This is a genomic window from Amycolatopsis sp. lyj-108 (genome assembly GCF_046549005.1).
GTDB lineage: Bacteria > Actinomycetota > Actinomycetes > Mycobacteriales > Pseudonocardiaceae > Amycolatopsis.
On sequence record NZ_JAJPWQ010000016.1, the window covers coordinates 172278 to 228686 of the forward strand.

Below are 56409 nucleotides of genomic sequence, written 5' to 3' on the forward strand. Positions count from 1 at the left end.
CCCGCAGGCGAGGAAGCCGCCCTTGGTCAGCGCGTGCCGTCCGAGCATGACGTTGTCGAGCACGGTGGAGCCGGGGGAGAGGGCGGCGTTCTGGAACGACCGGCCGACCCCGAGGCCGGCGAGCCGGTGCGGCGGGAGTCCGGAAAGGACGGTGTCGCCGAGCCGGACGCTGCCGCTGTTCGCCCGGTAGAGCCCGCTGATCACGTTGAAACAGCTGGACTTCCCGGCGCCGTTCGGGCCGATGAGCGCGTGCAGCGAACCGGACCCGACGGTGAACGAGACGTCGTCCAGCGCGGTGATCCCGCCGAAACGCAGGGTCACGTTCTCGACGTGCAACTCGGGCGGTGTCATCCTGCCCACCTCGTCAGGCTCCGGCCCGCGCGCTGCTTGCGGGCGTCTGCGGCTTCGGCCTCGGCGGTGGCCTGCGATTCGGCGTGGCCGCCGAGGTAGAGCCGCTGGACCTCCTCGCTCGCCGCGAGCTCGGCCGTCGTCCCGGCCAGCGCGACCCGGCCTACTTCCAGGACGATCGCGTGATCGGCGACGCGCAACGCCATCACGGCGTTCTGCTCGACCAGCACCACGGCGGTGCCCTGGTCGTGGATCTCGCGGATGATGTCGCCGATCTGCTCGACGATCTTCGGCGCGAGACCGAGCGAAGGTTCGTCGAGCAGCAGTAGCCGCGGGCCGGACATCAGCGCGCGGCCGATCGCGAGCATCTGCTGCTCACCGCCGGAAAGCAGGCCCGCGCGTTGTTTGGCCCGCTCGGACAGGACCGGGAAGAGCTCGTCGACACGTTTCCTCGCGGCGGCGCGCTGTTCCGGGGAACGGGCGCCGATCCCGCCCGCGCGCAGGTTCTCCTCGACCGTCATCCGCGCGAACACCTGACGGCCTTCGGGGACGCCGACCACGCCGAGACCGACGATGCGGGCAGGGTCGAGTTTGGACAGTGGTTTGCCGTCGTAGCGCACCTCGCCCGCGGAAACCGAGCCCCGGTGCATACGCAGCGTGCCCGACACGGTGCGGAGCAGCGTCGACTTCCCGGCCCCGTTGCTGCCGAGCACTGCAAGCACTCCATCGGGCGAAACGTCGAGGTCGACCCCGTGCAGTGCGGCCACCGATCGGCCGTACCGCACCTGAAGATCACGGACACTGAGCAAGCCGCCTCCTCCGTTCGTGTGACACGAGTCACGATCGGTGGCGGTCATCCTGCGTGGGCACCCTCCGTTGCGTTACCCCCACGTGGAGACCCACCCGGCTACAAAACGGACACGACGCAACTCGGCACCTGGTTGCGATACTTGCGCGCGCAACCCCCGCAATTCGTCACCTACTTGCGGTGGTTCGACGTCGCACTATCGCAAGTAGGTGACGAATTGCGGGGGTCAGAGGAGGCCGGCTTCGGAAGCCTTGCCGATGGCCTCGACGCGGTTCCGGGCGCCGAGTTTGTGCAAAGCGGACTGCAGGTACGTCTTCACCGTGTTCCGCGCCAGGCCGGTCGATTCCGCGATCTCCGGATTCGTCTGTCCCTGCGCGGCCAGCCTCAGGACCTCGTACTCGCGCCGCGTCAGGCCGCTGCGGGCCAGCGCGTCCGACCGCTGGCCGTCGTCGGGGAAGATGCGCGGATCGACGACGCGTTCGCCCTTGAGCACCTGCCGCAACGCCGCCACCAGATCCGTCCCGGCGACGTCCTTGAGCAGGCAGCCGTGCGCCCCGGAGTCCAGCGCGGCCCGGACACCCTGATGGTCGCCGTGCGCGGTGAACACCACGATCCGCCCCGCCGGGTGCACGCGCCGGAGTTCGGCGATGACCTCGGGCGCGAGCATGTCCGGCAGCCGCAGGTCGAGCAGGATCAGCGCCGGCTTCAGCTCACCCGCCCGCCGTACCGCGGACCGGCCGGTCTCGGCCGAACCGACGACGGTCATCGCCGGGTCGTAGCGCAGCAGCAGGCTCACCCCGTCGCGGACCACCGGATGGTCGTCCACGACGAGCACCGTCACCGGCGACGACACGGTTCCGGAACCCATGCGCGCAGCGTGCACCCGTCGTCCTCGTCGCGGACCAGGCTGACCCGGCCGCCGAGCCGCGCGGCGCGTTCGGCCAGCGCGCGCAGCCCCATCCCGGTGCCGGGTTCGGGTTCCTCGGCCTCTTCGGCGCGATGACCGGTCCCGTCGTCGGCGACGACCACCTGCACGCCGTCGTCGCTGGGCAGCAGGCTGACCACGACGGACAGCGCGTCGGCGTGTTTCTCCACGTTGAGCAGGCCCTCCCGGACGGCAGCCACCAGCAGGCCGGCGCGTTCGGCGTCGAGCCGTGGCACCGGGGCGAGCTGGACGAACCGCGCCGGGACGCCGCAGCGGGCCTGGAACGAGCGGCAGTGCTCGGCCAGTTCCACCGGCAGCGCGCGTTCCGGGCTCGACTCCGACAACGCCAGCAGCGACTCGCGCAGTGCCCTCGACGCGGCCGAGACGTCGCCTTCCAGCCGCCGCAGCCGCGATTCGAGCGCCGGGTTGTCGCTGATGTCCTCGTGCAGGTTCCGGACCTGGACGCCGATGGAGAACAGCAGCGCGCCGACCGAATCGTGCAGCGCGCTCTGCATCCGGAGCCGCTCGGCGGACAGCGCCGTTTCGCGGTCGGCCTCGGCGACCGACGCCAGTTTCAGCGCCCGGCCCGCCTCGGCGGCGATGTCCTCGAGCGACTTGACCGCGTCGTCGCCGAAATCGCGGCGCTCGCGCATGGCGGCGTACGCGATGGCGACGGTCTCGGTCCCGTTGACGATCGGGACGGCGATCATCGCGGCGAGGCCCTCGCCGCGCACCTGCGCGTCGAACTGGTGGGTGATGCTCGGCGAGTTGACGTAGTCGTTGACCCGGACCGGCTTGCCCAGCGCGAGCACGCGCCCGCCGATGCCCTGGCCGATCGGCACGGCGAGGTCCTGCAGTGCGTCCGTGCGGGTGCCCGACATCCAGCGGATCACCGCCTGCTCGGGTCCGGTCAGCTCGGCGACGAAGCCGGAATGGGTGCCGATCGACTCGCGGATCAGCCGCGCGGTGCCGTTGAGCGCCGCGACCCGGTCGAGGGTGGCGAGCAGCTCTTCGCGCTCGCGAAGAAGCCCGCCGAGCACCGCGCTGTGCTCGGCGGCGAGGTCTCCAGCGGCGTGCCGTCTCGCCGTCACGCGCTCACGATCGCATATCGGACGTGGTTTCCGACACACCCGTCCGGAGAGGTTCACCGATGCGTTCTCGTCCGCGGTTGTCTTGAATGGACCCGTGGAGATCCTGGCGGACGCCGCGACACTGGCGCTGTACACGACCGATGCCTCCAACTACCGGCACGTGCCGAAGGGTGTGGTGCTGCCGAGGAGCGTCGACGAGGTGATCGCGGCCGTCGCCGCCTGCCGTGCGGCCGGGCTGCCGGTGATCGCCCGCGGCGGCGGCACCAGCGTCGCGGGCAACTCGTGCGGGCCGGGCGTCGTGATCGACACCTCGCGCCACCTCGGCGGCGTCCTCGATCTCGATCCGGGCGCGCGCTCGGCGAGGGTCGCCCCGGGAACCGTCCTCGACGACCTCCAGCGCCTCGCCGCGCCGCACGGCCTCCGGTTCGGGCCCGATCCGTCGACGCATTCGCGGTGCACGATCGGCGGGATGATCGGCAACAACGCCTGCGGCTCGCATTCGGTCGCTTATGGCCGCACGGTCGACGTCGTCCGCGAGCTGGACGTGCTGCTCTACGACGGCACCCGGCTGACCGTCGGCCCGACCTCGCCGTCCGAAGTGGACGCGCGGGCGGCCGAGCCCGGCACGGAAGGCCGGGTCTTCTCGGAGTTACGCGCACTCGTCCGGGACAACCTGGCCTTGCTGCGCACCGAACTGTCCACCTTCAGCAGGCGGGTGTCCGGGTACGGACTGGAACACCTGTTGCCGGAGAACGGTTTCGACGTCGCCAAGGCGCTCGTCGGCAGCGAAGGCACCTGCGTCACCGTGCTGGAGGCGACCGTTTCCCTCGCCGAGGTCCCGAAACGCAAGGTGCTCGCGGTACTCGGTTTCGAGTCCGACATCGCCGCTGCCGACGCCGTCCCGGCGATCCTGCCGTGGTCGCCGCTGACCGTGGAGGGCGTTGACGCGGACCTCGTCGCGCTGCTGGAACCGGGCCGCGCCGACGGGCTCCCGCCGGGCGGCGCCTGGCTGTTCGTCGAGATGGCCGACCCGGACCAGGCACGCGGGCTGATCGCCGGCCTGCGCGGCGCGTTGACCGGTTCCGCGCTGCTGGACGACGTGGCCGCGCAGAAGCGACTGTGGCGGATCCGGGAGGAAGGTGCCGGTCTCGCGACCCGGCTGGCCGGGGGTGAGGAAGCCTGGCCCGGTTGGGAGGACGCGGCCGTCCCGCCCGAGCGTTTGGGCGCCTACTTGCGGGAGTTCAAGCAACTCATGCGCGAGCACGGCCGCAAGAGCGTGGTCTACGGCCATTACGGAGAGGGCTGCCTGCACCTGCGGCTGGACTTCGACCTGCTGTCACCACAAGGGATCGCCGGATTCCGGTCGTTCCTCGAAGAGGCGGCCGACCTGGTCGCCGCGCACGGCGGCTCGCTGTCCGGGGAACACGGCGACGGCCAGGCCCGCTCGGAACTGCTCTCCCGCATGTACAGCCCCGAGATGCTCGCGCTTTTCGCGCGGTTCAAGGGGATCTTCGATCCGGCGGGCAGGATGAACCCGGGCATCCTGGTGAATCCCAGGCCGGTCGACGCCGATCTCCGCGTGCGGCGCGCGCCGCTGGAGCTCGAAGACGTCACCGCGCTCGCGTACCCGGAGGACCGGGGGAGCTTCGGGCAGGCGATGCGGCGCTGCGTCGGCGTCGGGAAATGCCGCAACACCACCGGAGCGGGCGTGATGTGCCCGAGTTACCGCGCCACACGCGAGGAGAAGCACTCGACGCGGGGCCGCGCGCATCTGCTCGCCGAGATGGTGAACGGCGAACTGATCACCGACGGTTGGCGTTCGGAGGAGGTCGCGGAGGCGCTTGACCTCTGCCTGTCCTGCAAGGGCTGTCTGTCCGATTGCCCGGTCGACGTCGACATGGCGACCTACAAGGCGGAATTCCTCCACCAGCACCACAAGGGACGGCTCCGCCCGGCGTCGCACTATTCGATGGGCTGGCTGCCGGTGTGGCTGCGCGCGGCCTCGCTGGCGCCCCGGCCGGCGAACATGATGTCGCGCAGGTTCTCCGGGCTGCTGAAGAAGTTCGGCGGGATCGCGCCGGAACGAGACCTGCCGACCTTCGCCCCGGCGCCGTTCACCCGACGCCGCGCCGATCTCAAGCGCTGGGCGACCGGCTCCCGGCCCGTGGTGCTGTGGCCCGACTCCTTCAACAACTACCTCACCCCGGATGTCCTCGACGCCGCGGCCGAGGTGCTCACCGCGGCGGGCTACGACGTCGTCCTGCCCGATCGTGGCGTCTGCTGCGGCCTCACCTGGGTGTCCACCGGACAGCTCGACGTGGCGAAGAAAGTGTTGCGCCGCACGCTTTCCGTACTCGAACCGTACCTGCGGTCGGGCTACCTGGTCGCCGGCCTGGAGCCGAGTTGCACGGCTCTGTTCCGTGGTGACCTCCCGGCTCTCGTACCCGGCGACCCGGTGGCGAAACTGCTGGCCGACCAGACCAGGACGTTCGCCGAACTCGTCGAGGACTCGCCGCTCGAATTCCGGTCACTGGACGTCGAGGCGCTCAGCCAGGTGCATTGCCATCAGCACGCCGTGCTCGGTTTCGACGCCGACGAGGCCGCGATGCGCGCCGCGGGTATCCACAATTCCACAATGGACTCCGGTTGCTGTGGACTGGCGGGCAACTTCGGCTTCGAACGCGGGCACTACGACGTTTCCGTCGCCTGCGCCGAAGACCGCATGCTGCCCGCGATCCGCGCCGCGGCCGAGGGCACCGAGGTGATCGCGGACGGGTTCAGCTGCCGGACGCAGATCGAGCAACTCGACGGACGCCGGGCGTTGCACCTGGCCGAACTGCTACGGCGTGCGCTGCCTTAGCAGTTCACGGACCGCGTCGACGCGGTCCTGTTCCCAGCCGAGCGACCCGGCGACCCGGTCCACCGCGGCCGGGTCGGCGACGGCGAGGGTAGCGAGCACGGTCACGGCGTCGTCCCGGACGGTGGCGCCGGGACTCGCCGTCATGTCGTCGGTCACGGTCGCGAAGAACCGGCTCATCCTGGCCAGCCGTGCCCCGGCCGGGGTGCCCGGGTCGAGGACGCGGGCGCCGTCGCGGGCGGTGTCCGCCCAGGTCGCGTTGGTCCGGGCACTCGCCAGCCACGCACGCAACCAGACGTCGTCGTCGATGAAGTACCGCTCACGCCTGCCCAGTGCTTCGCGCTCGACGACTTCGAGGCCTTCCAGGTACGCGACCGCCTTCGAGACCGAGGCCGGGCTGACCTGGAGCCTCCCGACCAACTCGGCGGCGGTCAGGCCACCCGAATCGGTGGTGACCAACCAGGCGAGCACCCGTGCCGCCATCCGGGGAAGCCCGGCGCGGACCATCATCGCGGCGAACCGGTCGGCGTAGTCCCGGACGGCCGCCGGATCCCGGCCGTGACTGTCCGGAAAGGAGGGTGGCTCCACCGGGGAAGCGGCTCCTCGGCGAGCACGCCAGGCGGTGGCGTGCTGGGCGTGCTCGGCGCGGTAGCCACGCCGTCCGCCGTTGCGGGCGACCTCACGGCTCACGGTCGATGTCGGCCTGTCCAGCGCTCGCGCGATCTCGGCGTACCCGAGGCCGTCGGCCAGGCCCGACGCGATGCGCCCGCGCTCTTCCGCGGTGAGTCTTGCGGCGGTCATCGCGCCAGTGTGCGTTCATCGATAGCTCAGTGCAATGAATCGCGCGAATTTCCCGATATTTCGCTGAAATGGACTTCGCTGGCGTTGACGCTGAAGGAAACGCAACCCTAGCGTCGACGTCATGACGAAGATCGACGACGTACGGGACGTACTCGACAAGGCGGTGTCCGAGGCGGGCGTGCCCGGCATCCTGGCCGAACTCCGCGAGCGGGATCAGACCTGGTCCGAGGTGCGCGAGCGCTCGGCGGAGGACCGGTTCCGCATCGGGAGCGTCACCAAGACGTTCACCGCCACGGTGGTCCTGCAGCTCGTCGCCGAGAACCGGCTCGACCTGGACGACCCGGTGGGGAAGTGGCTGCCGGGGCTGGTCGCGCGCGGCGACGAGATCCCCGTCCGGCGGCTGCTGAACCACACCAGCGGCCTGTTCAACTACACCCAGGATCAACCCGCCCTGTCCACACGCGAAACCTATACCCCCCGGCAACTCGCCGAGATCGCCATGGCTCATCCGGCCGACTTCGCGCCGGGCGCGGGGTGGGGATACTCGAACACGAACTACGTGCTGGCCGGAATGGTCGCCGAGCAGGTCACCGGAAGGGATCTTGCCGACGAGATCACCGACCGTGTCACCAGCCCGCTCGGGCTGACCGCGACCAGACTGCCGCGGGCGGGCGACGAAACCCTCGGCGAGCCGCATTCCGTTCACCACACGAAGCTGTTCTCACCCGATCCCGACGCGGAGATCCACGATGCTTCCGCGCTGGAGCCGAGCCCGTACTGGGCGGCGGGCGGAATGGTCTCCAGTGCGGGTGACCTCCTGCGGTTCTTCGAAGCGCTCCTGAGGGGGCGCCTGCTGCCGCCGGAGCAGCAGAGCGCGATGTTCACCACCACACCCACCCGGGATTGGCTGGCCGGCGCGGCCTACGGGCTCGGCGTCTCGTCGCTGACCCTGTCCGGGGGAACGGAGGTGTGGGGGATGGGTGGAGCGCTTTTCGGGTCGTGGACCTACGTCTACGGCTCCCGCGACGGCGCGTGCCTGCTGGCGGCGAATATCAACGCCGACTGGGCGACCGGGGCATGGGACGACCCTGGCGATGTCCTCACCGCGCTCCTGGAGGCCGGGTTCCGCTGAGCCGGTGGTCGCGTTCGGCGTACTTCTTCAACGTCAGCAGCTGTTTCCGCATCATGATCAGGTCGCCCCAGCCCAGCAGGAACTCCTTGAGGCGCCCGCGGAACCCCTGCGAGGTCACGACGATGCGGCACAGCATGCGGCACGACCGCTCGTCGATCGGTTCGACCGAGTACGTCGCGGCCACGGGGCCGAACAGGTTCTCCGACTTGGCGAAGGTGCGGCCGGTGAGGTGGTGTCCGCGTTCGACCTCGGTCAGCTCGAACACGATCAGCGTGTCGCCGGGCGCGAGTTCGTCGGCGCCGGGGGTGAGTGTGCCGGGACTGCGGCGCCCCAGGTTGTCGAGCAGGTCGTAGCTGTAGGGCGCGACCGAGATCTGGCAGAGCCAGCGGTAGGCGAGCGCGGCGGGCGCGTGCACGGTGACCGCGCGGTCGAAGCGGGCGACGGGGCCGTCGAGCAGGGTGTCCGCCGGCTGCGCGCGGCGGCGTTCTTCCGGGGTCGCGCCCCAGTTCGCGGGTGAGCCGAAAGACATGGCCGCCTCCGTACGGTGCCGTATGGTTTTCCGTACGGTAGCGTATGTGGCGTGAAAAGGAAGCTCGCACGTGAGGATTGGGCGGACGCGGCGCTCGAAGCGCTGTGCGAAGGCGGGGTCGCCGCGATCGCCGTCGAGCCTCTCGCGGCGAAGCTCGGGACGACGAAAGGCAGCTTCTACTGGCATTTCGCGAATCGGGACGCGCTGGTCGAGGCCGCCGTGCGCCGGTGGGTCGAGCAGGACACCGAGGCGCTGATCACGTTGCTGGACGGCATCGCGGATCCGGAACGCAGGCTGCGTGAGCTCTTCGAACTCGTCTTCGGGGGCAAGGACGACGAGCGGGCCGAGCTGGCGCTGCTCGCCCACGCCGCCGATCCGGTGATCGGTCCGCTGCTCGCCGACGTCACCGCGCGGCGCGTCGACTTCATCGTCCGCTGCTTCCTGGAGATGGACTGTCCGGAAACCGAGGCCCGGCATCGGGGTCTGCTGGCGTACACGGCTTTCATCGGCTTGATCCAGGCTCAGCGGGCGAGCGGCGGGACGCTGCTGTCCGCGACCGAGCGGCCGGGTTATCTGGAGTTCCTGCGCGGGATTATCACCGCGTGAGGCCGGTGACGTGGGCTACCACCAAGCGCGGCTGAGGCTCTCCAGCGTCGGTTCTTCCGACGCCGGAAGAACCTTGAAGTACCAGGTGAAATTGCTGTAGACGTGCAAAAGCGCATACGCCAGGCAACGCCGAGAGAACTGCTCGTCCGGCTCGGCGCGGTATCCGGCCAGCAGCCGTCGCAGGAAGTCCTTGTCCCCGCCGGAAACGAACAGGCCGACGGCGACGAAGTCGTACTCGGCCGCACCTCGCATCGCCGGTTCGAAGTCGAAGAGCCCGGTCAGCCGCGGACGTCCGCCGTCGTGGACGACCATGAGGTGGTCGCGCATGAACTCGGTGTGCAGCGGGACGACGGGCGGTGTGCCGAGGTCGACGGAGTCGAGGAACGCCGGGATCTGTGCGATCCAGCTTTCGTCGAGGCCGGTCCGGCGGTGATGTTCGACGACCTTTTCACGCTGCCCGGCGACGAACGTGGCCCAGTCCGCCGGATCCAGGACGTCGAGACGCGGGTCGTGCAGCGAATGCAGGGCGGCGAGCGCCTCGCCGAGTTCGGGAGCGAGCCGCTGTTTGTCCTCTGTGGACAGTTTCGGCCAGGCGTCCTTCAACGTCTCGCCGCGCAGGCGCTCCATGAGCACGTAGCCCCAGCCGTCCCGCTCGCCGACGTCGTGCACGGCGGGGGTCGGGATCGGGAGTTTCCCGTGCAGGACCTCGAGCATCGTCCGCTCGGTGGGGAGTTCGTCGAGGTGCACCGGCGGGAACAGCTTGAGCACCAGATCGTCGCCGACGGCGTAGACCGGCAGCGAGCCCTCGGTGAACGGGACGACTTCGCCGAGACCGAGCGAATCGGTCAGCGAGGTCACCGCCGGAAGCAGGTCTTGCCTGGTCAGCGAGTCGAACTCGGCTTCGGTGCCGGCGGGTGGGAACGAGATCACGGAGCCGACCGTAAAGCAGTGGAGCGCGGGCGGCGACGTATTTAACCGCTGCGCTCCAGGAGCGTCCGTGCCGCGCCGAGCACCAGGCGGCAGACATCGTCGGGATCCGCGCTGGCCAGCGGCTCCTTGCCGGTGATGTCGCGGACCAGGCCGATCCCGAGTAGCCAGGCGAGGATGAGATCGGCCCGCAGGTCCGCGTCGTCGGCGTCGGTCAGTGTGGCGAGCACCTGCGCGTACTCCTCGCCGAGCTGCCGCCGGACCGCGGCCGCGGCGCTGTCGTGGCCGGTCGAGCGCAGATAGGCGTCGAGTGTGCGGTCGCGTCCGGTGTCGGCCTTCAGCATGCTGCGCAACGCCGTCCCGAGCAGTTCGTCCGGTGGCGTGGTGGCGAGCTGCTCGCGCCCGCCGCGTGCCAGGACTTCTTCGAAGAGGGCGTCTTTCGAGCCGAAGTAGCGGAACAGCAGCGCCTGGTTGGCCCCGGCGCGTTTCGCGATGTCCCGCACGGTCGTCCGGTCGAAGCCGCGCTCGGCGAAGAGCGCCGCCGCCGCGTCGAGCAGGGAGGCTCGGGTCGCGGCCGCGTCGCGCTTGCGGACCTGCGGTTCTTCCGTCATCGGGCAAAGGCTAGCCGGACGTCGCACGGTAGGCGCATTGACGCTCACCGTGGTCGTGGTTAGCGTTGTAAGCAGTTGCTTACAAACCGCCGAGCCGGGGGGTTTCCGGACAAAATGACCACCACCGACACCGAATTCACCGCCTATCCCTTCAACGAAGACGCCGGTCTTGAGCTCAACGAGGCGTACGCGGCGGCCCGCGCCACCAAGGGCATGCTCCGCGTCCGGCTCCCGCACGGTGAGCCGGCCTGGCTCGCCACCCGATATGCCGACGCGCGCTTCGTACTGGGCGACAAGCGGTTCTCGCGGGCGATGGCCGCGGAGAAGGACGAACCGCGGATGGCACCGGGCAGGCGCCCGGGCGGGATCCTGAGCATGGACCCGCCCGATCACACCCGGCTGCGCACGCTGGTCGCGAAGGCGTTCACCATGCGCCGCGTCGAACTGCTGCGACCGCGCGTCGCCGAGCTGGCGGCAGGGCTGATCGAGGACATGAAGGCCAAGGGACAGCCCGCAGACCTGGTCGAGGACTACGCGCTGCCGATCCCGGTCGCGGTGATCTGCGAACTGCTCGGCGTCCCCGTCGAGGACCGGCCGAAGTTCCGCGTGTGGAGCGACGCCGCGCTGTCGACCAGCCCGCTGACCACCGAAGAGATGATGGCCAACCAGGACGAGCTGCGGGCGTACATGCACGTGCTCGTCGAACAGCACCGCGCCCAGCCGCAGGACGACCTGATGACCGCGCTGATCGAAGCGCGCGACGTCCGCGACAGGCTGAGCGAGCTGGAACTGGTCGACATGTGCATCGGCATCCTGATCGCCGGGCACGAGACCACCGCCAGCCAGATCCCCAACTTCGTCTACGCCCTGCTCGAACAGCCGGACCAGCTCGCCCGCCTCCGCGCGGACCTCGACCTGATCCCGGCCGCGGTCGAGGAACTGCTGCGGTTCATCCCGCTGGGTGCCGGAGCCGGATTCGCCCGCTACGCCACCGAAGACATCCACGTGGGTGACGTGCTGGTGAAGGAGGGCGAGCCGGTGATGGTCGCCATCGGTGCCGCCAACCGGGACGCGCTCCAGTTCACCTCGGCCGAAACCCTCGAATTCGGCAGGGAGAGCAATCCCCACCTCGGTTTCGGGCACGGCGTGCACCACTGTCTCGGTGCCCCGCTGGCCAGGCTGGAACTGCAGGAGGCCATGCGGGCATTGTTGCGGGATCTCCCCGGGCTGCACCTCGACGGCGATATCGTGTGGAAGACACAGATGCTGGTGCGGGGGCCCCGTTCCATGCCGATCGGATGGTGAGCATGAGCTGGAAAGTCGACGTCGATGGCGACACGTGCATCGGCTCGGGGATGTGTGCCGCGCTGAAGCCGGAGGTCTTCGAACTCGAAGGCGCCACGGCGACGGTGGTCAAGGGGGAGGTGGATCCGGACGAGACGGTGCTGGACGCGGCGGATTCGTGTCCCGCGATGGCCATCGAGGTGACGGAAAAGGGCGAGGTGATCGGGCCGCGGCCCTGATGACCGCTCGTTAATGCGTGGCGGTCGTCGGTGAAGAGGCGTAGGACGACAGGGTGAGCGACGACGGCTTGACCCTCCGCACCTTGACCACCGACGACCTGCCCGCACTTTCGGACATGCTCGCGCGAGCGTTCCTCTCCGACCCCTCGGAGGGGTTCCGGCACCGCGAGGGGCTGGTGTTCGAACCCGACCGTTCGCACGGCGTCTTCGACGGAGACGAGCTGATCGGGATGGGGGAGATCCTCAGCCGGAAGATCACCGTCCCCGGGGCCGGCCCGACGCCGTTCGCGGGGATCACGTCGGTCGGCGTCGCTCCGGGACATCGGCGGCGGGGCGCGCTCACCCGCGTCATGCGAGCGCAGCTGCACGGCCTGCACGACGACGGTGCTGAGCCGATCGCCGCGCTGTGGGCGTCCGAATCGGTCATCTACCCCCGCTTCGGGTACGGCCTCGCGGCGCAGTTCTACCGCGCGAAGATCCGGGCGAAGGCGGCGTACCGGCCCGGTGTCGAACTGGAAGCCGAACGCGTGCGCGAAGTCGGGCGTGAGCAGGCGATCCCGCTGATCAAAGCGATCTACGACAAGGAAGCGCCACAGCGGGTCGGCGCGCTGGACCGGCCGGGCGCGACGTGGGAGTTCAACCTCGACGATCCGGAGGGGCGGCGCAACGGCGCGACCGCGTTGAAGTTCGCCGTCCTGCCGGACGGTTACGCGATCTACCGGGTGAAGAGCGACTGGCACGAAGAAGGCCCGCGAGGGACGTTGATCGTGCAGGAACTGGTCGCGACCACGCCCGAGGCGTACGCGACGTTGTACCGCTTCCTGCTCGACTACGACCTGGTCGGCACGGTGGAGACCTTCGCGGCGCTCGACGAACCGCTCATCCACCTCCTCGCCGATCCCCGCAAGATCAGCCGATCCGGCGGTGACTCCCTGTGGGTCCGGCTCGTCGACGTCGATCGCGCGCTGAAGACGCGCCGCTACGGCGTTCCGGTGGATCTGGTGTTCGGCGTGCGCGACGCCTTCTGCCCGTGGAACACCGGGAACTGGCGGCTCGTCACCGACGAAGGCGGGAACGCCGAGGTGACCAGGGTGGAGGACGCGCCGGACCTCGAACTGGACGTGATCGACCTCGGCGCGATCTTCCTCGGCGGCACCCGGCCGAGCACGCTGGCCGCGGCCGGGCGGATCAAGGAGCGGACCGCCGGCGCGGTTTCGCGGGCGACGGCGGCCTTCGCCTCCGACCGCGAGCCGTCCTGTCTCGAATCGTTCTAGGCCGCATTACCTGGCGGGTAATCGACTTCGCACGGTCTCCCTTGCCAGGGTGAACAGGTGCGAATAATCAAGAGATTCCTTGGTGTGGCGGCGGTTCTGGTCAGTGCGACGGTGATGGGAAGCGGGCCGGCGGTGGCGGAGACAAACGAGGGTTGCCCGATTTTGGAGCAGTTGGGCGACCGGGTCGAAGGCGAGGTGTCCCCGAGTGCCTGTGCCTTCATCACGAAACAGACCGAGTTCGGGGCGATGCGTTCGGACACGCCCGAAGCGCGGGAAGCCCGCGTTCGGTTGTACGGCACCGTTTTCGCCGCGGACGGGACGCTCGCCGAATCGGGCAGCGCCGCGCCGGTGCGTGGCAGGGCCGACATCGAGAACAACCTTCGGACCCTGCTGGGAGCCTTCCCGACCTTCCGGTTCACCCCGGTGAAGATCGTGGTGAACGGCGACGCCGTTTTCTACGAGGCGGCCAACGAAGCCACGATCAACGGACAGATGGTGCGTTACCCGGCCGTCTACCGAGTGGTGCTCGAGAACGGTGAGGTCACCGAGGGGCGTCGCTATCACGATCGGACGGAATGGTTCCGCCCCATCGAAAAGGAGGCGCTTCGGCAACTGTTCGCCGGTGTCGCCGACAACTGTCCCCGGCAAGGGCCTGCCTTCACCGGACCGGGGCTGACGGCACCGGTGACCGACCCGAAGTGTCATCTCGCCTACCTCGGCAGGCTTTCGGGCGCGATGACCGACGTCCGGCTGACGGCTGATCAGGCGGCCGCGGGCCCGCGTACGAAGTTCCAGGAGTACCGCGGGACCGTGCGGGCGAAGGGGCGGACGATCGACTTCGGGATGATCGTGGGCACCGAGCCCGGCATGGTCCGCTACTACTTCGACACGCTCCCGCTGAATTACGACGACGCGGAGATGGGTGCCCTGTTCACCAAGCTGCTCACGGGTTCAGCACCCCCTGCTCGGTGACCACCGCGGTGACCAGGTCGAACGGTGTGACGTCGAAGGCCGGGTTGAACACCTCCGCGCCTTCGGGCGCGACCTTCGTACCGCCGAAGCTCAGGACTTCGCCGGGATCGCGTTCCTCGATCACGATCCCGGCGCCGTCCGGCATCGCGGTGTCCACAGTGGACGACGGAGCGACGACCACGAACGGGACTCCGTGGTGCTTCGCCGCGATCGCCAGGCCGTAGGTGCCGATCTTGTTGGCGACGTCGCCGTTGGCGGCGATCCGGTCGGCGCCGACGAGCACGCAGTCCACCAGGCCGCGGCCCATCGCCGCGGCGGCCGCGCCGTCGGGCTGGATCCGGTACGGGACACCGGCCTGCGCCAGTTCCCAGGCAGTCAGGCGGGCACCCTGCAACAACGGGCGGGTCTCGTCGACCAGCACGGATTCGACCAGGCCACGGGCTTGCAGATGCCAGACGACGCCGAGCGCGCTGCCCCAGCCGACCGTGGCGAGATGGCCGGCGTTGCAGTGGCTGAGCAGCCGCAACGGCCGCCGCTCGCAGTGTTCGAGCACCACTTCGGTCGCCAGCCGGGAGGCTTCGTGGTTGATCCGCTCGTCCTCGTCGAGGATCGCCAGCGCTTCGGCGAGGACCGCTTCCGGCCCCTCCGGGAGCTTCGCGAGCGCGCGGGAGACACCCCAGCTCAGGTTGACCGCTGTCGGCCGGGCCTGCGCGACCCGGCGCGCCTCGGCCTCGACGTCACCTTTCGCGCGGGTCGCGAGCACCACGCCGAGCGCCCCCGCCGCGCCGAGCGCCGGTGCCCCGCGGACCGCGAGCCGCTGGACGGCGCCGACGAGTTCGCCGACCGTGCGCAGTTCGAGCACGCGATACTCGGCGGGCAGGGCGGTCTGGTCGATGATCGTGACCGCGTCGCCGGTCCAGTCGATCGTCCTGCGCATGGCTCCCCCGTGAAATCCGGTTGTCCCGTCGCGACCGCCTCGGTGAGGATGCGGCTCGTGACCATTCAACGCCACCATCCGCCCGGTCTGCACCCCACGCCCACCTACCACCACGTGACCATCGTCGAAGGACGACGGGACGTCCACCTCGCCGGCCAATGCCCGCTCGCCGAAGACGGCAAGGTCGTCGACGGCGACGTCCTCGCCCAGGTCGACCAGGTCGTCGCGAACACCGCCGCCGCGCTCGCCTTCGCCAAGGCGACTCCGGCCGACGTCGTCCGCACGGTGATCTACGTGGTGACGCCGGACGCCGAGGTGCTTTCGGCCGTATGGGACCGGTTCGTGGAGTCGGAGATCGGAGAGGCCTTCACGACCGCGAGCACGCTGCTCGGTGTCGCGCAGCTCGGCTACCCCGGGCAGCTCGTCGAGCTCGACGTCACCGCCGCCACGGCCTGATCGCCTGACGGACTGCAGGCTAGAGGGGCGCCGGTACCGAGTGGGGTGTGTGGAAATAGGGACGTTGAATGTCCCTATTTCCACACACCCCCTCCGGAGCCGGTGCTCACAGGGACTGTCACGCGGGGCTGTGTGGATTTCTGGTCATCCAACGCACCAAAATCCACACAGTGCGGAACGCGGCCCGAACACGACACCCCGTCAGGTGATGATCGTGACGACCGGCTCCTCGGCCTTCGCGGCCCCGCGAAGAAGGTCACCAGCTCGTCGTAGTACCCCCGCACGTAGTCCAGCGCGTCGGGCTCGTCCCAGATCGACGGGTAGATCCCCTCGGCCTCGAGGTCCGAGAGCTCGACGCCCTGCGAGAGCTGATCGAACCCGGTCCGTGTCATCTCCGCCGAGATCGTCCGCACCTCGTCCGCGGTGAACCGCCGCGGCGGCCCGTCACTGTCGGCTTTCTCCCAGCAGTGTCCCGCCCAGCACGAAGTCGACCTCGAACCCGGCACGCCCCACCAGGAACCACAGCGCGTGCCATGCCTTGTCGATGTCCACCGCCCGTTCGGTGCCGACGGCCTTCTCGGCGTACTCCCAGTACCGCTCGGGTTTCTCGGTCAGAGACCGGCCATGAGGTCGGTCTCCGTGATGCCAGGACCCTGCCCGGCACGGATGAACCACTCGACGCCGAACGCCCCCGCGAAAGCCTCGTCCGGCATCGCGAGGAAGAACGAATCCTCACTGATCTGACTGGCGTGCGCGCGCATCGCCGCCCGCTTGGAGGACAGGTACGCGGTGACGTCGACCCTCGCGGTCAGGATCTCTTCCGGCTTGCCGAACTCGGAACCGTCTTCGAAATCGGGCAGGTCCTCGGCCTTCAGCTGCCCCGTCCGCACCGCCTCCTCCATGCCGCGGCGCATCTCGTCACTGTTGCTCGTCGCCTCGTAGACCCGCGGCGTGCCCGCCAGCTCGGCCGCGCGCATGCCGACGCGATGCACCTGGATGTGGTCCGGATGCCCGTAGCCGCCGTTGTCGTCGTAGACGGTCAGGACGTCGGCCTGCTCCTCGCGCAGGATCTCGGCCAGCCGCTGCGCGGCCTCCTCGACGTCGGCCTGCCAGAACGTGCCGGGCACGTCGTTGCGCGGCTCGCCCATCATGCCGGAATCGGTGTACCCCAGGAACTCCACCCGCTTGGCCCCCAGGACCTCGGCGGAAGCGTGCGTCTCCTGCACGCGGCGCTGCCACAACTCCTCTCCGTCGTCGAGGAACCCGTCCGGCACCTCGCCGACCTCCCCCCTGGTCGCGACGACGAGCACGACACGGTGGCCTTCCTCGAAGGCCTTGCGCATGACGCCCCCCGCGACGATGCACTCGTCGTCGGGGTGGGCGTGAAAACTCACCAATGTGGCCATGGTGGGGAAACTACCGGGAGGCACCGACATATTCCGTCAGTGCCATTCACGAGCCCCACCACTCACTCAAGCCGGAAAGACCCGCCCGAGAAACTCCAGCGTCAGCGCCCAAGCCGCCGCGGCGGGCTCGGGCTGGTGGAACATCGGCGCCACATGGTTGTGGAACGCGTGTCCCGCGCCCTCGTGGATGTGGATCTCCGCGCCGTCATGGGAAGCCACCGCGTCGGCCAGCTTCCCCACGCCTTCGACGGGGATGTACGGGTCCGCACCGCCGAACTGGAACTGGATCGGGCAGGTGATCTTGTCCAGCAACGGAAGTTGCTCGGGAACCCGGGAGCCGTAGTACGAGACCGCGACGTCCGGGTCGCCTTCGGCGGCGGCCGCGTAGGCCATCGAGCCGCCGAGGCAGAAGCCGAAGACGCCGGCGCGGCCGTCGGTTTCGGGCAGCGCGCGCAGGGTCGCCAGGGTCGCGAGGACGTCGGTGACGGCGCGTGCCGGGTCGAGTTTGCCGGAGACCTCCATCGACGCCGAGACCCCGGCTTCGTCGTGCGTGGCCGACCAGCCGGGGGCGATCCGCCAGAACAGTTCGGGCACGGCGACGACGTAGCCGAGGGCGGCCAGGTCGGCGGCGACCGATTTGAGGTAGTCGTCGAGGCCGAAGATCTCCTGGATCAGCACCAAGCCCGGGCCGGAGCCGGATTCGGGCAGCCAGAGCGGGGCGTCGAACGAGCCGTCGGCGACGGTCACCTTGGTCATCGGGTTCCTTCCAGCGCGTGCACGAGACAGTCCGCCACGAGGGCCGCCTGCGTGCCGTCGGGGTCGAGGTCGGGATCGAAGATGGTCAGCTCCAGCCCGGCGGCGCCGGGGATCGCGAGCAGCCCCCGGAGCAGCTCGACGAGCTTGTCCGGGCTGAGCCCGCCGGGATCGGGACTGTCCACAGCGGACACGAATTCCGGGTCGAGGGTGTCGATGTCGATGTGGATCCAGAAACCGTCCAGCGGCGCGAAAATCTCCCGGGCGGCGACGAGCGCGCCGTCGGTGCCGGACGCCATGATCTCCTGGCTGGTCACGACGCGAAGCCCGGCTTCCCGCGCCTCGGCGGACTCCTCCGCGCGAACACCGAGCACGAGGACGTCTTCGTCGCGGACGTACGGGCGCAGACCGTCCACATCGGCCAGTTCCGGCTGACCGCGGCCGGTCACGACGGCGAGCGCTTCGCCGCCGACGTTGGCGACGTGATCGGAGTTGCCCAGGTGCCGGAAGTCGTCGTGCCCGTCGAAGTAGACGATGCCGAAGCGTCCTTCGCGACGCAGGGTCAGCATCGCGGCGAGCGCGATCGAGCAGTCGCCGCCGAGCACGACCGGAAAGCCGCCGTCGGCGCGGATCTTCGCGAGCCGTCCGGCGAGTGCCTCCGTGTAGGCCGCGATCCCGGCCGCGTTGCGCACGCCGCCGCCTGGCGACCGGTCGGGCAGATACCGCGGCGGGGTGACGACACCGCCGTCCCTCGCGCCCAGCCGGGTGAGCAGGCCGTGGTCACGCAGCGCGCCCGGTGCCTTGTGGCAACCCGGGACCACACCTTCGGCGGGCGGGCGCAGTCCGAGATTGGACGGCGCGTCGAGCAGTACGAAATTCCCCATGCCCACACCGTAGTAGTGACGCCTGGTGTCACGCCGTCCGTCCCTTTAGGTTGAAGGGACGGACAGAGGAGGCTCAATGGCGGAGCGGACGAAATACATCCTCGACGAACAGGACATGCCGACGAGGTGGTACAACATCGTCCCGGATCTGCCGGAGCCGCCACCGCCGCCACTGCATCCCGGCACCCGCGAGCCGATCGGCCCGGACGATCTCGCGCCGCTGTTCCCGCAGGCGCTCATCGCCCAAGAGGTCACCACGGAACGGTACGTCGACATCCCGGAAGAGGTCCTCGACGTCTACCGGCTCTGGCGGCCGTCGCCGCTGTACCGCGCGAGGCGGCTGGAGAAGGCGCTCGGCACTCCCGCCCGCATCTACTACAAGTACGAGGGCGTCAGCCCGGTCGGCTCGCACAAACCCAACACCGCCGTGCCGCAGGCTTTCTACAACGCCGCGGAGGGGGTCACCAGGCTGACCACGGAAACCGGCGCCGGACAGTGGGGGAGCGCGCTCGCGTTCGCCTGCGCCACCTTCGGGCTGGAATGCGAGGTGTGGCAGGTCCGCGCCTCCTACGACCAGAAGCCGTATCGCAAGCTGATGATGGAGACGTTCGGCGCCACGGTGCACCCGAGCCCGTCCGAGCTGACCGAATCCGGTCGCGCGATCCTGGCCGCCGACCCGAACTCGACCGGGAGCCTCGGCATCGCGATCAGCGAGGCGGTCGAGCAGGCGGCGCAGGCGGAGAACACCCGCTACGCGCTCGGCAGCGTGCTCAACCATGTGCTGCTGCACCAGACGATCATCGGTGAAGAGGCGCTCAAGCAGTTCGAACTGGCCGGGGACACCCCGGACGTACTCGTCGGCTGCACCGGCGGCGGCTCCAACTTCGGCGGGCTCGCCTTCCCGTTCCTGCGCGAGAAACTCGCCGGGCGGATGGACCCCGTGATCCGCGCGGTCGAACCGGCCGCCTGCCCGACCCTCACCCGCGGGAAGTACGCGTACGACTTCGGGGACACCGCCGGGCTGACGCCGTTGCTGAAGATGCACACGCTCGGTCACGACTTCATCCCCGACCCGATCCACGCCGGCGGCCTGCGCTACCACGGGATGTCGCCGCTGATCTCGCATATCTACGAACTCGGGCTGATCGACGCGATCGCCGTCGGGCAGGAGGACTGCTTCGCCGCGGGCGTGCGATTCGCCCGAACGGAGGGCATCATCCCGGCCCCCGAGCCGACCCACGCGCTTGCCGCGTGCATCGAGGAAGCGTTGCGGTGCAAGGAAACCGGGGAGGAGAAGGTGATACTGACCGCGCTGTGCGGGCACGCGCACCTCGACCTTCCCGCGTACGGCGCGTACCTGGCGGGCGACATCTCCGACCACGCGCTGTCCGACGAGGTCCTCGCTAAGTCCCTCGCCGGCCTCCCCTGATCGCGTTTCGTCACCTACTTGCGGTCCTTGCGCGCGCAACCACCGCAAGTAGGTGACGAATTGCGGGGGTCAGCCGGTCACCTGGTAGCCCGACGTCCGGTTCCGCCCGGTGTTCTTGGCCTCGTACAGCGCCCGGTCCGCGGCGGCGAGCACGGCGTCCAGGTCGGCGACGCCCGGCCGGTCGGCGAGCCCGATCGACACGGTGACGTGCTCGGGCAGGTCACCGGCACGGGAAGCCACGCTCGACCGGATCCGTTCCGCGATCACGTGGGCGTGCACGGCGGACGTACCGGGCAGCAGGACGACGAACTCCTCCCCGCCGAACCGCCCGACCAGATCCGTGCCGCGCACCTCGGTGCGCAGGGTTTCCGCGATCGCCGCCAGGTACCGGTCGCCGACCAGATGCCCGTGGCGGTCGTTGATCAGTTTGAACCGGTCGACGTCGACCATCAGCAGGCTGGTGTGCCGCCCCGCGCGCCGCGCGCGGTCGAGTTCGTCGGCCGCGGCCTCGCGCCACGCCTTGGCGTTGAGCAGCCCGGTCTTGGCGTCACTGCGTGCCTGCCGTTTCAGTTGCCGCAGCAGCACGCCGCGGTGCAGCACCAGCGTGATCCCGACGACGAGCAGCAGCACCACCGGCCAGTCCCGCAGCGCCCACGCCACGATGATCCCGAGCGCGATCGTCGCCGCTTCGAGCGCGTACTCGAACGGCTGCGCCAGCGCGTCGCGCAGCCGCTCGTGCGGGGTGCCGTAGTGCACCGCGACCGTCATCAACGCGGTGTTGACCAGCAGGAACACCCCGCCAGCCGCGACCACCGACCCGAAGGAGGACTCGTCGCGGGGGAGGACGTCGAACGGAGCCGCGTACCGGGAGAGGAAGGCGGCGGCCGCGAAGCCCGCCAACACGGTCGCCGAGGCCGAGAACGTGCGCCGGAACAACGGGTTCGGCTGCCCGCGGAACCAGCGGTAGAAGAACGACACGGCGATGACCAGCGCGGCGAGTGCCGGGTGCACCAGCAGTACGGCGGCGAAGGTCCAGACGCTGTCGAGCGAGATGTGCGGTGTGCCGGCGAACCGTTCCCGCACCCGCTCCACCGGACGTGACAACTCCGTGTACAACACGGCGCTGATGATCAGGATCGCGAAGGGGATCGCGTCGCCCTGGGTGAACGGGACGCGGACAAGAGACCAGGCGGATCCGGCGATCGCCGCGACGTCCACCAGGAGGACGAAGCCGATCAAACCGCGGTGGGGTAGCCGCCACAGCGCCCAATTCGTTAGCGCCACGGAGTCGAACGTAATCGGTTGGATACTAGGTGTCACTACGCTGTATGGGTAGGCGTGGGTGCACCACGCGTGACCGGCATCGGGGAAGTGGAGGGGGTGAGCTCCATGCGCGGGCAGAACTGGTGAATACCCGGTTCCGGTCAAAGGGGGTGAAGCGGGGCCACGTGGCGCCAAGCCCGGGTGGCCGGAACAGCCACTACGACACCGGCGAGTGCGATGACCGAGACCGTCGTCGCGGGTGAACCGAGTACGCCGACGAGCAGGCCGCCGGCGATCAGCCCGATTCCCTGCACGGCGATGAGTCCCGACCCGGCGAGGCCGAAAGCCTGGCCTCGTTCGGTGTCGGGCACCAACCGCATGAACGTGGTGCTCGCGGTGACCTGGTAGGCCGCGCACATCCCGGACAGCACGAGCAGTCCGGCGGCGTAGGGGAGCGAAGGCCGGAACCAGAACGCCGCGAGCGGCACGATCGCGCCGAGCGCCAGCCGTCCGACCATGCGCAACCGGACTTCGGGCCGCACCAGGCGGCCCAGCACGAATACCCCGAGCACGATCCCCGCGGGATGCGCCGCGAGCAGCAGTCCCGCCGTCACCGCCCCGCCGCCGATCTCCGCGGCGTAGGGAACGGCGAGCCCTTCCGGCACGATCACGAATCCGGCCAGCCAAGCGAGACCGACCAGCGCGCGCAGCCGCCGGTCGTGCCAGATCGTGCGGGCGCCCGCACGAAGCCGCCGCAACGTCGACGTCGCGGGCCCGCGCGCACCCGTCGCGGGGCGGGCGCGGACACCGAGGCGCAGGACGATCGCCGAAACGCCGAACGTGACCGCGTCGAGGGCGAGTCCCCTGCCGGTCCCGGCCGCGGCGATCACCGCACCGCCGAGGGCGAACCCGGCGAGCTGGCCGATCTGGTTGGTGATCTTCAGCAGTGACTGGCCGAGGACGTACTGATCCCCGCTGAGCACCGACGGCAGCACCGCGGCCTGCGCGGCGGTGAACGGCGCGTTGGCCAGTTGCACCACCACGAGCACGACGGCGAGCGCGGGCAACGGGATCCCGGGGATCGCGAGCACCGCGACCAGGACGGCCCGGACGACGTCGGAGCAGACCATCACCGCGCGGCGCGGAAACCGGTCGGCCAGTCCGCCGAGCAACGGCCCGCCGACCAGGTCGGGCAGGTACGTGAGCGCGTAGGTCAGCGCGGGCCACGTCGCCGAACCGGTCCGCTCGAACACCAGCACCGACAGCGCGACCCTCGCCACCTGGTCCCCGAGGATCGACTGGAGTTCCGCGAACCAGATCGACCGCAGTTCACCGACCGCGAGGATCTGCCGGAAGGTCGCCTGGGAACGCACGAGGTGACCACCCCCGCTCGGTCGGGTGAGTCACTCAGCGTACCGCCCCGGACGCGCGTGGTGAAGCCTTGCTAAGGGGCTACTGCTCCGTGCCGCAGGTGATCTTCGGCTGCGGGTTGTAGTGCACGTTCCGGGTGTGGCGCCGGACCTCGCGGCCGCTCGCGGCGTCCTTGATGACCCGGGTGTCCGACGTGGTGAAGCCGGGCGCGCCGTTGCTGGGCTTGCAGTTCTCGGCGGGGCCGGGCTTCGTCGGCGGCTCGGACGGGTTGGTGCGGCCGCCCGGGATCGATTCGACGGTGTACTTCTTGGTGCCCCACAGCCGGATCGTGATGTCCGACGGCGACCAGATGGTCTGGATCGCGACCCCGGTGTCACCGTCGTTGGTGAACTTGAGGTCGATCACGCTGCCGCCGTTGTGGTTCTGGAACACGGTCGCCTCACGCGCGGCCGGGTAACGGCTGATGTAGTAGCTGTGTTCCTTGTGCTCGGTGTCCTTCATACCGGCGAAGTACGAGGCGTTGTACAGCGTGGTCGCGAACTGCGAGATCCCGCCGCCGACCTCGCGGCCGGGCGCACCGTCCTTGATGACACCGGCCTCGACGTAACCCTGCGCCGCGCCGCGCGGCCCGGTGAACCCGTTGAGGCTGAACGTCTCGCCGGGCTTCACGATGGCGCCGTTGACCTTCTGCGCCACGACCCGGATGTTCGTCCCCGAGTCCGGCGCGAACCCGCCGGTCTTGAACTCGCTGACGACCTCCTTGATGCCGAGCTGGTTCGCCTGCTCGGTGGTCACCTTGGCCGGGGTCTTCTTGTAGGTCACCGGCAGCTCACGGGGCGCCGCACGCTTGAGCACGTCGAGCACCGGCTTGAGGCTGGGCTCCCAGTCGACGACGTTGGCGTCCTCGGAGGGCTGGACGGTCGGCTTGCCGCCTTCGAAGACGATCTGCGCGTCCTTGCCCTCCTTCTCGGTGGACTTCAGCTGCGGTCCCGCGGCCTCGATGATCTTGTTGTTGTCCACCTTCGGGTTCAGCACACCGCCGTCGGCGGGTTCGAAGGTCAGCGCGCCCGCGATGTCCGCGGGTTTGACGACCGCGTCCTTGCCCTCGCCCTTGATGACCATCGGCGACGCGACGGCGGGCTTGGCGATCTGCTCGAGAGCGGCGTGGACGGCCTCCGGCGACACCTTGACCGGGGTCTGGGTGACCGCGAGCGTCAGCGGCTCACCGCCTGCCCAGCGGTCGAGAATCGTCCGCTTGGCGGCCTCGACGTCGAGTTTCTGCCCGGTCTTGGGTTCGACGGCGACCGGCTTGGCCTCTTCGAAGCGAACGGTGCCTTCGATCGGGTCACGGTCGACGTTGCCGCGCAGGTTCTCCAGCGCGGCGGTGAGCTTGGCGTCGTCGGTCTGCGTGACGACACCGACCTCGGTGGTCGAGAAGAACGACGCGATCCGCGTGAACGGGTTCAGCGGCTGATCGCCCGCCTGGTCCAGGGTGGCGGGCCAGTCGAGGCGCAGGCCCGCGTTGTTCGGCGCCAGCGACTCCTCGGCGTCACCCGCGACGATCTTCACCGGCCGGGTCAGCCGCGGCTCGATGCCTCCGCGGAGCTCCTTCTCGGCCGCCGCGCGGTCCATCCCGCCGACGTCGACCCCGGCGACGGTGACGCCGCGGGGGACGCTGCCCTGGGAGACCAGAACGTCGAGGGCGTACGCGACGACCAGCAGGCCGAACACGCCGCCGCCGATGAAGGCGGCTTTGCGGTAGCTGCGGCGGCGCTTCGGTGGCGCGGGTTCCTCGGGCGTGGCAGACTCCGCGAACCCGGGCGCGACGACCGGGAGAATGTCCGTCTGCTCGGCATGGGACTCGGGCCAGCGCGGTTCCTGCGGCAACTCTCCACCCTCCACGGTCCGGCGAGGCCGAACGTCGTGATCGAACATCCGGGCCTTCCACACGTTCCGGACGTAGCTTCAAGATACGGGGCGCGTTTTGTGGTCGTGCAACTCGCCCGGTTGGGTGAGCGGGTCACTCCGTCGGGTGGTCACTGGGCGTCAGGTTCCGGATTTTCGCCCACGTGTGCGAGAAAGTCGAAGTCACAGCCCTCGTCGGCTTGCGTGATGTGTTCGGAGTACAACGCGCCGTAACCCCGTTCGAAGCGTGGGGGCGGCGGGGTCCACCGTTCCCGGCGGTGTTGCAATTCCGCATCATCGACGTCGAGGCTCAGTCGTCGCGACGGGACGTCCAAGGTGATCGGATCGCCGTCCCGGACCAGCGCGAGCGGTCCGCCCACATGGGACTCCGGCGCGACGTGCAGCACGCACGCGCCGTAACCGGTGCCGCTCATCCGGGCGTCGGACACGCGGACCATGTCCCGGACCCCCTTGGCCAGCAGGTGATCGGGCAGCGGCAGCATTCCGTACTCGGGCATGCCGGGGCCGCCGAGCGGACCGGATCCGCGCAGTACCAGAACGGACTCCTCGGTGATGCCGAGTGCGGGATCGTTGATGCGGTTCTTCAAGTCCCGGTAGTCGTCGAAGACCACCGCGGGTCCAGTGTGGACGAGCAGCCGCGGATCGGCGGCGATGTGCTTGATCACCGCGCCCGACGGCGCGAGATTACCGCGCAGCACAGCGACTCCGCCTTCGGTGGCGACAGGGTTTTCGCGGGTGCGGATGACGTCGTCGTTGTGCACCCGCGCCGTTTTCAGGTTCTCGCCGAGGGTCCGGCCGGTGACGGTGACGCGATCGGTGTGCAGCAGATCGGTCAGCCGCGAGAGCAGACCGGGAAGCCCGCCCGCGTAGTAGAAGTCCTCCATCAGCCAGTCGCCGCCCGGGCGGATGTTCGCCAGCACGGGGACCCGGCGTGCGATCGCGTCGAAATCGTCGACGGACAACGGGATCCGCCCGCGACCGGCCATCGCGATCAGGTGGATGACGGCGTTGGTGGAGCCGCCCAGCGCCAGCACGGTGGTGACCGCGTCGGCATACGCGCGTTCGTCGAGGATCTTCGTGATGGTGAGGTCCTCCCACACCATGTCCACCACGCGAGCGCCGCTCGCCGCGGCCATCCGGTGGTGCGCCGAGTCGACGGCGGGGATCGACGCGGCGCCGGGCAAGGTCAGCCCGAGCACTTCGGCGACCGACATCATCGTGGACGCTGTCCCCATCGTCATACAGGTTCCGGGAGAACGCGCCAGCCCACGCTCCAATTCGGACAGTTCCTCGTCGCCGATCAGCCCGGCCCGCTTGTCGTCCCAGTACTTCCACATGTCGGTGCCGCTGCCGAGCACCTCGTTCCGCCAGTGCCCGCGCAACATCGGCCCCGCGGGAACGAAGATGGCGGGCAGGCCCGCGCTCGCCGCGCCCATCAGCAACGCCGGTGTCGTCTTGTCGCAGCCGCCCATGAGGACCGCGCCGTCGATCGGGTAGGACCGCAGGATTTCCTCGGTCTCCAGTGAAAGCAGGTTGCGATAGAGCATCGGTGTCGGCTTCTGGAAGGTCTCCGACAGGGTCGCGACCGGGAACTCCAGCGGGAAACCGCCCGCCTGCCACACCCCGCGTTTGACCTGTTCCGCCCGTTCGCGCAGATGCATGTGACACGGGTTGATGTCGCTCCAGGTGTTGAGGATCGCGATGACGGGTTTCCCGAGGTGCTCCTCCGGGTTGTAACCCAGTTGCCTGCTCCGGGCCCGGTGGCTGAAGCCGCGTAGTTCGTCGCCGCCGAACCAGCGGTGGCTGCGGAGTTCCTCGGGGTTCCTCATGACCGCAAGTATGGCATCTCATATATGATCTGCTCATGCCATCGACCTTCAGCCTGCCCGCCTCCCGCACCGAAGTGGTGCTCGAGGAGATCCGCCGCGGCATCCTCACCCGGGAGTTGAAGCCCGGCCAGCCGTTGGTCGAAGCCGAACTCGCGGCCCGGCTCGGCGTGTCGAAGACGCCGGTCCGCGAGGCGCTCAAGGTGCTGTCGAACACGGGACTCGTGATGTTCAGCCCGTACAAGGGTGCTTCGGTGTGCGTGGTGGACGCGGAGCTGGCGAAGTCCGTTTACGACGTCCGCATGGTGTTGGAGCCCGAAGCGGTGCGGCGGTCGGTGGAACGGCGTTCACCGGACTTGCTCGACGACGCGGCGGAGGCGTTGAAGGAGGCGTCGGCGGCGATCTCGGACAAGGATCAGGCCGCGCTCAGCCTGCTCAATCGCCGGTTCCACCGCGCGCTCTACAGCGGCTGCGGCAATCCGCTGATGGTCTCGATGCTGGACGACCTCAGGGATCGCGCCGCGCTGATCTCCGTGGTCGGCTGGGAGACGAATCCCAGCTGGCGCAAGGAATGGACCGAGCACAAAGCGGTACTTGCGGCGGCGAAGAAGGGTGACGCCGAGGGCGCGGCGGGGCTGTTGCGCGCGCACATCGGAGACTTCCTGGACCGGATCCTCGGGGCGATCGGAGACGAATGATGCGCCTGCTGCTCATCGCCGACACACATCTGCCACTGCGCGCGAAGGCGCTGCCGGATCAGGTCTGGCGCGAGGTCGAAGCGGCGGACGTCGTCGTCCACGCCGGCGACTGGGTCGAGGTCGCCCTGCTGGACGAACTCGAGGCCAGGAGCAAGCGGCTCATCGGGGTCTACGGCAACAACGACGGCGCGGACCTGCGGACGCGGCTCCCCGAGATCGCGCGGGCGGACCTCGACGGCGTCCGTCTGGCGGTCATCCACGAAACCGGCGGTAAGCAAGGGCGCGAGCATCGCTGCGACGAACAGTTGCCCGACACCGACGTCCTCGTGTTCGGGCACAGCCACATCCCGTGGGACACGGTCACGCCGAACGGGCTGCGGCTGCTGAACCCCGGCTCGCCGACCGACCGGCGGCGGCAGCCGTTCTGCACGTATCAGACCGCCGAGATCCGCCACGGCGGGTTACGCGACGTCGTTCTGCATGAGCTGCCTCTTCGCCGCTGACGGGGTAGACAGGTAGCCATGGAACCGGCGCAGGCGTTGAGGGAGATCGCGTTCCGGCTGGAGCGCGCTGGCGAGCCGACCTACCGGGTGCGTGCCTTCCGGCAGGCGGCCTCGGTGATCGCCAAGGTCAAGCCGGATGACCTGCGTAAACGTGCCGAAGCAGGCACGCTGACCGCGTTGCCGAACATCGGCAAGGCGACAGCGGCCGTCGTCGAAGACGTCCTCGCCGGACGCCGGCCCGCGTACTTCGAGAAGATCGGCGAGCCGAAGCTGCCCGACGGCGGTCCGATGCGGGCGGCGTTGCGCGGCGACTGCCACACCCATTCGGATTGGTCCGACGGCGGGAGCCCGATCGAGGAGATGGCCGAGGCCGCCCGCGCGCTGGGCCACGAATGGATGGTGCTGACCGACCACTCGCCGCGCCTCACCGTCGCCAACGGCCTTTCGCCCGAGCGGCTGCGGCGGCAGATGGACGTCGTCGCGGAACTGAACGAGACCATGGCGCCGTTCCGGATCCTGCACGGCATCGAGGTCGACATCCACCTAGACGGCACGCTCGACCAGGAGGAAGACCTGCTGGAGCAGCTGGACTTCGTCGTCGCGAGCGTGCATTCGAAACTGCGGATGCCCGCGAGGGAGATGACGCCGCGGATGATCGCCGCCGTCCAGCATCCGCGGGTCCGGGTGCTGGGACACTGCACCGGGCGGCTGGTGATGGGCGGCCGCGGGAAACGGCCCGAATCGGAGTTCGACGCGGAGGCGGTGTTCACCGCTTGCCGGGACAACGGGGTCGCCGTCGAGATCAACTCGCGTCCCGAACGCCGGGACCCGCCGACGCGCTTGCTGAACCTGGCCGTGGACCTGGGCTGCGACTTCGCCATCGACAGCGACGCGCACGCGCCGGGCCAGCTGGACTGGCTCGTCTACGGCTGTGCGCGGGCCAACGAACTGGGGATCGAGCCGGATCGGGTGATCAACACGCGGACCGCCGAGGAGCTGCTGGCGTCGTGAGTGGTAAAGAGGGTTAGAACCCTACTTGCCACTCACGACCCTCATCGAGAACCGCGCATAGCCATCAACCGGACATTTAGCCGCACATCCGGGCCGGGCAGCGGAGCGCTAGTTGATCTCGTACGGGTCCCCGTACACCGCCCACTTCAGCGGGGTGTGCAGGTCGAGGTTGCCGTCGTTGAGCCACACCAGCTGCGCCGTGTCGATCCGCGAGGTGTCCGCGTGCGCCTCCTCCTGCTTCATGACGATGCGCCGCGCGTCGAGGAACGCCTTGAGGTATGCCGTCTCGTCACCGCCCTGTGCGGGCGGCTTCGCCTGCTGGAGCGCTGCCGAGCGGATGCCGCCGAAGCTGGCCTGGCTGGTGCCCGGGCCGTGCATCACGATGGCGTCGTAATAGATGAATTGTCCCAGTGCGCCCAGACCGTCCGATTTCGCCTGGTTCACCGACGGGTCGAAATAGACGCGGTCGCGTTCGCTGTTCTGCGCCGCCTTGAAGTCCTCGCGACCGGCGGCCTCCCGCCACGCCTTTTCGAAACCGCTGCCGAGGCCCTCGTGCGAATCGCTTCCGTCGACCTTGCGCAGCGCCGGGAGGTATTCCGCGAGCGGGTTGTCCGGGACCGACTTCGTATAGCGTTCGACGAGTTCGAGCATGTCCCCGGTGCCGGAGCAGAACCCGATGATGCCGGCGGTGTACCCGCGTCCGTCGCCGATGTCCTCGATGTACGAGTACTGCGCTTTCCAGTCCAGGGAAGAGTTTTCCGCGCTGGAGACGATCTGCATCGCGATCTCCTTCTTCTCCGGCGAGGCGAGGTCGCCACCGGAGGCGAAGATCGACGCCGACGCCGGGGCGGGCTCGGCGGACGCCAGTGAGGGGAGCGCGACCGGGCCGGAAACGGCGAGGGCGAGAACGGAGACCGCGCCGAGAGCGCGACGCATCGCGGGCCGCAGGGTGTCACTCATGAAAGGTGTGCCTTTCCACAGAGAATTGTCATCTTCTGTCAGGTGTGACTGCGGCGTGCGAACACGATAACCACGGGTGACAGTTTCCGGCAAGGGGACAAGACGGTTAAAGATTTTTGCGCAGCAAGGCCGACCCCAGTGGCGTGAGGTGATGGCGCACGGTGTTGCCCTCACGCACGCTGAGCACGAGACCCGCTTCACGCAGCACTGTGGCGTGCTGGCTCGCCGAGGACATGGAGATCCCGGCGCGTCGCGCGACATCGCAGGTCCGCCCGCCATCTTCGATCGTCTCCAGTACGGCGGCACGGGTGTGCCCCAGCAGTGTGGACAGGGCGGAGCCGTGGTCGTGGGGTACGACTTCGGGAAGTTGCTCTTCGATGGGGTAGACGAGCACCGGCACCCGGTCGTTCTCGACCAGGGTCACCCCGGTCCGCCAGCAGAAGAACGACGGGATGAGCAGCAGCCCTCGCCCGGCGAGGTGAAGGTCGTGGTGCACCGGGTAGTCGACCTCTAGCACCGGTGCCTTCCACCGCATCGCGGAGGAGAGGCCGCGCAACAGTCCTTCGACGCCGTCCGCGAGCAGAATCCGCGCCTGTCTCACGCGCTGACGGTCGAAGCAAGCGACGATGTCGTTCCAGACCGGCTCGATCGCCGCCTGGTGGTACGCCCGGACCGCTCGCGTCAGCGCGCCGAGCGCCGCCGGGTTGGCGTCACCCAGATCCCGCGCCCACGGCGTCGGCCGCCGGGATCGGGCCAAGATCGTCAGATCCCGGCGCAGGGCGCAGCGCTTGGTGCCGCTCACCAGTTCCAGTTGCTCTTCGAGGTCTTCGCCGGACGGGGTGAGGAAGTCGGGGAAGTACCCGCTGGGCGGGACCAGTGTCAGCAACGGCCCGGCGGCCTTCGGGAGACGGCTCCGGACGGCGCCGCGCCACTTCCGTACCGGCAGGCCACCGTCCCCACGCTGCAGCCGATGCAGGCTCAGCGTCGTCTCCCACAACGGATCCGGCCTCGTCGCGACCCTGACCCGACCAAGATCCTCTCCGGAAAAATGCACGCGCAGCACAGCTTCCCCCTCCCCAGGTCCCCGGAGGAATTAACGCATGAAACGCGCGGCTTGGCGATGTTTCAGCCAGAACTAAAACTGCGCCGGACGGCTCGGGCCGCCTGGGACGGTTCGTGGAGCAAGGTCCACTACTGAGGGGATGAACATGAACATCAGGAAATTCGGTCTCGCCACCACGGGTGCGGTGATGGCGTTCGGGTCGCTGTTCGCGGCCACTCCCGCCGCCGCGGCGACCAGCGGGGAGGTTTCGGCGGCGGCGACCAAGAGCTGGCAGCTGAAGTGCCGGGACGTCCAGTTCAACGAGTCCATCCCCGGCGGGTGGACCGAGTTCTGGGTGAGCTGCAGCGGGAACACCGTCACGATCAAGGGCAAGGTCTACGACAGCGCGGCCGACAACCGCTGCATCGTGCTCAAGGTGTACTGGCCGAGCGAGAACCGCTGGGACAGTAGCCGGAAGGCCTGCCCCAAGGGCACGAATCAGAAGTTCACCTTCACCGGCCTCAAGGCCGCGAACCCGTGGGCGCATCTGTCCTCGGTCGCGGCGGGCTAGTCCTCGATCACGCGGTGGGGCAGTGTCGCGAACCGCAGGCCCGCTTCACTCAGCCTGTCGATCAGCGCCTGCCCCATCGCGGTCGCCGTGGTGACCTGCCCGGCCGTCGCGGGCAGGTCGTCCAGCGCCAGGCACAGGGCGGACTCGCCGAGCATCTTCGCCGTCTCGCCGTAGCCCGGGTCGCCGCCGGACACCTCGGTCACGACGCGTTCACCGCCGCTTTCGGCGTGGAACCGCACGGAGAACCACGACCGCGCGCGCCGCTGCTCGTCCGGGCCGCCGCCGGGTTTCACCAGTTTCGACAGCGCTCGCCGCGCGGGCGGGATTTGGGCGGCGGCGAAGACGAGGCCCATCCCGGCGGCACCGGCGGCCACCACCGGAAGCCGTTTGACCGCCGCGAAATGCCGGTACGTGAAGTCGGGGCCGTACGCGGGGAGTGCCGCGGCGGACCGCTCGACGATCATCGGGTCGATGGTCGGCAGCGGCACCGCCCAGAAACCGTCGGGGTTGCGGTGCGGGGTGCCGAGCGTGGCACGCGCCCGGCGGCCTTCCGGTCGTGGTTCGGCCGCCGCGCGGTCCCGTGCGGCACGGAAACTCGACGGCAGCCGCGAAAACGCCGTCAGCGCCGAAAGGAAGGTGCCACCCGACGGCATCGCGCCGGCGCGCACGTAGCCGTCGATCCGGATCGGTTTCCCTTGCGGCAGCTGGGAAACGGTGAAGAGGGCGCCGAGGTCGTGCGGGATCGAATCGAATCCGCACGCGTGCACCAGCCGGGCGCCGGTTTCGACGGCGCGGGCATGGTGGGCGACATACATCCTGTCGACGAACTCGGGCTCACCGCACAGATCGGCGTAGTCGGTCCCGGCTTCGGCGCACGCGGCGACCAGCGGCTCTCCGTAGTGGACATACGGGCCGACAGTGGTGGCGACGACCTTCGCGGACTCCGCGACCTTCCGCAATGAGTCCGCATCGGAGACGTCGGCTCGCAGCAGCGACAACCCGGAGAGCTCCGGGTTGATCGAGAAAAGCTTTTCCCGCAGCGCTTCCAGTTTGACCGGATCACGTCCGGCCAACGCGAGACGCAAACCGGGCGGAGCGGCGCGGGCGAGATATTCCGCCGTCAGGCCACCAGTGAACCCGGTGGCGCCGAACAGGACGACGTCGTGGTCACGGTCGGTGGGCATGGCGTCAGGTTACCGCCGGTCATCGCCTGTCGCCGGTGTAGACGACGGCGGCGCTCACCGCGTCGACCCCCGTGATCAGCTCGGCGAGCGCCCTCGGGAGGTCCCGGTGCGTGGACTCGGCCCAGGTCCGCAGGCCGGCGCGGTCGAGTTCCGGTTCGCAGAAGTCGTCGAGACCGATGGTCCAGGCCACCAGGGCCAGGCAGACCGAATGCGGATCCGGCTGTTCGGTGCCGAGGACGGCCGCCCTCGACTTGCTGCGCGCGGCCGTCGACATCAGCAGATCCCGCGGCGGGTACCGGTGACTCTTCCGCATGAACATCCGGTCGGTCTCGCGGTCGATCACGCCCGCGGCGAGCAGATTCTCCGCGACCGTTTCACCCAGTTCGTGACGCAGATGGGAGACCCATTCCCGGACGGTCTGCGGCTCGCGTTCGCGGAGGATTTCCGAAAACACCCGATCCAGCGGTGGATGCGCGAGACCACGCCGGGTCAGCGGGCGGATTCGCTTGCGTTCCACGGTGATCCGCTCGGCGAGGAGGAGATCACAGAGCGCGGAACCGGCCATTCCGATGCCGAGCCCCGTGCGGCGCAGCGCGGGTTTTCCGGTGAACTCGTCGTGGGCGAGGAAGAACAGGGAATCGACCAAGGTCAGCCGACGCATGAATGGCACGCCCTCCGGCGTTGTGGTGCGGGACGGCCAAGGTAGCGGTAGCGGGTGTACCGCTGCGAGCCGAGGTCCGTTTTTAGCCTGAACGGACGTACCTCGCCGGAGTGCCCGGCCCTAGGGTGGGATGGCTCTCGCAAGATCAAGAGCCTTCAGCGCCAAACCGACGTCCGGGGGACGGGTTCATGGGTACGCAAAGACCGCGGCGCGGTCTCGGCCATCGACGGCTCGGAGCCGCGCAGATCGTCTTCTTCGTGGTGGCCGCGGCGGGTCCGCTCTTCGCCATCGCGGGCGGGGTCCCGACGAACTACGCGGTCACCGGCAGTGTCGGGGTGCCGCTGTCGTTCCTCCTGCTCGCCCCGATCCTGGGGCTGTTCGCGGTCGGCTACTCCGCGATGAGCCGCTACATCACCAACGCGGGCGCGTTCTATCCCTACGTCGCCAACGGCGTCGGCAAATCCACCGGCGCCGGGATCGCGTTCGTCACGCTGTTCTCCTACAACGCCATCCAGATCAGCATCTACGGCCTGTTCGGCTGGTCGGTGTCGACGTGGCTGGGCACCCTCACCGGATCCCCGCCGCCGTGGTGGCTGTGCGCGCTGGTGATGGTGCTGATCGTCGGCGCGCTCGGTGTCCTGCGGATCGATCTCAACGCCAAGGTGCTCGGGGTGGCGCTGTGTCTCGAGGTCGCCGTCGTCGCGATCGTCGACATCGCGTTGTTCGCGAATCCGGCGGGCGGCAGTGTCTCCTGGGTTCCGCTGGAGCCGTCGAGCCTGTTCACGACCGGTGTGGGCGCGGTGTTCGCGTTCTCCGCCGCCGCGTTCATCGGCTTCGAGGGCGCGGCGACCTACGGCGAGGAGACGCGGGAACCCAGCCGCACGGTCGGCCGGGCGACGTTCGCGGCGATCGGTCTCACGGCGGTGCTCTACGTCGTCTCGTCGCTCGCGCTCGCCGTGGGCACCGGGCCGGACGTCATCGTCACCGCCGCGGCCGCCCAGGGCCCGGACCTGCTGTTCAACCTGGCGGGCGAACATCTCGGTGGCACGTTCTCCGACGTCGCGTACACGCTGTTCGTGACCGGGCAGTGCGCGGCGCTGCTGAGCTTCCACAACGCCGTCGCCCGGTATTTCTTCGCGCTGGGCCGGGAAGGGCTGCTGCCGCGCTCGCTGGCCAAGACCAGCAAACGCACCGGCGCGCCGGTGGCCGGTTCGCTCACGCAGACCGCGCTCGCGCTGGCGGTCGTGTCGCTGTTCGCGATCGCGGACCGCGACCCGGTGACCGAACTGTTCACCTGGCTCGGCACGACGGCGTCCACCGGGGTCGTGGTGATCATGATCGCCGTCTCGCTTTCGGTGATCGGCTTCTTCAAACGGCGCCGTCAAGCCGAAAACGCCTGGCGCCGCTGGATCGCGCCGGCACTGGCGATCCTCGCCTTGTCGGCCGTCCTCGCGTTGATCCTGGTCAACTTCGATCTGCTGCTCGGCCCGGCCGGGACGTTCCTGTTGCGCTGGGGCCTGCCCGGTCTCGTGCTCGTCGCGGCACTGGTCGGTTTCCTGCGCGCGGAAGTGTTGCGGACCAAGGATCCCGCCACGTATGCCGCCATCGGCGGTCCACCTGAGGACGAGGACGCCGAACCCGCCGGGCTGAGGGCGGTCCGATGATCGTCCGCACCGCCGAACCGTCCGAAATGGACACCGTGGTCGACGTGCTGTCCGAAGCCTTCCACGACGACCCCGTGAGCGTCTGGGTCTTTCCCGGTGACGAGCGCCGTGCGGTGGCGCTGCCGATCTTCCACCGGGCGGTCCTGCTCGGGACGCTGGCCGCGGGCGGCCACATCGACGTCACCGGAGACCTGTCCGCTGCCGTCCTCTGGTCGCCCAGCGGCGAGGAGGACATGGACGGTGACGCGTTCGCCGGGCTCACCGGGGAAGAACTCGGCAGGCTCGCGACGTTGTTCGAGTTGATGACCGAGCACGCCCCCGGCGGCGAGTACCACCACGCGCAGTTCGTCGGCGTCCGCAAGAGCGCGCAGCGGCAGGGGATCGGGGCGCGGCTGTTGAAGCACGGGCTCGACAGGTATGGGGCGGTGCCCGCGTACCTGGAGGCCAGCAGTTCGGAGAGCGCGAAACTGTACCGGCGGCTGGGTTTCCGCGATCACGGCCCGGCGTTCGCGGCCGAGGGCGGGCCGCCGATGCTGCCCATGTGGCGGGAGCCGTGACGGATCCCTCGTCGATTTGTCTATAAAGGACTGGTAAAGTAGCGGCCAGATGACGACGAACCGTGCCCCCGCACCACGGCACCGTTCCGTCTTCTTTCTCCTGATCTTGCTCGTCTTCGCCTTCGTCACGCCGACCGTTCCCCACGGGCACGGCCGAGCGGCGACGGAGGATCCGGTCGCCGTCTTCGCGACCCATCCACTGCCCGCCTTCCACGGCGGGCAAGCAGTCCCTCTTGCCGACGTGCCCGCCGAAACGGCGACCGTCGACCTCCCCGACGCCGGTGAAGCCCCTGAGCAGGGCGAACCCGTCGTCGTCACCCGTGCGGTGCCCCAGGCTCCCGCACGGGCGCCTCCGCGCTGATCTGGTCTTCAAGCCACATCAGCCATCCATCGGAGGTCTCCATGAGTTCCGGTCATGCCCTGCTGGCCGTCGGCGGGGCGTTCCTCGCCGCCGGCGTCATCGCCAGAGCGGGCGCCCGTATCGGGCTGCCGACCATCCCCCTGTTCATGCTGGCCGGTTTCGTCTTCGGCCCCAACACCCCCGGACTGTCCCTTGTGGACGATCCGGCCGAACTCGGTGTGCTCGCCGGGCTCGGTCTCGTCTTCCTCCTGTTCTACCTCGGCCTCGAATTCTCGCTCGACGACCTGGCCAAGGGTGGGCGCAAACTCGTCTGGTCCGGGTTGATCTACCTGATCCTCAACATCGGCGGCGGGCTCGGCTTCGGTTTCCTGCTGGGCTGGGGGACCAGGGAAGCGCTGGTCATCGCCGGGGCCATCGGTATCTCGTCGTCGGCGATCGTCACGAAACTCCTGCTCGAATCCCGCCGGATGGACAATCCCGAATCCCGGCTGATCATGGGCATCATCGTGATCGAGGACCTGTTCCTCGCGCTGTACCTGGCGTTGCTGCAGCCGGTGTTGTCCGGCGCCGGGACCTTCGGTTCGGCGATGGCGGACTTCGGCAAGGCCTTCGCGTTCCTGCTCGTGATGGCCGCGCTCGCCCGCTGGGGCGGTCGCGTGGTGTCGAAGCTGTTCGGTTCGGCCGACGACGAACTGCTGACCGTCTGCTTCGTCGGTGTCGCGGTCATGGGCGCCGCCGTCGCCGAAGAGGTCGGGGTGTCCGACGCCATCGGCGCGTTCATGGTCGGCATGATGCTCGGCGGGTCGAAGGTCGCGCCGCGGATCCACAAACTGGTGCTCCCGCTGCGGGACGCGTTCGGCGCGCTGTTCTTCTTCATCTTCGGGCTCAGCATCGACCCGAACGCCGTCGGTTCGGTGGTCGTGCCGGTGCTGATCGCGGTGGCGCTGACGATCGTGCTGAACCTGGGTGCGGGCGCGCTCGCCGCGCGGCTGAACGGGTTCGATCGCCAGTCCGGGGTGAACATCGGGCTGACCGTGCTCACCCGTGGCGAGTTCTCGCTGGTGCTCGCCGCGATGGCGACCGCGGCCGGGCTGGACTCGCGGGTCGCGCCGTTCGTCGCGGGCTACGTCCTGTTGCTGGCCGTGATCGGCCCGATCGCGGTCATCCGCTCGGAGAAACTCACCTGGTTGCTACCGGCGAGTATTGTCCGAGGCTCGACCCGCCGCGACGAGCCGGCCAGGGCGACGTGACGAGGAGGCCTGGGTGACGGAGCGGTTCGGCGGCTACCAGAACGAGATCTACCTGCAAGGGCTCGGCGGGACCTTCCCGCCGTGCTCCACCGACGCCACGAAGCTGGAGGAGTCGGCGCGGGAGATCCTCGAGCCGGGGCCGTTCTGGTACGTCGCGGGTTCGGCCGGTTCCGGCGCCACGGCCCGCGCCAACCGGGAGGCGTTCGACCGCTGGCGCCTGGTGCCCCGGATGCTCACCGGCGCCACCGAACGCGATCTGTCGACGACGGTGCTGGGGACGCCGGTGCCGGCGCCGGTGCTGATGGCGCCGGTCGGTGTCCAGTCGATCGTGCACGAGGGCGCCGAACCGGCGGCCGCTCGCGCGGCGGCGTCGGTCGGCTTGCCGTACGTCATGTCGACGGCGTCGTCCACGAGCATCGAGGACGTCGCCGAGGTGAGTGGCGAGGGTCCGCGTTGGTTCCAGCTGTACTGGCCGTCGGACAACGAGGTCTGCGCGAGCATCCTGGCGCGAGCGAAGGCCGCGGGCTTCACCACGCTCGTGGTCACGCTCGACACCTGGACGCTCGCGTGGCGCCCGAACGACCTCGACCACGCGTACCTGCCGTTCATCAAGGGCATCGGGCTCGGCGTCCCGCTGAGCGACCCGGTGTTCCGCGGCCTGCTGGAGAAGACGCCGGAAGAGGACCCGCCCACCGCGATCCTCCGCTGGATCTCGATGATCACCGGCACGGACAGCACCTGGGACCGGCTCCCGTTCCTGCGCGAGCATTGGGACGGGCCGATCGTGCTCAAGGGCATCCAGCATCCCGACGACGCGCGCCGCGCCGTCGAGGCCGGAATGGACGGGATCGTCGTGTCCAACCACGGCGGCCGCCAGGTCGACGGCGCGATCGCCTCGCTCGACGCGCTCCCGGAGATCGTGGCCGCGGTCGGCGACCGGCTCGAGATCCTGTTCGACTCCGGCATCCGCACCGGCGCCGACATCGCCAAGGCGCTCGCGCTCGGGGCGAAGGCCGTGCTGGTGGGGCGGCCGTGGGTGTACGGCCTGGCGCACGCGGGGGAGGACGGCGTCCGGCATGTGCTGCGGAGCCTGCTCGCCGACCTCGACCTGACCATGGGCCTGTCCGGGCACCGGACCCTGGCCGACCTCACCCCCGGCTCCCTCACGCGCTCCTGAACCCCCGCAATTCGGCACCTGGTTGCGGTAGTTCGCAGGGCGAACCACCGCAAGTAGGTGACGAATTGCGGCGGTGGTGGTGACGTGGGGGATATTCGGAGGCCGGGATCGTGACGCACGGCTATCCTGGTGCCGGTCATGGCTTCTCAACCTTCCCCGCTCGGCGCCCTGCGCGCTCGCCTGCCCGAACTCATGTCGCGCGACGAGCACCGCCTCCGGCGCAGGCTCGACGGTGCCCGGAAAGCGCGTAACGCCGAGTCGCTCGCCGCGCAGATCGAGGCCGACATCGAGGCCGCCGAACTGCGGGTCACCCGTCGGCGCGACAACGTCCCGAAGATCTCGTTCCCCGAAGAGCTGCCCGTCAGCCAGCGCAAGGACGAAATCGCCGCGGCCATCCGCGACCACCAGGTGGTGATCGTCGCGGGGGAGACCGGCTCCGGGAAGACGACCCAGCTGCCGAAGATCTGCCTCGAACTCGGCCGCGGCGTCCGCGGCCAGATCGGGCACACGCAGCCGAGGCGGCTCGCCGCGCGCACGGTCGCCGACCGCATCGCCTCCGAGCTGAACACCGAACTCGGCGAGGCCGTCGGCTACAAGGTCCGGTTCACCGACCACTCCGGTCAGGACACGCTGGTCAAGCTGATGACGGACGGCATCCTGCTCGCCGAGATCCAGACCGACCGGATGCTGCGGCAGTACGACACGCTGATCATCGACGAGGCGCACGAGCGCAGCCTCAACATCGACTTCATCCTCGGCTACGTCAAACAGCTCCTGCCGCGCCGCCCCGACCTCAAGGTGATCATCACCTCGGCGACGATCGATCCGGAGCGGTTCTCCAAGCACTTCGACGACGCGCCGATCGTGGAGGTCTCCGGCCGGACGTATCCGGTCGAGGTCCGCTACCGGCCGATCATCGACCCCGACGACCCGGACGCCGACCAGGATCGGGACCAGACGCAGGCCATCTGCGACGCCGTCGACGAACTCCAGCACGAGGGACCAGGCGACATCCTCGTGTTCCTCTCCGGCGAGCGGGAGATCCGAGACGCCGCGGACGCCCTGTCCAAACAGGACCTCCGCAACACCGAGATCCTGCCGCTGTACGCCCGGCTTTCGTCGTCGGACCAGCATCGGGTGTTCCAGCGCCACACCGGGCGCCGCGTCGTGCTCGCCACGAACGTCGCCGAGACGTCGCTGACCGTGCCGGGTATCAAGTACGTCGTGGACCCCGGCACCGCGCGCATCTCGCGCTACAGCCATCGCACCAAGGTGCAGCGGCTGCCGATCGAGCCGGTGTCGCAGGCGTCGGCGAACCAGCGTAAGGGCCGCTGCGGCCGGACGTCCGACGGTATCTGCATCCGGCTGTACTCCGAAGACGACTTCGACGCCCGGCCCGAGTTCACCGATCCGGAGATCCTGCGGACGAACCTCGCGTCGGTCATCCTGCAGATGACCTCGCTCGGCCTCGGCGACATCGCGGCGTTCCCCTTCGTGGAGCCGCCGGATCGCCGTCAGGTCGCCGACGGTGTCCAGTTGCTGCAGGAGCTCGGCGCGTTCGACATGTCCGACGGCAAGAAGCTCACCGAGACCGGCCGCAAGCTCGCGCTGCTCCCGGTCGACCCGCGGATGGCGCGGATGGTGCTGGAAGCCTCCCGCAACGGCTGCGTCCGCGAAGTGATGATCATCGCCGCCGCACTGTCCATTCAGGACCCGCGTGAGCGGCCGGCGGAGAAGCAGCAGGCGGCGGACGAGCAGCACGCGCGGTTCGCGGACAAGACGTCGGACTTCCTGGCGTACCTGAACCTGTGGGAGTACGTCACCGAGCAGCAGAAGGCGTTGTCCACCAGCCAGTTCCGCCGGATGTGCCGCAACGAGTACCTGAACTACCTGCGCATCCGCGAGTGGCAGGACATCTTCAGTCAGCTGCGTCAGCTGGCCAAACCGCTCGGCATCACCCTCGGCACGGACGGCCCGGCCGATCCGCAACGGGTGCACACGTCGCTGATCGCCGGGCTGTTGTCGCACGTCGGCCTCAAGGATCCGGCCAAGGGCGATTATCTCGGCGCGCGTGGGGCGCGCTTCTCGGTGTTCCCGGGTTCGGCGCTGTTCAAGAAGCAGCCGCGGTTCGTGATGTCGGCCGAACTGGTCGAAACCTCACGCCTGTGGGGCCGGGTCAACGCGCGGATCGAGCCGGAATGGGTCGAGCCGCTCGCCGGCCACGTGGTGAAGCGGAACTACTCCGAGCCGCACTGGGAACGCAAACAGGGCGCGGTGATGGCGCTCGAGAAGGTGACCCTGTACGGGGTCCCGCTCGTCGCCGACCGCCGCGTCAACTACGGCCGCATCGATCCCGAGGTGAGCCGCGAGCTGTTCATCCGGCACGCGCTCGTCGAAGGCGACTGGGAGACCAGACACCACTTCTTCCGCGAGAACCGTGCGCTGCTCGACGAGGTCGAAGACCTGGAGAACCGGGCCCGCCGCCGCGACATCCTGGTCGACGACGAGACGCTGTTCGAGTTCTACGACCAGCGTGTCCCGGCCGACGTCGTCTCGGCACGGCATTTCGACAGCTGGTGGAAGAAGGCGCGGCACACCGAGCCCGACCTGCTGAGCTTCGAGAAGACGATGCTCATCAACGAGACCGCGGGCGGCATCCGCGAGGCCGACTACCCCGACTTCTGGACACAGGGCAGTCAGACCTTCAAGCTCACGTACCAGTTCGAGCCGGGCGCGGACGCGGACGGCGTCACCGTGCACATCCCGCTGCCGGTGCTGAACCAGGTCACCCCGGACGGCTTCGACTGGCAGGTCCCCGGCCTGCGCGAAGAACTGGTGACGCAGCTGATCAAGTCGCTGCCCAAGGCGATCCGGCGCAACTTCGTGCCGGCGCCCGACCACGCGAAACTGGTGCTGTCGCGGGTCGGCCCGGCCGACGGGCCGCTGCTGCACGCGGTGGCCGACGAACTGGAGGCGTTGCGCGGGGTGGTGATCCCCGACGACGCCTGGCAGCTCTCCGCCGTCCCCGAACATCTGAAGATGACCTTCCGCGTGGTCGACGTCCGCGGCAAGAAGGTGTCCGAGGGCAAGGACATCGAGACACTCAAACGAGACTTGAGCGGCCAGGTGCGCGCGACGATCTCGAAGGCCGCCGACAGCATCGAGCGCCAGGGCCTGACGACGCCCGCGTTCGGCGAGCTGCCGAAGGTGTTCGCGAGCAAGCAGCGCGGGCACGACGTCAAGGCGTATCCGGCGCTGGTGGACGAAGGCGGCACCGTCGCGGTGCGGCTGCTGGACACGCCGGGGCAGCAGGAACAGTCGATGTGGGCGGGCACGCGGCGGATGCTGCGGCTGAATCTGCCGTCACCGATGAAGTTCATCACCCGCAACCTCGGCAACTCGTCGAAACTCGTGCTGAACCGGAATCCGCACGGCTCCGTGGCGGCACTGCTCGAAGACTGCGTCGACTGCGCCGTCGACAAACTCGTGGCCGACAACGGCGGCCCGCGCTGGGACGAGGCCGGCTTCGCCGTCCTGCTGGAAAAGGTGCGTGCCGGGCTGAACCCCGGAGTGCTCGACGTGCTGGCCAACGTCGAGAAGATCCTGCGCGCGGCCAACGACGTCGAAACGCGGCTGGCCGACACGCGCGGCCCGGCGGATTCGCTCGCCGACATCCGCACGCAGCTGGACGGCTTGGTGCACAAGGGTTTCGTCACCGAAACCGGGCAGGACAGGCTGAAGCACGTCGTCCGGTACCTGCGGGGGATCGAACGGCGGCTGGAGAAACTCCCGACCGAGCCCACCCGCGACATCCAGCGCACCGGCGACATCGCCTGGCTCCGCAACGAGTACCAGTCGGCGCTCGACGCCCTGCCGCCCGGCACGTCGTCACCCGCGCTGCGGGAGATCCGGTGGATGATCGAGGAACTGCGGGTCAGCTTCTTCGCCCAGACACTCGGTACCGCCCACCCCGTCTCCCTGAAGCGGGTCATCAAGGCCCTCGACGACGCCACGGCCCGCAATTAGTCACTACTTGCGGCTCGGATCAGGCGCGCGAGGGGCTCGACCGGCGCAAGTAGGTGACTAATTGCGGGTGGGGTTACTTCGCGTCGGCGTAGGTGTCCACGGAGGCGATGTGCAGCGGGAACCGGACCGGGCAAGCGGGGCCGAACATCATCCGCGCCGCCTCGGTCATGCTGTCCATAATGGACTGCGAGACCTCGTCGGCGAACTCGGCCGGGGTGTGCACCAGTACCTCGTCGTGCTGGAAGAACACCAGGTGCGCGGGGGAGGGGAGCTTGCTCCGCAGGGTCGCCAGCAAGATCGCGGTCATGTCCGCGGCGCTCGCCTGAACGACGAAGTTGCGGGTGAAGCGGCCCCAGTTGCGGGAAGCCTGCCGGGCCTTGAGCTCGCCCGCCTCGTCCTCCGCGACGCCGCCGGTCAGCGCGCGCCAGGCTTCCGACGGCGCGGGTGACGTCCGGCCCAGCCGCGAGCGGACGCGCTCACCGCGTTCCCCCGCCTGCGCGGCACGCTCCACATAGGACACCGCGTCGGGGAACCTGTTCCGCAGCAACGCCAGCAGCGGCCCCGCCTCGCCGGACGTGCCGCCGTACATCGCCGACAGCATCGCGATCTTCGCGCGGTCCCGGTCGTCCCTGTCGTCCCAAGCAGGCACCGGCACGCGGCGCACTCCGGAGAACATCGCCTCGGCGAGGCTCGCGTACAGATCCGTGGCCGCGGCGACTTCGGCCAGTTTGCGGTCTCCGGACAACGCCGTCAGCACCCGCGGCTCCAGCTGGGCGGCGTCGGCGACCACCAGTTTCCAGCCCGGATCGGCGCGGACGCAGGTCCGCAGGATCTTCGGGATCTGCAGCGCGCCCCCGCCCCGGCTCGCCCAGCGACCGGAAACGACCCCGCCGACGACGTAATGCGGGCGGAACCGGCCGTCGTGCACCCACTCGTCGAGCCACGTCCAGCCGTTGGCCGAATGCAGCCGCGCGAGTTCCTTGTACTCCAGCAGCGGCGGGACGGCGGGGTGGTCGATGTCGCGCAGCAGGTACTTCCTCGCCGACGTGACCTCGATGCCCTCCCGTCCGAGCGCCCGGACGACGCTGGCCGGGGCGTCCGGGTTGACCGGCCGCCCGCCGAACGCGTCGCTGATCTTCGCCGCCAGCTCGACCAGCCGCTTCGGCCGATGCCCTGCCGGGACGCGGGGTCCGAGCTGGTCGGCGAGCAATGCCAGATGCAGGTCGGCTCGCCACGGCAGCCCGTCGGCCGACATCTCGGCGGCCGCCAGCGCGCTCGCCGACTCCGCCGCGAAGAGCAGGCGTAACCGCTCCGGATGATCGGTGACGGCGACTCGCTTCTCCTGCTCGGCCAGCACCCGGCGCGCCGCGTCGAGCACCGTGACGCCGGAGGGCAGCCGCGGGCCGCGTGTCTCGAACAGCGTCGGCTGGTCGTCCTCGGCCCAGAGCGGCGCCTCGTCGGCGGGCGCCTCCTGCCCGTTCGCCCTGGCCAGCGCGGCGCGCAGGCTCCGCGACTCCTGCGGACGGCCTTCGTGGGCCAGGAGCAATCCTTCGGTCAGCGCCAGGTCATGACAGCGCCGCACCCGGACGCCTGCCTTGATCAACGCCGGGTACGTCCCTTCGACCGATGGGAACACCCAACGGGGTGAGTGCTCCGCCTCCAGACTCCGTACCTCGTCGACGAACGCCGGGAGCTTCAAGCCTCGCCGCGGCGGCTGCCCGGAAAGAGCGATCACGAAGTCGCCATCCTCCTCTTGACCTGCGATCGCCTGCACACTCACATTGTGGTGGTTCCCCCCGACATTTCTGTCACCAGACGGCTAGTGCGCCTGCGCTATCGGTCGGCTACTGTCGAGTAGCAACCCCATACCGCCGGTACGCGAACCGCCGGCGGCATGGTGTCTCGCCGCAGCAGCAACGGAGGTGCCCGGATGAGAAACCCCACCGGCCTCGCCACCCTGGTGGCGGGCAAGGTGACCGAGACCGTGCGCAGCATCGACGTGATGCGCCAAGCGGGCCTGCTCCCCATCCCGCGGGTCGACGAGGGCCTGCGTTCGCTGGTCATGGTGCGGAAGTGGGGTCCGTTCGCCGGGGCGAACATGATCGCCGCCCGCCGGGACCCGACCGCGACCGGCATCATCGACGAACTCGGCCCGCTGACCTTCAAGCAGCTCGACACGCAGTCGAACGCGCTGGCCAGGGCGTGGTCCGAACGCGGCCTCGGCCCGGGCTCGGTGATCGCCGCGCTCTGCCGCGACCATCGCGGTCTCGTGCTGACGATGCTCGCCTCGGGCAAGCTCGGCGCGAAGCTGCTGCTGATGAACACCGGGTTCGCCAAACCTCAGCTCGCGGACGTCGCGAAACGCGAAGGCGTCACGGCGCTCGTGTACGACCAGGAGTTCACCGATCTGCTGGACGCGGTCGAGGGCGACGTCGACCACTACCTCGCCTGGGTCGACACGGATTCCGCGCGTCCGAGCGACACCCCGGTCGTCACCGAACTGGTCGCCAGCACCGACGACCGGCCGTGGCCGGCGCCCGCCAAACCGGGCGGGTTCATCCTGCTGACGAGCGGCACCACCGGGACGCCGAAGGGCGCTCCGCGGCCGCACACTTCCGCGCTGGCCTCCGCGCAGTTCCTCGACCGCATCCCGTTGCGGACCGGCGAGGCGACCTACATGGGCGCGCCGCTGTTCCATGGCACCGGGTTGTCGCAGTTCATCCTGTCCTTCGCGCTCGGTTCGAAGGTCGTCATGCGACGCAAGTTCGTGCCGGAGGAGACGCTGCGCGGCGTCGCGGAGAACCGCTGCACCACGCTGGTCCTCGTGCCGACGATGCTCCAGCGGATCGTCGACCTGCCCAAGGAGGTCCGCGCCAAGTACGACACCTCGTGCCTGCGGATCATCTTCGTCGCCGGCTCCGCGCTGTCCCCGGACCTCGGGAACCGCGCGACCGCAGCGTTCGGCGACGTCGTGCACAACCTTTACGGCTCGACCGAGGTCGCGGTCGCGACGGTCGCGACCCCCGAGGACTGGCGCAAGGCGCCGGGCACGGTCGGCCGCGCGCCGGTGGGCTGCAAGGTCGCGCTGTACGACGAAAAGGGCGGCAGGATCACCGAGCCGCATGTCACCGGCCGGGTGTTCGTCGGCAGCGGGCTGAGCTTCCAGGGCTACACCGACGGGCGTAACAAGGAGATCATCGACGGGCTGCTCTCCAGTGGCGACGTCGGGCACTTCGATGAGGACGGCCTGCTGTTCATCGACGGCCGCGACGACGAAATGATCGTCTCCGGCGGCGAGAACGTCTTCCCGATCGAGGTGGAGAACCTCCTGGTCGAACGCGAGGACGTGCTCGAAGCGGCGGTCGTCGGCGTCGAGGACCCCGAGTTCGGGCAGCGGCTGAAGGCGTTCGTGGTGCGGGCCGAGAAGTCGGATCTGGACGTCGAGGGGGTGCGGGACTACGTGAGGGCCAACCTCGCCCGGTACAAAGTGCCGCGCGATGTGGAGTTCCTCGACGAGCTACCGCGCAACGCGACCGGGAAGGTGCTGCGGAACAAGCTGCACTGAGGCGATCAGTACTCCCAGTCGATGCCGAACACGCCGGGTCCGAAGTCCAGCGCGACGGCGTGGACGCCGTTGCCCTGGTCCGGTTTCAGTTCCTTCCGGTCCAGCGGCGACGTCCCCTGCCTGGAGTACTGCCAGCACTTCGCCGGGACGGTGCCCGGGTCGAACCGGACCTCCAGCAGGTACTCGCGGACGGGACGCCGGAACTCGCGGTAATGCGTGTTCCGGCATTCCGGATACGGCGGCCCGGGATTGGTGAGCGAGTACTCGATCAGATGTGTCTCGCCGCGGTCGATGGGCCGGTCGAAGAGCAGTTCGGCCACCGTGAGCCCGTGTTCGTCGTCGACTTCGGCGCGGCCGACGTGGCAGTTGCGGAGCGTGTTCAGCGCCGGCGGCCCGGCCTCCGGATCACCCTGGGCGTAGACCAGCAGCCAGCGGTCCTGCCCGTCCGCGCCCGCCTGGAACACCGCCCGCGCGGTCACCGCGCGTTGCCCGCCGTCCTCCGCGATCTCGCAGAGGTCGTGCAGGCCGACCAGCTTCAGCTGATGGTGTTGTTCGAGCGCGTTGGGCGCGCCGACCTTCTCCAGCAACGCCTGGAGCGCTTCGAGCGGGAAGGTCAGCGGCTGCTCGGTGGTGGCCCGGCTGCGGCGTGACGACGCCCCGCGCGGCCGTGGCGGCGGCAGCAGGCTGAGCAGCGAACCGGCGGGGATCGCCAAGACCTCTTCGAGGACCCGGACCGCGGACAGCGAACTCTGCCGTTCCGGCTGACGTTTGCCCGATTGCCAGTAACTCAGCGCGGTCACGCTGACCGACGCGCCGCGCGTGAGCAGCCGGGCTTGGATACGGTCGAGACTCAGGCCGCTGGTGGCGATGGCCGATCTCAACGCGGTGGCGAACGCGGTACGCGGCTGGTCTTCATCGTCCGTGGTCACTCGGTCCGCCGCGCTCCCCGCCACCATATGCTGCCCGACCGCCCCCGTCTGCCGTTCCCTGACACCGCCCGGTTGATAACAACACGAATAACTTTAACAGTCTGAGGTAACGCTTCAGGGGCGCCTTCTGCCAGGAGAAAACGACTTTCCGGACGAGCGACGTTACGCCGTATGGCCTAGTACTGGTAACTGTGAATCATTGCCCGGCCACCAGCGCACCGGCTTGCATGGCTCTCAGCAACGATCATCCTCCCGGGTGATCCGCACGGCGCGGCAGGAAGGGAACCAGTGAGCAAGTCCCGGAAGAACCTGAAGTCCCGAAAGACCCGTAGCGGCCTCGTGGCGGGAGTCGCCCTCGCCGGTGTGACCGCGGCGGTCGCCACGTTCGGCGCGGGCGCCGCCAACGCCGACCAGCAGGGCGAGATCCGCGGCGCGGGTGCGGCCAACGCCGTCGGCGGCAGCTACATCGTCGTCCTCAAGCCCACCGCGGTCGGCCAGGGCGTGGCCGCGGCGAGCGAGATCACCGCGAACGTCGCCTCGAAGGCGCAGGGCCTCACCGGTCAGTACGGCACCACGCTGTCCCGCACGTTCGGCTCGGCGCTGAACGGCTTCTCGATCAAGGCCGACGAGGCCGCCGCGAAGCGTCTCGCCGCCGACCCGCAGGTCGCGTACGTCGTCCAGAACAAGAAGTTCAAGATCAGCGAGACGCAGGACAACCCGCCGTCGTGGGGCCTCGACCGCGTCGACCAGGCCGACCTGCCGCTCGACACCAAGTACACCTACCCGACGAAGGCCGACAACGTCACCGCCTACGTCATCGACACCGGTGTCCGCGGCTCGCACAAGGACTTCGGTGACCGCGCGACCGGCGGCAAGGACTTCGTCGACAACGACGACACCCCCAACGACGAGCACGGCCACGGCACGCACGTCGCCGGCACCATCGGCGGCACGGACCACGGCCTGGCCAAGGGCGTGAAGATCGTCGGCGTCCGCGTGCTGGACGCCAACGGCAGCGGCACCACCGAGGGTGTCGTCGCCGGTGTCGACTGGGTCGCGGCGAACGCCAAGGGCCCGTCGGTCGCCAACATGAGCCTGGGCGGCGGCGCGGACGACGCCCTGGACGCGGCGGTCAAGGGAGCCATCGACAAGGGCGTGACCTTCGCGCTCGCGGCGGGCAACGAGTCCTCCGACGCCGGCACCACTTCGCCCGCCCGGGTGAAGGAGGCCATCACGGTGGCCGCCAGCGACAAGACCGACAAGCAGGCCAGCTTCTCGAACTACGGTTCGGTCGTCGACCTGTACGCGCCGGGTGTCGACATCACCTCGTCGTGGGCGACCGGTGACGACGCCACCAACACCATCAGCGGTACCTCGATGGCCGCGCCGCACGTCGCCGGTGCCGCCGCGCTGTACCTCGCGGCGAACCCCGAGGCCACCCCGGCCCAGGTCGCCGAAGGCCTGGTCGGCGCAGCCGCGGACGGCAAGATCAGCAACCCGACCGGCGGAACGGCGAACAAGCTGCTCCAGGTCAAGTAAGACCCTTTCGGACAGGCTGCCCCCGGCGTACTCCAGGCGCCGGGGGCAGCCCCTGTCCGAGGGGTACCAGACTTGTTACCAACCGGTAAGCTCCAGCCCATGGTCCTGCGGAAGAACATCCTGATCACCGGGGCGAGCTCCGGACTCGGCGAGGGAATGGCGAGGCAGTACGCCGCCAGAGGCCGCGACCTGGCGCTGGCCGCCCGCCGTGTCGAACGGCTGGAAGCCCTCGCCGCGGAACTCAAGAAGGCCTATCCCGGCATCAGGGTGGTCACCCGGAAGCTGGACGTGAACGACCACGACCAGGTCTTCGCCGTCTTCGAGGAGTTCCGCGAGGAGCTCGGCTCCCTCGACCGCGTGATCGTCAACGCGGGGCTCGGCAAGGGGCAGCGGGTCGGCACCGGCCGGTTCGACGCCAACCGCCAGACGCTCCAGACGAACTTCCTCGCCGCGGCCGCCCAGATCGAGGCCGCCGTCGGCATCTTCCGCAAGCAGAAGAACGGCCACCTCGTGGTCGTTTCCTCTTTCCTCGCGCTTCGCGGTGTCCCCGGCAACACCACCGCGTACGCCGCCTCGAAGGCGGGGATCTCAGCGTTCGCCGAGGGCACCCGGATCGAGCTGCTGAAGACGCCGATCAAGGTCACCACGCTGCACCCCGGGTTCATCGAATCGGGGATGAACCCGGACATCTCGAAGCTTCCGGGCGCGGTCAAGGCGGAGGCCGGCGCGCAGGCGCTGGTGAAGGCGATCGAATCCGAGACGGCGAAGGCGTTCGTGCCGACGTGGCCGTGGAGCGTGCTCTCGAAGCTCTTCCCGTTCGTCCCGGCGCCTTTGCTGAAGAAGTTCGGATGACCTCCGCGGACAAGACCGTCGAGGTACGCGGAGAGGACTCGTTCGACCCGGCCGCGGTGCACGCCTGGCTGGCCGGTCGGGTGCCCGGGCTCGGCGACTCGCCGCCCGAGGTCCGGCAGTTCCCCGGCGGCGCCTCGAATCTCACGTACCTGCTGACTTATCCGGATCGCGAGCTGATCCTGCGGCGCCCGCCGCTCGGGCACAAGGCAGCCTCCGCGCACGACATGCGCCGCGAGTTCCGGGTTCAGCAAGGGGTGCGGCCGGTCTTTCCTTACGTGCCCGAAATGCTCGCCTTCTGCGACGACGAAACCGTGCTCGGCGGCGACTTCTACGTGATGGAACGGCTCGAAGGCCTGATCCTGCGCGGAGATCTGCCCGCCGGTCTCGAACTGCCGCCCGAGGGTGCGCGCGAGCTGTGCGGTAAGGTCGTCGACAGGCTGGTCGAACTGCATGCCGTCGACGTCGAGGCCGCCGGGCTGGCCGACCTCGGCAAGGGTGCCGGCTACGTCGAGCGTCAGGTGCGCGGCTGGTCGGAGCGGTTCCTCAAGGCGCGCACGGAGAACGTCCCGGACTGCGCCGAGGTGATGGCGTGGCTGAAAGAGAACCAGCCGTCCGAGGTCAAGATCTGCTTGATCCACAACGACTACCGGCTCGACAACCTGGTGCTCGACGACGACCTCGACATCATCGGCGTGCTCGACTGGGAGATGGCCACCCTCGGCGATCCGCTGATGGAACTGGGCAGCACCCTGGCGTACTGGGTGCAGGACGACGATGACGACGTCATGAAGCTCAGCCGCCGTCAGCCGACGCACGCGCCCGGGATGTACACGCGCGAGGAGTTCGTGCGGCGGTACGCGGAGCGATCCGGCCTCGAAATCGGCGACTGGACCTTTTACGAGGTGTACGGCCTGTTCCGGCTCGCGGTGGTGATCCAGCAGATCTACTACCGGTTCCACAGTGGACAGACGACCAATCCGGCGTTCAAGGATCTGTGGCAGTTCGTCGGCTATCTGGACGGCCGCTGCCGCCGGATCATCGGAGGAGGACACGCGTAGATGGGTGCGATCTACCTGGTCCGGCACGGGCAGGCGTCGTTCGGCGCGGAGAACTACGACCAGCTCTCGACGCGCGGTTTCGAACAGTCCACTGTGGTCGGAGAAGAACTGCTGCGGCGGGGTGTCGAATTCACCCAGGCGCGAGCGGGTTCCCTTGCCCGCCAACGGGACACGGCCGCGACGGCGTTGAAGGCGCTCGGCTCCGGGATCGCCGTCGTCGAGGACGAGCGCTGGAACGAGTACGACCACGTCGACATCGCGAAGTACCATGCCGCCGGCGTCCAGCAGACCGATTCGCGGGCGTATCAGGCGGCTTTGGACGGTGCGCTGAACGCCTGGGTCTCCGCCGGTGACGACAGTCCGTGCGCGGAAACCTGGCCTCGGTTCCTGGAGCGGGTCAACGGTGCGCTGGCCGACGTCGTGGCGTCGCTGGGCAAGGGTGAGCACGCCGTCGTCTTCAGCTCCGGCGGCGTGATCGCGACGGTCTGCGGCGCGCTCATGGGCACGCCCGAGGTGGGGCTGCTGAAACTGAACCGGGTCACCGTGAACGCGGGCATCACCAAACTGGTGTCCGGCCGCGGCGGAGTGACCCTCTTGTCGTTCAACGAACATCCGCATTTCGAGGCGGAAGCCGCGGAACTGCTCACCTACCGCTAGGAGAAACCCGATGGCGTTCGGCGAGGTCACGGTCATCCCGGTCAACGGGCACGGTCCCGAGGACGTCGTGGTCGACGACCAGGGGCGGATCTACACCGGCGTCGACGACGGGCGGATCCTGCGCGTCACGCCGGACGGCAAGCGGATCGACGTCCTCGGCGACACCGGTGGCCGTCCGCTGGGGCTGGAGTTCTACGGCGACGACCTCCTGATCTGCGACGCCAAGGCCGGTCTGCTCACCATGCCGCTCGCGGGCGGTCCCGTGACCACGCTGGCGACTTCGGCCGTAGGCCTCGATTTCGTGTTCTGCAACAACGCCGCCGTCGCCTCCGACGGCACGGTGTACTTCACCGACTCGTCGCGCCGCTTCGGCATCGAAAACTGGCGCGACGACCTGATCGAGCAGACCGGCGGCGGCAGGCTCCTGCGGCGCACGCCGGACGGGAAGATCGAGCAGCTCGCCGACGGTTTCCAGTTCGCCAACGGCGTCGCGCTGCCGCCCGACGAGTCCTATGTGGCCGTCGCCGAGACCGGCGCTTGCCGGGTGGCGCGCGTGTGGCTCACCGGCGACAAAGCGGGTACGCGCGACTACCTCGTCGACGATCTGTGGGGGTATCCCGACAACATCTCGACCGGCAGCGACGGGCTGATCTGGATCACTGTGGCGAGTCCGAAGGTGCCCGCGCTTTCCTTGGTGCAGAAGCTCCCCGCGCCGTTGCGGGCCGGTGTCCGGGCGCTGCCGACGGCTCTGCAGCCCGCACCCGCGCGGGAATGCGGGGTGCGCGGCGTGACGCCGGACGGGAAGCAGGTCCACGAACTACGCGGGGAGATCGACGGGTTCCACGTGCTCGTCGGCGTCCGCGAGCGGGCCGGGAACCTCTACTTCGGCTCGCTGGAGGACAACGCGATCGCCGTCACCTCAGTCTAGGCAGAATTCGTTGCCCTCCGGGTCGTTCATCACGATGAAGCCGAGGCTCAAGGGCTCCTCGGGCTCGAAGCGCTGAACCCGCTTGGCCCCGAGTGCGACGAGCCTGTCGCACTCGGCTTCGAGCGCCGCCATGCGCTCGTCGCCCACCAGCCCGGGAGCGGCGCGGATGTCGAGGTGGACGCGGTTCTTCGCGATCTTGTCCTCCGGGACCTGCTGGAAGAAGATCTTCGGCCCTTCGCCGTCCGGGTCTTCGAGGGCCGAGCGGCTGTTGCGCTGGTCCTCGGGCACGCCGACCCGCTCGAGGAACTCGGCCCACGCGTCCAGCGGATCCGTGCCCTCGGGCACCTCGACCCCGGGAGGACCGGGGTGGACGTAGCCCAGGGCGTCACGCCAGAAGGTCGAGAGTGCTTTCGGGTCGAGGGCGTCGAAGCTGACCTGGAATTCGCGGCTCTTGCGGTTCATGGGACCACTCTGACATGCCTAGCGGACAGGATCGGTCCGCTATCTCTGGCACAGTGGGTGACATGGAGGCCGAGCGCGGGACGACCGAGCGGGTGCTCACCCTGCTCGGGCTGCTCCAGCAGCGCGCGGTGTGGACCGGCCCGGAGCTGGGGGAACGGCTCGGCGTCACCCCGCGCACGATCCGGCGGGACGTCGAACGGCTGCGTGCGCTCGGTTATCCGGTGCAGGCCGGCAACGGCGTCGGCGGCGGGTACCAGCTCGGCCCCGGTCACGACATGCCACCGCTGCTGCTGGACGACGAGGAGGCGATCGCCACCGCGGTCTCGCTGCTCGCCGGCGCGGGCAGCGGTGAAGCCACCCTCCGCGCGCTGACGAAGCTCGACCGGGTGCTGCCGACCAGACTGCGGCACGAGGTGAGCGCGCTGTCCGGCTCGGTGGTCGCCTTCGACGGAAGCCGCGCGCCGATCGACCCCGACGTCCTCATGACACTGGCTCGCGCCTGCCGCGACGAGGTCGAGGCGGGCTTCGGGTATCCGTCCTCTTCGGGATCTACGCTGCGACGGGTCGAGCCGTACCGGCTGGTGGCCTCCGGTCGGCGCTGGTACCTGCTCGCCTACGACCTCGACCGCGACGACTGGCGCACCTTCCGCGTCGACCGGATGACCGAGGTTTCCGCGCGGTCATGGCGTTTCCGCCCGCGCCCGGCGCCCGACGCGGCGACCTACGTGCAGGAGAACATCGCCAGCCGGGTCTACCGGCACCAGGCGCGATTCCTGGTGCACGCGCCCGCTCCGGTCGTGCGGGCGCAGATCCCGGCTTCGGCGGCCGTGGTGCGGGAACGGGGGCCTTCGCGGTGCGAGGTGTTGAGCGGGGCCGGGGATCTCGACTTCCTGCTGATGCACGTGGTGGTGCTGGGGCACGCGTTCGAGGTGATCGAACCGGCTGAGCTGGGGGAGCGGTGCCGGGTCCTGGCCGAACGTTTACTCGGGGCCGCGGCTCCTGCGCAAGTAGGTGACTAATTGCGGGGGCTCTCACGGTGAGGGGCGTGCGGCCCGGCGTCGGGGTGTCGGCCAGGTGTTGCGAAAGCCACTTTCGCAACTTTCAACGTTGCGAAAGTGGCTTTCGCAACGTCGGGGCACGCCTGATCGCCGACACCAGCCGACCGGCACGCAAGTAGGTGACTAATTGCGGCGGGGTGAGTTCACCGCCCGGTCCACTGAGGCGAACGCCCGGCCGACCAGGCCGCATAGAACTCCCCGTGGTCCTTCGCCGTCATCAGCAAAGCCTGCGTGATTGCCTCAAGCTCGATCGAACTCCCCAGGTCCATGTCGAGCTCGCGCGTCAACAGCACCTTCGTCGTGCTGTAGGCCAACGCCGGTCCGTCGGCGAGCCGTCGAGCCAGTGCGGAAGCCTCGGAAGCAAGCTCAGCGTCGGGCACCACCTTCGAAGCCAGGCCGATCGCCTCCGCGCGGGCCGCGTCGATCTTGTCGCCCAGCATCAGCAGTTCCGTCGCGCGGCCCAGACCGACGAGCCGCGGCAGCAGGTACGCCGAGCCCATGTCGGCGCCGGCCAGGCCGACTTTCGTGAACAGGAAGGCGAACTTCGCCGACGACGCCATGAGCCGGAAGTCGCTCGCCAGCGCGATCACCGAACCCGCGCCCGCCGCGATGCCGTTCACCGCGGCGATCACCGGGATGGGGCACTCTCGCAGCGCTTTCACCACCGCGCCGGTCATGCGGGTGAAGTCCAGCAGTTCCGCGGACTCCATTTTCTGCAGTTCGCCGATGATCTCTTCGACGTCGCCGCCCGAGCAGAAGCCGCGCCCGCGGCCGGTGATGACCAGCACCCGGACGTCGCCGCGGTGCGGCAACTCGGCCAGCAGGTCGCGCAGGTCCGCGTAGGCGTCGAAGGTGAGCGCGTTCAGTTTTTCGGGGCGGTCCAAGGTGATCGTGGCGACGCCGTCGTCCACGGTGAACTCGAAGTGCTCCCAGTCCGTCGTGATCGGCGGCGTGGCGCGGAACGGGCTCATGACTGGATCCCACCTCCATCGAGGACGAGTGTCTGTCCGTTGATCGCGGCGGCTTCGGGCGCCGCGAAGAAGGTCACCGCGTGGGCGACCTCGTCGGGTTCGAGCAGGCGGCCGAGCGGGGACGCGGCGGCGAGGGCGGCTTCCGCGCCTGCTTCGTCGCGGCCGGTCCGTTCCTGGATCCGGGCCACCGAGGCGGCGGTCATGTCCGTGCGCACGAAGGCCGGGCAGACGGCGTTCGCGGTGACGCCGGTCCCCGCCAGTTCCGCGGCGGTGGCCCGCATGAGGCCGACGGCGGCGTGCTTCGACGCGGTGTATCCGGCCGTGTAGCGGTAGCCGATATGCGACGCGGTCGAGGCGACGGTGACGATCCGGCCGGTGTCACGCGATCGCATACCGGGCAGAACAGCCCGTGTGCACAGGAAAGCACCGGTCGCGTTGACCTCGAACTGGCTCCGCCACTGCTCCAGCGACGTCTTCGCCAGCGGCGCGCTCGCCGAGATCCCGGCGTTGTTCACCAGCACGTCCACCGGGCCGAGGCCGTCGAAATACCGGGCGACGGCGTCTTCGTCGGTGACGTCGCAGTCGGCCCGGCCGGGCGCGTGCACCTTGTCCCCGGCGGCCTGGAACCTGGCGGCGATGGCCGCGCCGATCCCGCGTGTCCCGCCGGTGACGACGACGATCCTGCTCACTCTGCCTCCACCCGGCGCAACGCGCGCCGATCGAGTTTTCCGTTGGCCGTGCGGGGAAGTCCGGTCACGAACACCACCTCGCGCGGATACTTGTGCTTCGCCAGCTGCGCCCGCGCGTGGTCCTTCAGTTCGTCGGCGGTCACGGAAGCGCCCTCCACCAGGACGACGCATGCCCGCGGGACGACCAGGCCGTCGACGGTCACCCCCAGCACCGCGCAGTCGACGACGGCGGGATGACCGATGAGACAGTCTTCGATCTCGCTCGGCGCGACGAACACGCCGGATACCTTCAGCAGGTCGTCGGCGCGGCCGTGGTGGTGGAAGTACCCGTCGGTGTCGCGGCTGAAGAGGTCACCGGTGCGCAGGGTGTCGCCGTGGAACGTCCGCGCGGTCTTCTCCGCGTCGCCGTAGTACTCCCGCGCGATGGTCGGGCCGGTCACCTCCAAGGTGCCGATCTCCCCATCCGGTAAGGGATCGCCGCTCTCGTCGAGAACGCGAGCGGTGTAACCGGGGACCTCACGGCCGAGGCTGCCGACCCGCTGCGCGCCGGGCACATTGGACAGGTAGATGTGGTACGCCTCCGACGAGCCGATTCCGTCGATCACCGGGACACCGAACGTGTTGTCCCATTTGCGATGCAGCTCCGACGGCAGCGCCTCGCCCGCCGACGTCGCGAGCCGTAGCGAACTCATGTCCACAGTAGACGCCGCCGGATGGGCGATCATCGCGCTCATCATGGTCGGCACGTTGACCAGGATCGTCGGCCGGTAGCGCTCGATCAGCGAGAACAGCAGTTCGGCGGTGCTGCGTCGCGGGAACACGATCCCGGACGCGCCGACGCCGAAAGGGAACAATGCGGTCAGGTCCCGCGCGTAGCCGAAGAACAGCTTCGGCACGGCCAGGACACGGTCGTCCTCGCGGAGCCCGAGCACGCCGAGCGCGTATCGGTCGAAGCTCTCCAGCGCACTGCGCGCCGGGTGCACGCACGCCTTGGGCGAGCCGGTGCTCCCGGTGGTGAACTTCCAGATCGCGACATCGTCCAAAGTGGTCGGGGCGGCTTCCAGGTCGGGAGAAGCCGACGCGACCAGCGCGTCGAACGAGTGCTCGCCAGGATCCAGGGAGACATCCCCGATTACCAGCAGATTCCGTGCCCCGGCTTCGCGCAGCGCGGGCACCGTCGAGCCGTCCGCGATGACGACGACGGCCTCGGTGTAGGCCAGGTAGTACGCGTAATCCTTGGGCTGGAGGAAGGAATAGACCTCGGCGGTGACGGCGCCGATCTTCTGCGCCGCGTACCAGACGGCCACGAACTCCACGCTGTCGTTCAGTGCCAGCAGGACCCGCTGTCCACTTCGGACACCGAGGTCGTGCAGCACGTTCC

General features: G+C 69.2%; 54 protein-coding genes (2 of these 54 running past the window's edge). 26 read left to right on the forward strand and 28 right to left on the reverse strand.

The window, feature by feature from the left end:
- From ACLJO0_RS40815 to ACLJO0_RS40830, 4 genes are all read right to left on the reverse strand, one after another.
- On the reverse strand, positions 1-351 hold the 5' end (the start) of the coding sequence (locus ACLJO0_RS40815) for an ABC transporter ATP-binding protein (RefSeq protein WP_410585271.1). 426 nt of this gene lie to the left of the window's left edge; 351 of the gene's 777 nt are visible here — the first part of the coding sequence; its start codon is at positions 349-351; its stop codon lies beyond the left edge, outside the window.
- Positions 348-1157: an ABC transporter ATP-binding protein gene (locus tag ACLJO0_RS40820; protein ID WP_125797099.1), complete on the reverse strand. Its 810-nt coding sequence runs from the start codon at positions 1155-1157 to the stop codon at positions 348-350. Before ACLJO0_RS40820 ends, ACLJO0_RS40815 begins: the two co-directional genes overlap by 4 nt.
- 225 nt (positions 1158-1382) lie before the next feature.
- Entirely contained in the window at positions 1383-2024 is a 642-nt protein-coding gene (locus ACLJO0_RS40825) for a response regulator (RefSeq protein ID WP_410585272.1), read from the reverse strand.
- Positions 1994-3172, reverse strand: a complete 1179-nt coding sequence (locus ACLJO0_RS40830) for a GAF domain-containing protein (protein ID WP_410585273.1) — start codon at positions 3170-3172, stop codon at positions 1994-1996. The genes ACLJO0_RS40825 and ACLJO0_RS40830 overlap by 31 nt, the downstream gene beginning before the upstream one ends.
- Positions 3173-3266: 94 nt before the next feature.
- On the opposite strand from ACLJO0_RS40830, the gene ACLJO0_RS40835 reads away from it, so the two are divergent.
- Positions 3267-6032 (forward strand): FAD-binding and (Fe-S)-binding domain-containing protein, encoded by a 2766-nt coding sequence (locus tag ACLJO0_RS40835; RefSeq protein ID WP_410585274.1) that lies wholly within the window; start codon positions 3267-3269, stop codon positions 6030-6032.
- Here the strand turns inward: ACLJO0_RS40835 and ACLJO0_RS40840 are convergent.
- Positions 6012-6830 carry a helix-turn-helix domain-containing protein gene (locus ACLJO0_RS40840; protein WP_410585275.1) on the reverse strand — a complete coding sequence of 273 codons (819 nt, stop codon included), beginning with the start codon at positions 6828-6830 and terminating at the stop codon, positions 6012-6014. The two genes, ACLJO0_RS40835 and ACLJO0_RS40840, sit on opposite strands and share 21 nt — an antisense overlap.
- Before the next feature lie 121 nt (positions 6831-6951).
- On the opposite strand from ACLJO0_RS40840, the gene ACLJO0_RS40845 reads away from it, so the two are divergent.
- Positions 6952-7962 carry a serine hydrolase domain-containing protein gene (locus ACLJO0_RS40845; RefSeq protein WP_410585276.1) on the forward strand — a complete coding sequence of 337 codons (1011 nt, stop codon included), beginning with the start codon at positions 6952-6954 and terminating at the stop codon, positions 7960-7962.
- Here ACLJO0_RS40845 and ACLJO0_RS40850 read toward each other — a convergent pair.
- Complete coding sequence (locus tag ACLJO0_RS40850; RefSeq protein ID WP_410585277.1) at positions 7931-8491, reverse strand: hypothetical protein; 561 nt, start codon at positions 8489-8491, stop codon at positions 7931-7933. The genes ACLJO0_RS40845 and ACLJO0_RS40850 overlap by 32 nt on opposite strands.
- A gap of 51 nt (positions 8492-8542) precedes the next feature.
- Between ACLJO0_RS40850 and ACLJO0_RS40855 the strand changes: the two genes are divergently transcribed.
- Positions 8543-9097: a TetR/AcrR family transcriptional regulator gene (locus ACLJO0_RS40855; protein ID WP_410585278.1), complete on the forward strand. Its 555-nt coding sequence runs from the start codon at positions 8543-8545 to the stop codon at positions 9095-9097.
- 15 nt (positions 9098-9112) lie between these two features.
- On the opposite strand, the gene ACLJO0_RS40860 is transcribed toward ACLJO0_RS40855, so the two are convergent.
- Together ACLJO0_RS40860 and ACLJO0_RS40865 are read right to left on the reverse strand one after the other, a co-directional pair.
- The gene (locus ACLJO0_RS40860) at positions 9113-10027 is read right to left on the reverse strand and encodes a phosphotransferase family protein (protein WP_410585279.1); all 915 of its coding nucleotides are present in this window, start codon (positions 10025-10027) and stop codon (positions 9113-9115) included.
- Positions 10028-10068: 41 nt separating this feature from the next.
- A complete protein-coding gene (locus ACLJO0_RS40865) occupies positions 10069-10635 on the reverse strand; it encodes a TetR family transcriptional regulator (protein WP_410585280.1) in 567 nt (188 codons plus the stop codon).
- Between the two features lie 114 nt (positions 10636-10749).
- Between ACLJO0_RS40865 and ACLJO0_RS40870 the strand changes: the two genes are divergently transcribed.
- The 4 genes from ACLJO0_RS40870 (at position 10750) to ACLJO0_RS40885 (ending at position 14404) form a co-directional block, all read left to right on the forward strand.
- Positions 10750-11940, forward strand: coding sequence for a cytochrome P450 (locus tag ACLJO0_RS40870; RefSeq protein WP_410585281.1), 1191 nt, complete (start codon positions 10750-10752; stop codon positions 11938-11940).
- 2 nt (positions 11941-11942) lie between these two features.
- On the forward strand, positions 11943-12158 hold the full coding sequence (locus ACLJO0_RS40875) for a ferredoxin (protein ID WP_125785759.1): 216 nt from the start codon (positions 11943-11945) through the stop codon (positions 12156-12158).
- Between the two features lie 53 nt (positions 12159-12211).
- Positions 12212-13432 (forward strand): GNAT family N-acetyltransferase, encoded by a 1221-nt coding sequence (locus tag ACLJO0_RS40880; protein WP_410585282.1) that lies wholly within the window; start codon positions 12212-12214, stop codon positions 13430-13432.
- Positions 13433-13564: 132 nt separating this feature from the next.
- A complete protein-coding gene (locus tag ACLJO0_RS40885; protein ID WP_410585283.1) occupies positions 13565-14404 on the forward strand; it encodes a nuclear transport factor 2 family protein in 840 nt (279 codons plus the stop codon).
- Here ACLJO0_RS40885 and mtnA read toward each other — a convergent pair.
- Entirely contained in the window at positions 14376-15341 is a 966-nt protein-coding gene (mtnA, locus tag ACLJO0_RS40890) for an S-methyl-5-thioribose-1-phosphate isomerase (protein WP_125800450.1), read from the reverse strand. The genes ACLJO0_RS40885 and mtnA overlap by 29 nt on opposite strands.
- Before the next feature lie 48 nt (positions 15342-15389).
- Here mtnA and ACLJO0_RS40895 point away from each other — a divergent pair, with 48 nt between their 5' ends.
- Positions 15390-15797, forward strand: coding sequence for a RidA family protein (locus ACLJO0_RS40895; RefSeq protein WP_233611857.1), 408 nt, complete (start codon positions 15390-15392; stop codon positions 15795-15797).
- A gap of 74 nt (positions 15798-15871) precedes the next feature.
- Here ACLJO0_RS40895 and ACLJO0_RS40900 read toward each other — a convergent pair whose 3' ends face one another.
- From ACLJO0_RS40900 to ACLJO0_RS40920, 5 genes are all read right to left on the reverse strand, one after another.
- A complete protein-coding gene (locus tag ACLJO0_RS40900) occupies positions 15872-16303 on the reverse strand; it encodes a DUF1877 family protein (RefSeq protein WP_410585284.1) in 432 nt (143 codons plus the stop codon).
- Positions 16242-16472: a DUF1877 family protein gene (locus tag ACLJO0_RS40905; protein WP_410585285.1), complete on the reverse strand. Its 231-nt coding sequence runs from the start codon at positions 16470-16472 to the stop codon at positions 16242-16244. Before ACLJO0_RS40905 ends, ACLJO0_RS40900 begins: the two co-directional genes overlap by 62 nt.
- Complete coding sequence (locus tag ACLJO0_RS40910) at positions 16409-17203, reverse strand: PIG-L family deacetylase (RefSeq protein WP_410585286.1); 795 nt, start codon at positions 17201-17203, stop codon at positions 16409-16411. Before ACLJO0_RS40910 ends, ACLJO0_RS40905 begins: the two co-directional genes overlap by 64 nt.
- A gap of 66 nt (positions 17204-17269) precedes the next feature.
- A complete protein-coding gene (locus ACLJO0_RS40915) occupies positions 17270-17959 on the reverse strand; it encodes a dienelactone hydrolase family protein (RefSeq protein WP_410585287.1) in 690 nt (229 codons plus the stop codon).
- Positions 17956-18840, reverse strand: coding sequence for an arginase family protein (locus tag ACLJO0_RS40920; protein ID WP_410585288.1), 885 nt, complete (start codon positions 18838-18840; stop codon positions 17956-17958). Before ACLJO0_RS40920 ends, ACLJO0_RS40915 begins: the two co-directional genes overlap by 4 nt.
- Positions 18841-18916: 76 nt before the next feature.
- Between ACLJO0_RS40920 and ACLJO0_RS40925 the strand changes: the two genes are divergently transcribed.
- Entirely contained in the window at positions 18917-20269 is a 1353-nt protein-coding gene (locus tag ACLJO0_RS40925; protein ID WP_125797118.1) for a TrpB-like pyridoxal phosphate-dependent enzyme, read from the forward strand.
- A 69-nt stretch (positions 20270-20338) separates the two neighbouring features.
- Here ACLJO0_RS40925 and ACLJO0_RS40930 read toward each other — a convergent pair whose 3' ends face one another.
- The 4 genes from ACLJO0_RS40930 to araD all read right to left on the reverse strand — a co-directional run bounded on the left by ACLJO0_RS40930 (position 20339) and on the right by araD (position 26658).
- Complete coding sequence (locus ACLJO0_RS40930) at positions 20339-21553, reverse strand: GGDEF domain-containing protein (RefSeq protein ID WP_410585289.1); 1215 nt, start codon at positions 21551-21553, stop codon at positions 20339-20341.
- Between the two features lie 140 nt (positions 21554-21693).
- On the reverse strand, positions 21694-22905 hold the full coding sequence (locus ACLJO0_RS40935; RefSeq protein WP_410585290.1) for an MFS transporter: 1212 nt from the start codon (positions 22903-22905) through the stop codon (positions 21694-21696).
- Between the two features lie 79 nt (positions 22906-22984).
- On the reverse strand, positions 22985-24790 hold the full coding sequence (locus ACLJO0_RS40940; protein ID WP_410585291.1) for a VanW family protein: 1806 nt from the start codon (positions 24788-24790) through the stop codon (positions 22985-22987).
- A gap of 149 nt (positions 24791-24939) precedes the next feature.
- Positions 24940-26658: an L-arabinonate dehydratase gene (araD, locus tag ACLJO0_RS40945; RefSeq protein WP_410585292.1), complete on the reverse strand. Its 1719-nt coding sequence runs from the start codon at positions 26656-26658 to the stop codon at positions 24940-24942.
- A gap of 35 nt (positions 26659-26693) precedes the next feature.
- Between araD and ACLJO0_RS40950 the strand changes: the two genes are divergently transcribed.
- The 3 genes from ACLJO0_RS40950 to ACLJO0_RS40960 are packed head-to-tail and all read left to right on the forward strand — an operon-like array spanning position 26694 to position 28867.
- Positions 26694-27353 (forward strand): GntR family transcriptional regulator, encoded by a 660-nt coding sequence (locus tag ACLJO0_RS40950; protein WP_410585293.1) that lies wholly within the window; start codon positions 26694-26696, stop codon positions 27351-27353.
- Positions 27353-27856, forward strand: coding sequence for a metallophosphoesterase family protein (locus tag ACLJO0_RS40955; RefSeq protein ID WP_410585294.1), 504 nt, complete (start codon positions 27353-27355; stop codon positions 27854-27856). Before ACLJO0_RS40950 ends, ACLJO0_RS40955 begins: the two co-directional genes overlap by 1 nt.
- 18 nt (positions 27857-27874) lie before the next feature.
- Positions 27875-28867, forward strand: a complete 993-nt coding sequence (locus ACLJO0_RS40960; RefSeq protein ID WP_410585295.1) for a PHP domain-containing protein — start codon at positions 27875-27877, stop codon at positions 28865-28867.
- Between the two features lie 108 nt (positions 28868-28975).
- Here the strand turns inward: ACLJO0_RS40960 and ACLJO0_RS40965 are convergent, their stop codons facing one another.
- Both ACLJO0_RS40965 and ACLJO0_RS40970 read right to left on the reverse strand, forming a co-directional pair.
- On the reverse strand, positions 28976-29827 hold the full coding sequence (locus ACLJO0_RS40965; RefSeq protein WP_410585296.1) for a chitosanase: 852 nt from the start codon (positions 29825-29827) through the stop codon (positions 28976-28978).
- A 106-nt stretch (positions 29828-29933) separates the two neighbouring features.
- A complete protein-coding gene (locus ACLJO0_RS40970) occupies positions 29934-30881 on the reverse strand; it encodes an ArsR/SmtB family transcription factor (RefSeq protein WP_410585297.1) in 948 nt (315 codons plus the stop codon).
- A gap of 154 nt (positions 30882-31035) precedes the next feature.
- Between ACLJO0_RS40970 and ACLJO0_RS40975 the strand changes: the two genes are divergently transcribed.
- Entirely contained in the window at positions 31036-31440 is a 405-nt protein-coding gene (locus ACLJO0_RS40975; protein WP_410585298.1) for a hypothetical protein, read from the forward strand.
- Here the strand turns inward: ACLJO0_RS40975 and ACLJO0_RS40980 are convergent.
- Both ACLJO0_RS40980 and ACLJO0_RS40985 read right to left on the reverse strand, forming a co-directional pair.
- Positions 31437-32624: a saccharopine dehydrogenase family protein gene (locus ACLJO0_RS40980; protein WP_410585299.1), complete on the reverse strand. Its 1188-nt coding sequence runs from the start codon at positions 32622-32624 to the stop codon at positions 31437-31439. The two genes, ACLJO0_RS40975 and ACLJO0_RS40980, sit on opposite strands and share 4 nt — an antisense overlap.
- Positions 32625-32643: 19 nt before the next feature.
- Positions 32644-33285, reverse strand: coding sequence for a GOLPH3/VPS74 family protein (locus ACLJO0_RS40985; protein WP_410585300.1), 642 nt, complete (start codon positions 33283-33285; stop codon positions 32644-32646).
- A gap of 188 nt (positions 33286-33473) precedes the next feature.
- Here ACLJO0_RS40985 and ACLJO0_RS40990 point away from each other — a divergent pair, with 188 nt between their 5' ends.
- From ACLJO0_RS40990 to hrpA, 6 genes are all read left to right on the forward strand, one after another.
- The gene (locus ACLJO0_RS40990) at positions 33474-34949 is read left to right on the forward strand and encodes an APC family permease (protein WP_410585301.1); all 1476 of its coding nucleotides are present in this window, start codon (positions 33474-33476) and stop codon (positions 34947-34949) included.
- Positions 34946-35506 carry a GNAT family N-acetyltransferase gene (locus ACLJO0_RS40995; protein ID WP_410585302.1) on the forward strand — a complete coding sequence of 187 codons (561 nt, stop codon included), beginning with the start codon at positions 34946-34948 and terminating at the stop codon, positions 35504-35506. Before ACLJO0_RS40990 ends, ACLJO0_RS40995 begins: the two co-directional genes overlap by 4 nt.
- 49 nt (positions 35507-35555) lie before the next feature.
- Complete coding sequence (locus ACLJO0_RS41000; protein ID WP_410585303.1) at positions 35556-35867, forward strand: hypothetical protein; 312 nt, start codon at positions 35556-35558, stop codon at positions 35865-35867.
- 41 nt (positions 35868-35908) lie between these two features.
- Positions 35909-37117, forward strand: coding sequence for a cation:proton antiporter (locus ACLJO0_RS41005; protein ID WP_410585304.1), 1209 nt, complete (start codon positions 35909-35911; stop codon positions 37115-37117).
- Between the two features lie 13 nt (positions 37118-37130).
- Positions 37131-38294: a lactate 2-monooxygenase gene (locus ACLJO0_RS41010; RefSeq protein WP_410585305.1), complete on the forward strand. Its 1164-nt coding sequence runs from the start codon at positions 37131-37133 to the stop codon at positions 38292-38294.
- 192 nt (positions 38295-38486) lie between these two features.
- The gene (gene hrpA / locus ACLJO0_RS41015) at positions 38487-42320 is read left to right on the forward strand and encodes an ATP-dependent RNA helicase HrpA (RefSeq protein ID WP_410585374.1); all 3834 of its coding nucleotides are present in this window, start codon (positions 38487-38489) and stop codon (positions 42318-42320) included.
- 73 nt (positions 42321-42393) lie between these two features.
- Here the strand turns inward: hrpA and ACLJO0_RS41020 are convergent, their stop codons facing one another.
- Entirely contained in the window at positions 42394-44100 is a 1707-nt protein-coding gene (locus ACLJO0_RS41020; protein ID WP_410585306.1) for a bifunctional 3'-5' exonuclease/DNA polymerase, read from the reverse strand.
- A gap of 150 nt (positions 44101-44250) precedes the next feature.
- Between ACLJO0_RS41020 and ACLJO0_RS41025 the strand changes: the two genes are divergently transcribed.
- Positions 44251-45885, forward strand: coding sequence for an acyl-CoA synthetase (locus ACLJO0_RS41025; protein ID WP_410585307.1), 1635 nt, complete (start codon positions 44251-44253; stop codon positions 45883-45885).
- A 5-nt stretch (positions 45886-45890) separates the two neighbouring features.
- Here ACLJO0_RS41025 and ACLJO0_RS41030 read toward each other — a convergent pair whose 3' ends face one another.
- Positions 45891-46841 (reverse strand): hypothetical protein, encoded by a 951-nt coding sequence (locus ACLJO0_RS41030; protein ID WP_410585308.1) that lies wholly within the window; start codon positions 46839-46841, stop codon positions 45891-45893.
- A 261-nt stretch (positions 46842-47102) separates the two neighbouring features.
- On the opposite strand from ACLJO0_RS41030, the gene ACLJO0_RS41035 reads away from it, so the two are divergent.
- From ACLJO0_RS41035 to ACLJO0_RS41055, 5 genes are all read left to right on the forward strand, one after another.
- Positions 47103-48353 carry a S8 family peptidase gene (locus tag ACLJO0_RS41035; RefSeq protein WP_410585309.1) on the forward strand — a complete coding sequence of 417 codons (1251 nt, stop codon included), beginning with the start codon at positions 47103-47105 and terminating at the stop codon, positions 48351-48353.
- A gap of 99 nt (positions 48354-48452) precedes the next feature.
- Positions 48453-49205, forward strand: a complete 753-nt coding sequence (locus tag ACLJO0_RS41040; protein WP_410585310.1) for an SDR family oxidoreductase — start codon at positions 48453-48455, stop codon at positions 49203-49205.
- The gene (locus ACLJO0_RS41045; protein ID WP_410585311.1) at positions 49202-50263 is read left to right on the forward strand and encodes a phosphotransferase family protein; all 1062 of its coding nucleotides are present in this window, start codon (positions 49202-49204) and stop codon (positions 50261-50263) included. The genes ACLJO0_RS41040 and ACLJO0_RS41045 overlap by 4 nt, the downstream gene beginning before the upstream one ends.
- Positions 50264-50920 carry a histidine phosphatase family protein gene (locus tag ACLJO0_RS41050; protein WP_410585312.1) on the forward strand — a complete coding sequence of 219 codons (657 nt, stop codon included), beginning with the start codon at positions 50264-50266 and terminating at the stop codon, positions 50918-50920. It begins immediately after the preceding gene.
- 10 nt (positions 50921-50930) lie between these two features.
- Positions 50931-51848 carry an SMP-30/gluconolactonase/LRE family protein gene (locus ACLJO0_RS41055; RefSeq protein WP_410585313.1) on the forward strand — a complete coding sequence of 306 codons (918 nt, stop codon included), beginning with the start codon at positions 50931-50933 and terminating at the stop codon, positions 51846-51848.
- Here the strand turns inward: ACLJO0_RS41055 and ACLJO0_RS41060 are convergent.
- On the reverse strand, positions 51840-52310 hold the full coding sequence (locus ACLJO0_RS41060; RefSeq protein ID WP_410585314.1) for a VOC family protein: 471 nt from the start codon (positions 52308-52310) through the stop codon (positions 51840-51842). The two genes, ACLJO0_RS41055 and ACLJO0_RS41060, sit on opposite strands and share 9 nt — an antisense overlap.
- Before the next feature lie 62 nt (positions 52311-52372).
- Here ACLJO0_RS41060 and ACLJO0_RS41065 point away from each other — a divergent pair, with 62 nt between their 5' ends.
- Complete coding sequence (locus ACLJO0_RS41065; protein WP_410585315.1) at positions 52373-53329, forward strand: helix-turn-helix transcriptional regulator; 957 nt, start codon at positions 52373-52375, stop codon at positions 53327-53329.
- Positions 53330-53511: 182 nt separating this feature from the next.
- Here ACLJO0_RS41065 and ACLJO0_RS41070 read toward each other — a convergent pair whose 3' ends face one another.
- The 3 genes in view from ACLJO0_RS41070 to ACLJO0_RS41080 are tightly spaced (each overlapping or abutting the next) and all read right to left on the reverse strand, a layout consistent with a single transcriptional unit that may run on beyond the window.
- Entirely contained in the window at positions 53512-54339 is an 828-nt protein-coding gene (locus tag ACLJO0_RS41070; protein ID WP_410585316.1) for an enoyl-CoA hydratase family protein, read from the reverse strand.
- Positions 54336-55028, reverse strand: coding sequence for an SDR family NAD(P)-dependent oxidoreductase (locus ACLJO0_RS41075; protein WP_125797145.1), 693 nt, complete (start codon positions 55026-55028; stop codon positions 54336-54338). The genes ACLJO0_RS41070 and ACLJO0_RS41075 overlap by 4 nt, the downstream gene beginning before the upstream one ends.
- A protein-coding gene (locus tag ACLJO0_RS41080) for a benzoate-CoA ligase family protein (RefSeq protein ID WP_410585317.1) crosses the window boundary here: on the reverse strand, positions 55025-56409 show its 3' portion. Its footprint extends 118 nt past the window's final position; the window shows 1385 of its 1503 coding nt (coding positions 119-1503); the start codon falls outside the window, past its right edge; its stop codon occupies positions 55025-55027. Before ACLJO0_RS41080 ends, ACLJO0_RS41075 begins: the two co-directional genes overlap by 4 nt.

Coding starts and splice junctions, on each gene's coding strand:
- ACLJO0_RS41070 (WP_410585316.1), bottom strand. CDS start 54,339: ATGAGCCCGTTCCGCGCCACGCCGCCGATCACGACGGACTGGGAGCAC.
- ACLJO0_RS41045 (WP_410585311.1), top strand. CDS start 49,202: ATGACCTCCGCGGACAAGACCGTCGAGGTACGCGGAGAGGACTCGTTC.
- ACLJO0_RS40980 (WP_410585299.1), bottom strand. CDS start 32,624: ATGCCCACCGACCGTGACCACGACGTCGTCCTGTTCGGCGCCACCGGG.
- hrpA (WP_410585374.1), top strand. CDS start 38,487: ATGTCGCGCGACGAGCACCGCCTCCGGCGCAGGCTCGACGGTGCCCGG.
- ACLJO0_RS40915 (WP_410585287.1), bottom strand. CDS start 17,959: ATGACCAAGGTGACCGTCGCCGACGGCTCGTTCGACGCCCCGCTCTGG.
- ACLJO0_RS40850 (WP_410585277.1), bottom strand. CDS start 8,491: ATGTCTTTCGGCTCACCCGCGAACTGGGGCGCGACCCCGGAAGAACGC.
- ACLJO0_RS41055 (WP_410585313.1), top strand. CDS start 50,931: ATGGCGTTCGGCGAGGTCACGGTCATCCCGGTCAACGGGCACGGTCCC.
- ACLJO0_RS41025 (WP_410585307.1), top strand. CDS start 44,251: ATGAGAAACCCCACCGGCCTCGCCACCCTGGTGGCGGGCAAGGTGACC.
- ACLJO0_RS40865 (WP_410585280.1), bottom strand. CDS start 10,635: ATGACGGAAGAACCGCAGGTCCGCAAGCGCGACGCGGCCGCGACCCGA.
- ACLJO0_RS40990 (WP_410585301.1), top strand. CDS start 33,474: ATGGGTACGCAAAGACCGCGGCGCGGTCTCGGCCATCGACGGCTCGGA.
- ACLJO0_RS41040 (WP_410585310.1), top strand. CDS start 48,453: ATGGTCCTGCGGAAGAACATCCTGATCACCGGGGCGAGCTCCGGACTC.
- ACLJO0_RS41050 (WP_410585312.1), top strand. CDS start 50,264: ATGGGTGCGATCTACCTGGTCCGGCACGGGCAGGCGTCGTTCGGCGCG.
- ACLJO0_RS40870 (WP_410585281.1), top strand. CDS start 10,750: ATGACCACCACCGACACCGAATTCACCGCCTATCCCTTCAACGAAGAC.
- ACLJO0_RS40875 (WP_125785759.1), top strand. CDS start 11,943: ATGAGCTGGAAAGTCGACGTCGATGGCGACACGTGCATCGGCTCGGGG.
- ACLJO0_RS40965 (WP_410585296.1), bottom strand. CDS start 29,827: ATGAGTGACACCCTGCGGCCCGCGATGCGTCGCGCTCTCGGCGCGGTC.
- ACLJO0_RS40840 (WP_410585275.1), bottom strand. CDS start 6,830: ATGACCGCCGCAAGACTCACCGCGGAAGAGCGCGGGCGCATCGCGTCG.
- araD (WP_410585292.1), bottom strand. CDS start 26,658: ATGAGGAACCCCGAGGAACTCCGCAGCCACCGCTGGTTCGGCGGCGAC.
- ACLJO0_RS41000 (WP_410585303.1), top strand. CDS start 35,556: ATGACGACGAACCGTGCCCCCGCACCACGGCACCGTTCCGTCTTCTTT.
- ACLJO0_RS41065 (WP_410585315.1), top strand. CDS start 52,373: ATGGAGGCCGAGCGCGGGACGACCGAGCGGGTGCTCACCCTGCTCGGG.
- ACLJO0_RS41005 (WP_410585304.1), top strand. CDS start 35,909: ATGAGTTCCGGTCATGCCCTGCTGGCCGTCGGCGGGGCGTTCCTCGCC.
- ACLJO0_RS40910 (WP_410585286.1), bottom strand. CDS start 17,203: ATGGCCACATTGGTGAGTTTTCACGCCCACCCCGACGACGAGTGCATC.
- ACLJO0_RS40985 (WP_410585300.1), bottom strand. CDS start 33,285: ATGCGTCGGCTGACCTTGGTCGATTCCCTGTTCTTCCTCGCCCACGAC.
- ACLJO0_RS40995 (WP_410585302.1), top strand. CDS start 34,946: ATGATCGTCCGCACCGCCGAACCGTCCGAAATGGACACCGTGGTCGAC.
- ACLJO0_RS40975 (WP_410585298.1), top strand. CDS start 31,036: ATGAACATCAGGAAATTCGGTCTCGCCACCACGGGTGCGGTGATGGCG.
- ACLJO0_RS40920 (WP_410585288.1), bottom strand. CDS start 18,840: ATGGGGAATTTCGTACTGCTCGACGCGCCGTCCAATCTCGGACTGCGC.
- ACLJO0_RS40895 (WP_233611857.1), top strand. CDS start 15,390: ATGCGGCTCGTGACCATTCAACGCCACCATCCGCCCGGTCTGCACCCC.
- ACLJO0_RS41060 (WP_410585314.1), bottom strand. CDS start 52,310: ATGAACCGCAAGAGCCGCGAATTCCAGGTCAGCTTCGACGCCCTCGAC.
- ACLJO0_RS41030 (WP_410585308.1), bottom strand. CDS start 46,841: ATGGTGGCGGGGAGCGCGGCGGACCGAGTGACCACGGACGATGAAGAC.
- ACLJO0_RS40925 (WP_125797118.1), top strand. CDS start 18,917: ATGGCGGAGCGGACGAAATACATCCTCGACGAACAGGACATGCCGACG.
- ACLJO0_RS40955 (WP_410585294.1), top strand. CDS start 27,353: ATGCGCCTGCTGCTCATCGCCGACACACATCTGCCACTGCGCGCGAAG.
- ACLJO0_RS40845 (WP_410585276.1), top strand. CDS start 6,952: ATGACGAAGATCGACGACGTACGGGACGTACTCGACAAGGCGGTGTCC.
- ACLJO0_RS40960 (WP_410585295.1), top strand. CDS start 27,875: ATGGAACCGGCGCAGGCGTTGAGGGAGATCGCGTTCCGGCTGGAGCGC.
- ACLJO0_RS40950 (WP_410585293.1), top strand. CDS start 26,694: ATGCCATCGACCTTCAGCCTGCCCGCCTCCCGCACCGAAGTGGTGCTC.
- ACLJO0_RS40825 (WP_410585272.1), bottom strand. CDS start 2,024: ATGGGTTCCGGAACCGTGTCGTCGCCGGTGACGGTGCTCGTCGTGGAC.
- mtnA (WP_125800450.1), bottom strand. CDS start 15,341: ATGCGCAGGACGATCGACTGGACCGGCGACGCGGTCACGATCATCGAC.